The organism is Paenibacillus taichungensis (assembly GCF_003287275.1).
Lineage (GTDB): Bacteria > Bacillota > Bacilli > Paenibacillales > Paenibacillaceae > Paenibacillus > Paenibacillus taichungensis_A.
In genome coordinates, this window is the sequence record NZ_QEVW01000008.1 from 288,357 (window position 1) to 346,027 (window position 57,671).

54 protein-coding genes (2 of these 54 cut by a window edge) are annotated in these 57,671 nt (G+C 45.6%); 37 read left to right on the plus strand and 17 right to left on the minus strand.

What is annotated here, in order from left to right; all coding sequences use genetic code 11:
• On the plus strand, window positions 1-167 hold the end of the coding sequence (locus tag DC345_RS13895) for a diaminopimelate dehydrogenase (protein ID WP_371121655.1). 811 nt of this gene lie to the left of the window's left edge; only the last 167 of its 978 coding nucleotides appear in the window; its start codon lies beyond the left edge, outside the window; its stop codon occupies window positions 165-167.
• 175 nt (window positions 168-342) lie between these two features.
• Here the strand turns inward: DC345_RS13895 and DC345_RS13900 are convergent, their stop codons facing one another.
• Entirely contained in the window at window positions 343-1,197 is an 855-nt protein-coding gene (locus tag DC345_RS13900) for a pentapeptide repeat-containing protein (protein ID WP_113053598.1), read from the minus strand.
• Window positions 1,198-1,704: 507 nt separating this feature from the next.
• Between DC345_RS13900 and DC345_RS13905 the strand changes: the two genes are divergently transcribed.
• Window positions 1,705-2,247 (plus strand): NADPH-dependent FMN reductase, encoded by a 543-nt coding sequence (locus tag DC345_RS13905; RefSeq protein ID WP_113053755.1) that lies wholly within the window; start codon window positions 1,705-1,707, stop codon window positions 2,245-2,247.
• A 200-nt stretch (window positions 2,248-2,447) separates the two neighbouring features.
• On the opposite strand, the gene gdhA is transcribed toward DC345_RS13905, so the two are convergent.
• Window positions 2,448-3,824 carry an NADP-specific glutamate dehydrogenase gene (gene gdhA / locus DC345_RS13910; protein ID WP_113053599.1) on the minus strand — a complete coding sequence of 459 codons (1,377 nt, stop codon included), beginning with the start codon at window positions 3,822-3,824 and terminating at the stop codon, window positions 2,448-2,450.
• A gap of 388 nt (window positions 3,825-4,212) precedes the next feature.
• Here gdhA and DC345_RS13915 point away from each other — a divergent pair, with 388 nt between their 5' ends.
• The 4 genes from DC345_RS13915 (at window position 4,213) to DC345_RS13930 (ending at window position 7,657) form a co-directional block, all read left to right on the plus strand.
• Window positions 4,213-4,686: a GreA/GreB family elongation factor gene (locus DC345_RS13915; protein WP_113053600.1), complete on the plus strand. Its 474-nt coding sequence runs from the start codon at window positions 4,213-4,215 to the stop codon at window positions 4,684-4,686.
• Window positions 4,676-5,182 carry a cation:proton antiporter regulatory subunit gene (locus DC345_RS13920; RefSeq protein WP_113053601.1) on the plus strand — a complete coding sequence of 169 codons (507 nt, stop codon included), beginning with the start codon at window positions 4,676-4,678 and terminating at the stop codon, window positions 5,180-5,182. The genes DC345_RS13915 and DC345_RS13920 overlap by 11 nt, the downstream gene beginning before the upstream one ends.
• A gap of 3 nt (window positions 5,183-5,185) precedes the next feature.
• Window positions 5,186-6,391 carry a cation:proton antiporter gene (locus DC345_RS13925; RefSeq protein ID WP_113053602.1) on the plus strand — a complete coding sequence of 402 codons (1,206 nt, stop codon included), beginning with the start codon at window positions 5,186-5,188 and terminating at the stop codon, window positions 6,389-6,391.
• Between the two features lie 309 nt (window positions 6,392-6,700).
• A complete protein-coding gene (locus DC345_RS13930; RefSeq protein WP_113053603.1) occupies window positions 6,701-7,657 on the plus strand; it encodes an alpha/beta hydrolase in 957 nt (318 codons plus the stop codon).
• On the opposite strand, the gene DC345_RS13935 is transcribed toward DC345_RS13930, so the two are convergent.
• A complete protein-coding gene (locus DC345_RS13935) occupies window positions 7,652-8,530 on the minus strand; it encodes a PhzF family phenazine biosynthesis protein (protein ID WP_113053604.1) in 879 nt (292 codons plus the stop codon). The two genes, DC345_RS13930 and DC345_RS13935, sit on opposite strands and share 6 nt — an antisense overlap.
• Window positions 8,531-8,710: 180 nt before the next feature.
• On the opposite strand from DC345_RS13935, the gene DC345_RS13940 reads away from it, so the two are divergent.
• The 9 genes from DC345_RS13940 (at window position 8,711) to DC345_RS13980 (ending at window position 17,991) form a co-directional block, all read left to right on the plus strand.
• Window positions 8,711-9,637 (plus strand): NADP-dependent oxidoreductase, encoded by a 927-nt coding sequence (locus DC345_RS13940; RefSeq protein ID WP_113053756.1) that lies wholly within the window; start codon window positions 8,711-8,713, stop codon window positions 9,635-9,637.
• 296 nt (window positions 9,638-9,933) lie between these two features.
• On the plus strand, window positions 9,934-10,485 hold the full coding sequence (locus tag DC345_RS13945) for a GNAT family N-acetyltransferase (RefSeq protein WP_113053605.1): 552 nt from the start codon (window positions 9,934-9,936) through the stop codon (window positions 10,483-10,485).
• A 244-nt stretch (window positions 10,486-10,729) separates the two neighbouring features.
• On the plus strand, window positions 10,730-11,518 hold the full coding sequence (locus DC345_RS13950) for a hypothetical protein (RefSeq protein WP_258530655.1): 789 nt from the start codon (window positions 10,730-10,732) through the stop codon (window positions 11,516-11,518).
• Between the two features lie 257 nt (window positions 11,519-11,775).
• Entirely contained in the window at window positions 11,776-12,405 is a 630-nt protein-coding gene (locus DC345_RS13955) for a type 1 glutamine amidotransferase family protein (protein ID WP_113053606.1), read from the plus strand.
• A gap of 81 nt (window positions 12,406-12,486) precedes the next feature.
• Window positions 12,487-13,224, plus strand: coding sequence for a cyclase family protein (locus DC345_RS13960; RefSeq protein WP_113053607.1), 738 nt, complete (start codon window positions 12,487-12,489; stop codon window positions 13,222-13,224).
• A gap of 254 nt (window positions 13,225-13,478) precedes the next feature.
• A complete protein-coding gene (locus DC345_RS13965; protein WP_113053608.1) occupies window positions 13,479-14,978 on the plus strand; it encodes a sensor histidine kinase in 1,500 nt (499 codons plus the stop codon).
• Window positions 14,956-15,648, plus strand: a complete 693-nt coding sequence (locus DC345_RS13970) for a response regulator transcription factor (protein ID WP_113053609.1) — start codon at window positions 14,956-14,958, stop codon at window positions 15,646-15,648. Before DC345_RS13965 ends, DC345_RS13970 begins: the two co-directional genes overlap by 23 nt.
• A gap of 119 nt (window positions 15,649-15,767) precedes the next feature.
• Entirely contained in the window at window positions 15,768-17,273 is a 1,506-nt protein-coding gene (locus tag DC345_RS13975; RefSeq protein WP_113053610.1) for an S-layer homology domain-containing protein, read from the plus strand.
• A 13-nt stretch (window positions 17,274-17,286) separates the two neighbouring features.
• A complete protein-coding gene (locus DC345_RS13980; RefSeq protein WP_258530656.1) occupies window positions 17,287-17,991 on the plus strand; it encodes an ankyrin repeat domain-containing protein in 705 nt (234 codons plus the stop codon).
• 149 nt (window positions 17,992-18,140) lie between these two features.
• On the opposite strand, the gene DC345_RS13985 is transcribed toward DC345_RS13980, so the two are convergent.
• The gene (locus DC345_RS13985) at window positions 18,141-18,341 is read right to left on the minus strand and encodes a hypothetical protein (RefSeq protein ID WP_113053611.1); all 201 of its coding nucleotides are present in this window, start codon (window positions 18,339-18,341) and stop codon (window positions 18,141-18,143) included.
• Between the two features lie 183 nt (window positions 18,342-18,524).
• Between DC345_RS13985 and DC345_RS13990 the strand changes: the two genes are divergently transcribed.
• On the plus strand, window positions 18,525-19,016 hold the full coding sequence (locus DC345_RS13990; RefSeq protein WP_258530657.1) for a hypothetical protein: 492 nt from the start codon (window positions 18,525-18,527) through the stop codon (window positions 19,014-19,016).
• Window positions 19,017-19,093: 77 nt separating this feature from the next.
• Here DC345_RS13990 and DC345_RS13995 read toward each other — a convergent pair whose 3' ends face one another.
• From DC345_RS13995 to DC345_RS14005, 3 genes are read right to left on the minus strand one after another with little or no spacing between them, the layout of a single operon-like run.
• The gene (locus DC345_RS13995) at window positions 19,094-20,920 is read right to left on the minus strand and encodes an ABC transporter substrate-binding protein (protein WP_113053612.1); all 1,827 of its coding nucleotides are present in this window, start codon (window positions 20,918-20,920) and stop codon (window positions 19,094-19,096) included.
• A 57-nt stretch (window positions 20,921-20,977) separates the two neighbouring features.
• Window positions 20,978-22,492: an ABC transporter permease gene (locus DC345_RS14000; protein ID WP_113053613.1), complete on the minus strand. Its 1,515-nt coding sequence runs from the start codon at window positions 22,490-22,492 to the stop codon at window positions 20,978-20,980.
• Window positions 22,493-22,504: 12 nt separating this feature from the next.
• Window positions 22,505-23,947, minus strand: a complete 1,443-nt coding sequence (locus DC345_RS14005; RefSeq protein WP_113053614.1) for an ABC transporter permease — start codon at window positions 23,945-23,947, stop codon at window positions 22,505-22,507.
• 146 nt (window positions 23,948-24,093) lie between these two features.
• Here DC345_RS14005 and DC345_RS14010 point away from each other — a divergent pair, with 146 nt between their 5' ends.
• Window positions 24,094-25,845: an ABC transporter ATP-binding protein gene (locus tag DC345_RS14010; RefSeq protein WP_113053615.1), complete on the plus strand. Its 1,752-nt coding sequence runs from the start codon at window positions 24,094-24,096 to the stop codon at window positions 25,843-25,845.
• Between the two features lie 104 nt (window positions 25,846-25,949).
• On the opposite strand, the gene DC345_RS14015 is transcribed toward DC345_RS14010, so the two are convergent.
• The 3 genes from DC345_RS14015 to DC345_RS14025 all read right to left on the minus strand — a co-directional run bounded on the left by DC345_RS14015 (window position 25,950) and on the right by DC345_RS14025 (window position 27,842).
• Complete coding sequence (locus tag DC345_RS14015) at window positions 25,950-26,738, minus strand: hypothetical protein (protein WP_113053616.1); 789 nt, start codon at window positions 26,736-26,738, stop codon at window positions 25,950-25,952.
• A 114-nt stretch (window positions 26,739-26,852) separates the two neighbouring features.
• Window positions 26,853-27,614 (minus strand): LuxR C-terminal-related transcriptional regulator, encoded by a 762-nt coding sequence (locus tag DC345_RS14020; protein WP_113053617.1) that lies wholly within the window; start codon window positions 27,612-27,614, stop codon window positions 26,853-26,855.
• A gap of 18 nt (window positions 27,615-27,632) precedes the next feature.
• Entirely contained in the window at window positions 27,633-27,842 is a 210-nt protein-coding gene (locus tag DC345_RS14025; protein WP_146752135.1) for a hypothetical protein, read from the minus strand.
• Window positions 27,843-27,964: 122 nt separating this feature from the next.
• On the opposite strand from DC345_RS14025, the gene DC345_RS14030 reads away from it, so the two are divergent.
• From DC345_RS14030 to DC345_RS14050, 5 genes are all read left to right on the plus strand, one after another.
• Complete coding sequence (locus tag DC345_RS14030) at window positions 27,965-28,255, plus strand: hypothetical protein (RefSeq protein WP_113053619.1); 291 nt, start codon at window positions 27,965-27,967, stop codon at window positions 28,253-28,255.
• Window positions 28,256-28,535: 280 nt separating this feature from the next.
• The gene (locus DC345_RS14035; RefSeq protein ID WP_113053620.1) at window positions 28,536-29,993 is read left to right on the plus strand and encodes a glycoside hydrolase family 1 protein; all 1,458 of its coding nucleotides are present in this window, start codon (window positions 28,536-28,538) and stop codon (window positions 29,991-29,993) included.
• A 228-nt stretch (window positions 29,994-30,221) separates the two neighbouring features.
• Window positions 30,222-31,646, plus strand: coding sequence for a glycoside hydrolase family 1 protein (locus DC345_RS14040; RefSeq protein WP_113053621.1), 1,425 nt, complete (start codon window positions 30,222-30,224; stop codon window positions 31,644-31,646).
• Window positions 31,647-31,880: 234 nt separating this feature from the next.
• The gene (gene licT / locus DC345_RS14045) at window positions 31,881-32,732 is read left to right on the plus strand and encodes a BglG family transcription antiterminator LicT (RefSeq protein ID WP_113053622.1); all 852 of its coding nucleotides are present in this window, start codon (window positions 31,881-31,883) and stop codon (window positions 32,730-32,732) included.
• Window positions 32,733-32,859: 127 nt separating this feature from the next.
• Window positions 32,860-34,779 carry a beta-glucoside-specific PTS transporter subunit IIABC gene (locus tag DC345_RS14050; protein ID WP_113053623.1) on the plus strand — a complete coding sequence of 640 codons (1,920 nt, stop codon included), beginning with the start codon at window positions 32,860-32,862 and terminating at the stop codon, window positions 34,777-34,779.
• Window positions 34,780-34,879: 100 nt separating this feature from the next.
• On the opposite strand, the gene DC345_RS14055 is transcribed toward DC345_RS14050, so the two are convergent.
• Window positions 34,880-35,773, minus strand: coding sequence for a LysR family transcriptional regulator (locus DC345_RS14055; RefSeq protein WP_113053624.1), 894 nt, complete (start codon window positions 35,771-35,773; stop codon window positions 34,880-34,882).
• A 184-nt stretch (window positions 35,774-35,957) separates the two neighbouring features.
• Here DC345_RS14055 and DC345_RS14060 point away from each other — a divergent pair, with 184 nt between their 5' ends.
• Both DC345_RS14060 and DC345_RS14065 read left to right on the plus strand, forming a co-directional pair.
• Window positions 35,958-36,542: an ankyrin repeat domain-containing protein gene (locus DC345_RS14060; RefSeq protein ID WP_113053759.1), complete on the plus strand. Its 585-nt coding sequence runs from the start codon at window positions 35,958-35,960 to the stop codon at window positions 36,540-36,542.
• Window positions 36,539-37,885, plus strand: a complete 1,347-nt coding sequence (locus tag DC345_RS14065) for a uracil/xanthine transporter (RefSeq protein ID WP_113053625.1) — start codon at window positions 36,539-36,541, stop codon at window positions 37,883-37,885. Before DC345_RS14060 ends, DC345_RS14065 begins: the two co-directional genes overlap by 4 nt.
• A gap of 67 nt (window positions 37,886-37,952) precedes the next feature.
• Here the strand turns inward: DC345_RS14065 and DC345_RS14070 are convergent, their stop codons facing one another.
• Window positions 37,953-38,330 (minus strand): PilZ domain-containing protein, encoded by a 378-nt coding sequence (locus DC345_RS14070; protein ID WP_113053626.1) that lies wholly within the window; start codon window positions 38,328-38,330, stop codon window positions 37,953-37,955.
• A gap of 251 nt (window positions 38,331-38,581) precedes the next feature.
• On the opposite strand from DC345_RS14070, the gene DC345_RS14075 reads away from it, so the two are divergent.
• The 8 genes from DC345_RS14075 to DC345_RS14110 all read left to right on the plus strand — a co-directional run bounded on the left by DC345_RS14075 (window position 38,582) and on the right by DC345_RS14110 (window position 46,376).
• Window positions 38,582-39,031, plus strand: coding sequence for a DUF6386 family protein (locus tag DC345_RS14075; RefSeq protein WP_113053627.1), 450 nt, complete (start codon window positions 38,582-38,584; stop codon window positions 39,029-39,031).
• A 38-nt stretch (window positions 39,032-39,069) separates the two neighbouring features.
• Window positions 39,070-39,693 (plus strand): SMI1/KNR4 family protein, encoded by a 624-nt coding sequence (locus DC345_RS14080; protein WP_113053628.1) that lies wholly within the window; start codon window positions 39,070-39,072, stop codon window positions 39,691-39,693.
• A 38-nt stretch (window positions 39,694-39,731) separates the two neighbouring features.
• Entirely contained in the window at window positions 39,732-40,058 is a 327-nt protein-coding gene (locus DC345_RS14085) for a hypothetical protein (protein ID WP_113053629.1), read from the plus strand.
• A 140-nt stretch (window positions 40,059-40,198) separates the two neighbouring features.
• Entirely contained in the window at window positions 40,199-40,747 is a 549-nt protein-coding gene (locus tag DC345_RS14090) for an RNA polymerase sigma factor (protein ID WP_254790176.1), read from the plus strand.
• Window positions 40,737-41,876 carry a DUF4179 domain-containing protein gene (locus DC345_RS14095; protein WP_113053630.1) on the plus strand — a complete coding sequence of 380 codons (1,140 nt, stop codon included), beginning with the start codon at window positions 40,737-40,739 and terminating at the stop codon, window positions 41,874-41,876. Before DC345_RS14090 ends, DC345_RS14095 begins: the two co-directional genes overlap by 11 nt.
• 198 nt (window positions 41,877-42,074) lie before the next feature.
• Window positions 42,075-43,118, plus strand: coding sequence for a pectate lyase family protein (locus DC345_RS14100; protein ID WP_113053631.1), 1,044 nt, complete (start codon window positions 42,075-42,077; stop codon window positions 43,116-43,118).
• A gap of 299 nt (window positions 43,119-43,417) precedes the next feature.
• Window positions 43,418-44,899, plus strand: a complete 1,482-nt coding sequence (locus DC345_RS14105; protein ID WP_113053632.1) for a methyl-accepting chemotaxis protein — start codon at window positions 43,418-43,420, stop codon at window positions 44,897-44,899.
• A gap of 253 nt (window positions 44,900-45,152) precedes the next feature.
• Complete coding sequence (locus tag DC345_RS14110) at window positions 45,153-46,376, plus strand: GNAT family N-acetyltransferase (RefSeq protein WP_113053760.1); 1,224 nt, start codon at window positions 45,153-45,155, stop codon at window positions 46,374-46,376.
• 129 nt (window positions 46,377-46,505) lie between these two features.
• Here DC345_RS14110 and DC345_RS14115 read toward each other — a convergent pair whose 3' ends face one another.
• Together DC345_RS14115 and DC345_RS14120 are read right to left on the minus strand one after the other, a co-directional pair.
• A complete protein-coding gene (locus DC345_RS14115; RefSeq protein ID WP_113053633.1) occupies window positions 46,506-46,871 on the minus strand; it encodes a VOC family protein in 366 nt (121 codons plus the stop codon).
• A 173-nt stretch (window positions 46,872-47,044) separates the two neighbouring features.
• The gene (locus tag DC345_RS14120; RefSeq protein ID WP_258530658.1) at window positions 47,045-48,691 is read right to left on the minus strand and encodes an alkaline phosphatase; all 1,647 of its coding nucleotides are present in this window, start codon (window positions 48,689-48,691) and stop codon (window positions 47,045-47,047) included.
• A gap of 375 nt (window positions 48,692-49,066) precedes the next feature.
• Here DC345_RS14120 and DC345_RS14125 point away from each other — a divergent pair, with 375 nt between their 5' ends.
• The 4 genes from DC345_RS14125 to DC345_RS14140 all read left to right on the plus strand — a co-directional run bounded on the left by DC345_RS14125 (window position 49,067) and on the right by DC345_RS14140 (window position 54,648).
• Window positions 49,067-50,323 carry an amidohydrolase gene (locus DC345_RS14125; RefSeq protein WP_113053634.1) on the plus strand — a complete coding sequence of 419 codons (1,257 nt, stop codon included), beginning with the start codon at window positions 49,067-49,069 and terminating at the stop codon, window positions 50,321-50,323.
• Window positions 50,324-50,496: 173 nt separating this feature from the next.
• Complete coding sequence (locus DC345_RS14130; protein ID WP_113053762.1) at window positions 50,497-52,131, plus strand: carboxylesterase/lipase family protein; 1,635 nt, start codon at window positions 50,497-50,499, stop codon at window positions 52,129-52,131.
• A 262-nt stretch (window positions 52,132-52,393) separates the two neighbouring features.
• On the plus strand, window positions 52,394-53,350 hold the full coding sequence (locus DC345_RS14135) for a helix-turn-helix transcriptional regulator (RefSeq protein ID WP_064636122.1): 957 nt from the start codon (window positions 52,394-52,396) through the stop codon (window positions 53,348-53,350).
• 110 nt (window positions 53,351-53,460) lie between these two features.
• Window positions 53,461-54,648, plus strand: a complete 1,188-nt coding sequence (locus DC345_RS14140; protein WP_113053635.1) for an MFS transporter — start codon at window positions 53,461-53,463, stop codon at window positions 54,646-54,648.
• A gap of 5 nt (window positions 54,649-54,653) precedes the next feature.
• Here the strand turns inward: DC345_RS14140 and DC345_RS14145 are convergent, their stop codons facing one another.
• Genes DC345_RS14145 through DC345_RS14155 form a run of 3 tightly spaced genes read right to left on the minus strand, consistent with a single transcriptional unit; the run spans window position 54,654 to window position 56,608 of the window.
• A complete protein-coding gene (locus DC345_RS14145; RefSeq protein ID WP_113053636.1) occupies window positions 54,654-55,310 on the minus strand; it encodes an Imm50 family immunity protein in 657 nt (218 codons plus the stop codon).
• A 55-nt stretch (window positions 55,311-55,365) separates the two neighbouring features.
• Window positions 55,366-55,923: a DUF1697 domain-containing protein gene (locus DC345_RS14150; RefSeq protein WP_113053637.1), complete on the minus strand. Its 558-nt coding sequence runs from the start codon at window positions 55,921-55,923 to the stop codon at window positions 55,366-55,368.
• 34 nt (window positions 55,924-55,957) lie between these two features.
• Window positions 55,958-56,608 (minus strand): hypothetical protein, encoded by a 651-nt coding sequence (locus DC345_RS14155; RefSeq protein WP_113053638.1) that lies wholly within the window; start codon window positions 56,606-56,608, stop codon window positions 55,958-55,960.
• 364 nt (window positions 56,609-56,972) lie between these two features.
• Here DC345_RS14155 and DC345_RS14160 point away from each other — a divergent pair, with 364 nt between their 5' ends.
• On the plus strand, window positions 56,973-57,671 hold the 5' portion of the coding sequence (locus DC345_RS14160; RefSeq protein WP_113053639.1) for a nucleoside hydrolase-like domain-containing protein. The gene runs 936 nt beyond the window's last position; 699 of the gene's 1,635 nt are visible here — the first part of the coding sequence; it begins with the start codon at window positions 56,973-56,975; the stop codon falls past the right edge of the window.

The window sequence follows — 57,671 nt, forward strand, 5'->3', positions numbered from 1 at the left end:
AGCTCGACAGCAATCCTGAATTTACCGCAAGTGTGCTGGTGGCTTATGCAAGAGCCGCACAACGTTTGAGTCTGGAAGGGCACAAAGGGGCCAAGACGGTATTTGATATCCCACTCGGTCACCTGTCTCCTAAATCAGCTGAGGACCTTCGCCGCGACTTGCTGTAGTCCGTTAATTCATTACCGCAGTTGTAAGCATGATTATTTAAAATGTGATACAACACAAATAGCTCGTCCCTCTTATTAGAAGGACGAGCTATTTGTGTTGTACAAATGGATTAATACATATTCATGAGCTGTTCATATTGATTTATACTCGTAACTCATGTGGAGACAGTCTTCCCTACAGCCAGTGTGAGGGAATGTTTAAATGATCCGGCAACTTGGTATCTGCACTGCCTTTTGCCGAGTTGAGCTGGGATTGTGTCAGAAAGATGCTGCCTCTCAGATCGGCCCCACCCAGATTCGCATCCCGCAAGTCGGCCCCAATTAGATCGGTGCTTCTCATATCTGCGTTTCGTAAATCAGCAGCTATCATTAAGGCACCTCTAAAGCTTGCACCCCGAAGGTCAGCGCCTTTAAGATTGGCACCCAGAAAGTCTCTTCCGGTACGCTTTTTGGTCTTCGATTTGGATGGTCGGTTCTCTGAAGCTGGGACCTTTGCCCGCACCATCTCGCTGGCCTGTACAAGCAGTTCGTTCACCATCGCCCGATGTGAGGGAATATCGAGACGTAATATGGCAGATGGCTTCAGATTGGTCAGTCGTTCCGTTTCCCGATATACGTCCTTCAACGCGGCATGGATGGATGATGTTTCCGGCAGCTGTAGCATTTCAATGATATAGCTCATCATCTCATGAAGCTGCTTCATGACAGGCAAACAATCGAACATTTCAGCAGCTGATTCCGGATGATTACGCCAATCCTTGCCCGAATATGTAATCTGTGACAGTTTCTGACCAGCCCCGAAACAATCGTAGACTGTGCAGCCCTTGAACCCTTTCTGTCGCAGCTGTGTATGGATGCCACAACGGTTATCGTTACGGAGATTGGAACAGGGGGTACCGCTGGATTTATCAAAAGCAAAGTCTGAGGACTTGCCATACGGCAAGGCGACACAGCATAGCCCAAAACATTGCTCGCAGTCTGCGCTTAAATGCAGAGTAGCCTGATTGCTACTGAATGCTTGGTTAGTCATTTGTACACTTCCTTTTATTAAAAAGAATGCTATTTTAAGGTTAGTACAACTTTACCATCAGGCTGGATTTCGATCAATATGCTGCATAGTAGCGAAGAAAGCGTAGGCTAGAATGGACTTGAGGCAGCAATCGGCATGCAGAATCTGCGCTCCACGTTCGCATCCACATGTTCAAACGCTTTATCCAGAAAGACAACCTTGGCATGAATGGACTGAATAGCGATTTCCGCCGAGGGCTGTTTCTTCGGGTAAACGGGAAAACCACTTTTTTTATTGAACTCTTATCTTATGTAGAATAAATTCATAACCATATTTGTATGATAAAGAAAAATTAAAAAAAATATATACAAACTTTATGTAAGTTACTTGACTAAATGAATTTAATTACTTATTATCAATATTAACAGAATAAATCAAACCAAGCGGATACAGGATGGTGTGAACATGGGTTTTATGGATAAATTATTCGGGAAAACAAACAACAACACACAAGAGGAGGAACAATCGATGTCGAAACTTAACATTGGAATTATTCTTGGGAGTACACGTGAAGGGCGTTTGAGTCCACAGGTTGGAGAATGGGTAAAACAGATTGCGGATGCACGTGGTGACGCAAACTACGAGATCGTGGATATCGCTGATTACAAGCTTCCGCTTCTGGGAGAGGCGGATGCAACGGAGCAGGCGACTGCCTGGAATACGAAGCTGGCAAGCCTGGACGGGTTCGTATTTATTGTTCAGGAATACAATCATAGTATCTCTGCATCGTTGAAGAATGCACTGGATTACGCACGTGAGGCATGGAACAACAAGGCGGCAGGCATTGTAAGTTATGGTTCCGTAGGTGGTGCACGCGCGGCAGAACATCTTCGGGGCATTCTTGGCGAATTGTCTGTTGCAGATGTTCGTGTTCATCCGGCACTGTCGCTGTTTACCGATTTTGAGAACGGCACGACCTTTAAACCAGCTGATCTGCATTTGACCAATCTGAACGGCATGCTGGATCAGGTGCTTTCGTGGAGTGGTGCCCTAAAAACGGTACGTTCGTAATTAATGTATGAGTTATGGTCTTCCTTACACAGGGACTGACACTGCGATTCAAGTAACCATCGTCTGTTATATCAATGTTAAAGGGCAGTTCTCCCAAATGGAGAACTGCCCTTGCTTATATCTGTGCGATAAGATGTATCGTTTAAGTTATTCTGTAAAGCAGATGTTCTGTAATGCAGAGAGTAATGCCATCTGAAGGACTAGACGATACCTTGCGCCAGCATGGCGTCTGCCACCTTCAGGAAGCCAGCGATGTTCGCTCCGGCAAGCAGGTTGCCTGCACAGCCGTACTCATCCGCTGCCTGAACACAGCTAGTATAGATGTTCGACATAATGTCATGCAGCTTGGCGTCCACTTCTTCAAATGACCAGGACAACCGCATGCTGTTCTGCGACATTTCAAGTGCGGACACGGCAACTCCGCCAGCATTAGCCGCTTTGGCTGGTCCAAACAGAACGCCTTCTTTATGGAAAACGTCAATTGCAGCCAGAGTGGAAGGCATATTCGCTCCTTCACCGATTGCTTTAACTCCGCCTTGCACAAGCAATGCAGCAGCCTGTTCGTCGATTTCATTTTGCGTTGCACAAGGCAGCGCGATATCACAAGGGATAGACCAGATTCCTTCGCAACCTTCAGTGTACACGGCATGCGGATGCTCTTTGACATATTCGCTGATCCGCAGACGATCAACCTCTTTTAATCTTTTTACGGTATCCAGATTGATTCCTTGAGCGTCATAGATGTAACCACCGGAGTCACTACACGCCACAACATGAGCTCCAAGCTCCTGAGCCTTCTGAATGGCATAGATGGATACATTACCCGAACCGGAGACAACCACCGTGCTGTCCTTGAAGCTCAGTCCTTTGGACGCCAACATCTCCTTCACAAAGTACACGCATCCGAATCCTGTAGCCTCCTTACGTGCAAGACTTCCTCCGTACAGTAATCCTTTACCTGTGAGTACGCCAGCTTCGTGTCCACCGCTGATGCGTTTGTACTGTCCGAACATATAACCGATTTCCCGTGCACCTACACCGATGTCGCCGGCAGGTACGTCCGCATCGGAACCGATATATTTGTACAGCTCAGTCATGAAGCTTTGAGTGAAACGCATGACTTCCAGATCTGATTTTCCTTTTGGATCGAAGTCGGAACCACCTTTACCACCACCGATTGGCAGGCCAGTCAGGGCATTTTTGAAAATTTGTTCGAACCCCAGGAATTTAACGATTCCCGAGTAAACGGAAGGGTGGAAACGAAGTCCGCCTTTGTAAGGCCCAATTGCGCTGTTGAACTGAACACGGAATCCACGGTTTACTTGTACCTTGCCTTGATCATCTACCCAAGGCACGCGGAACGTAATGACACGTTCTGGCTCAACAAGCTGTTCAAGCAAGCCATTCTCCCGATATTTCGGGTGAGCTGCAATGACAGGAATAAGCGAGTCCAGGATCTCTTTGACAGCCTGATGGAATTCACTTTCCTGTGGATTTCTGGCGATAACCGATTCGTAAACGGAATGAACATACTCTGCGGCAGTTACTTGAGTTGAATCCTTAGTTATAGTCGACACTTTTTCAATGCACTCCTTTATTGTGTTAAAGTCTTGGGATGGCTATTTGTATAAATTGCATAAAAGTTTGTAGTTAAATATACAGGAAACAAAATAAAAATACGAGATGAAAACCCATAAAATGTTTTTTATGACGTTATTAAAATCTTCTATGGATCTGTCATATGATGTAAAGGTTAAGTTTGGAAGCTGGATTAACGCCATTTTTATCGTTATAAAACGCAAAGTTAACGGAATAGCTGGATTAAAAAATTTGTTTTGGTAAGATGGTAGTAAGACCGCGGTATCCGTGGTTTTTTTATCTATATGAAGGAGGAGAACAACATGATGAAGAAAAACATGCGAATCAACATGGAGAACAGGGCTTGTATAGGAGGTGAGATCTATTATGAACCATAGGACCTCCTTTCAAAATTGCAGAGAAATGCTGGTGAACCAGCTCATTATATTCGGTGAAGAGAAAAGAACATTTCTCGACGCCTATTTTGACGTGCGTGATCCGGAACGTTCGCAGATGGAACGGCTGCTCGCGAACTATACGACGTGTGTGGAGAAGCTGCTCCTTGGTTCGGATGAAGCTCTGGACTCGGTGGTACTTATCGGTAGTTTGATCCGTTTTGAGTACGTCGACTTCCATACATCTGATTCATTCACCATTGTGATGCCGGATGACGCGGACCCGGATGCGGGGCATATTTCCTTCCTCTCCCCAGTGGGGCGGCAATTATTGCTTGGGCTCAAGGGGGAAGTGAGGTCGATTAATATACCGGCTGGCTCCATGCGAGTACGCATTACGGATATTACGTTAAACAATGAATCCTTGAACCGGATGTCCACTGGGGGTGCAGATCATGCACTTTAAAGAGACGGATTTGCCGGGAATTGGACGGAAATATTGGCTGCACACACGTAGCGGTGAGCATCTGGTCATCGTCATCCATAATGATGAGAGACGTGACCTGTTTCACATGGAATCAGGCGATTCGCCTGAAGAACTGGGAGACATGGTGTCACTGGTCACACTGGATGATGATGAGGCACGTGCGGTTGCGGCTATTGTCGGTGGCATGACGTACAAACCAACCTTTCAGGATGAGCGTGAAGTTATGCTGGAAGGACTGTTAATTGAGTGGCTCCGTATTGAGCCGCATTCAGAGAGCATAGGAAGAACGATCGGAGAACTTAATATTCGCCAGGCAACAGGGGCAGTTATTCTGGCTGTGGTGGAGAAGAACAGGACGAAGCAGTTTAATCCAGGTCCGGACTATACCTTTACCGCGGGGGCTACGGTTGTTGTCGCTGGTGAACGGGATCAGATCAAACTGTTAAAACAGTTGTTATCCAATGGGCGGCTCTAGCCTATGGATATGCTCATATTCGAAGTGGGAATTGCCGTTGCGCTGATTACACTTACGGGGCTAATATCTGCAAGATTACGATTTTCGGTCATTCCTTTCTATATTCTGATTGGTATGGCTGTTGGACCGCATGCACCACAGATCGGCATTGTGGATTTGCGTTTTATCGAAAGCTCGGAATTTATTGAATTTATGGGCAGGCTGGGTATTCTGTTTTTGCTCTTTTATCTGGGACTGGAATTTTCGGTCTCCCGCCTGATGAAGTCAGGCAAAGCCATTCTGACCGGAGGTATGTTCTACGTTGGACTAAATTTTGCTTCCGGTCTGTTGCTGGGATGGTTCATGGAACTGCCACTCAAGGAAACGTTGGTTGTCTGTGGTATTATGACGAGTTCTTCCACAGCTATTGTGGCTAAAGTACTCGTCGATCTAAAGCGTACGGCGAACCCTGAGACGGAGATTATTATGGGCATGATCATGTTTGATGATCTGTTCATCGCCATCCATATCTCGATTCTGACGGGGCTTGTACTTAGTGGGGCTACCTCATTCCTCAGCGTCTTGCTCGTATCCCTGTCTGCGCTGCTCTTTATTGTGCTATTTCTGATCATAGGCAGGAAATGCATCAAGTATATTGATAAGGCACTCAACATCAAGTCATCCGAGTTATTTCTGCTTACGGTTATGACGCTGCTCTTTCTGGTGGCGGGTTTCTCGGAAACGCTGCATGTAGCCGAGGCGATTGGAGCTCTGATGATGGGGTTGGTTCTGGGAGAATCGAGACATGCCAGCCGAATTGAGCATCAGATTATGCCGTTCAAAGATTTCTTTGGGGCCATCTTCTTTTTCAGCTTTGGCCTGACGATTGAACCCTCGACCCTTGGCGGGGCCGTAGGAATGACCGTGATTGCCGTTATTCTGACCATTGCCAGCAACTATGGTGCGGGCATGATCGCTGGCAGACTCTCTGGGATGACTCCCAAGGCTTCTCTCAATGTGGGCTTCACACTCGTATCCCGTGGAGAGTTCTCCATCATTATGGCGAACATCGGCAAGGCAGGAGGCCTGATGGCATCCATTCAGTCTTTTGCCGTGTTATACGTATTGATTCTTGCAGTGCTTGGCCCGATTCTGACGAAAGAATCACCTTGGATCTACAGTCAATATGTTCGCTTGAGGAAAAGAATGAGGGGGAAAGAGACGGGATGAATGATGCATCTGTTTGCCACGTCTTTACAGCGTAGGTTAGTACACAGATGCAAACACATATTGAATCTAATTCAATGATTAACCGTTCACGCCACACTGCTTGGAGTATATTTTCTCCTTGGTGTGGCGTTTATTGTACCGGGGAATGTACCATCCCTTTATTGACAGATGTATGAAGGCTGTTATACAAAGAAGTATACTTATGGAAGTAGGCGTAAGGCCGTGCAATGCACGGCCTTTTTTGGCTATATAGGATCATGCTCATTCAATCCGAACGGACTGATCTATGACAAGAGGAGAATGTACAATATGAATAATCTGCCTTCATATCATTCATCACATCATTATTGGAAACAGTATCAAACCTTCTTCCCGGAACAATTCAGGCTAGGGGACCATGCGAATCCTGAAGAAGAGTGGTGGGAATCGAACGGGGTTCATCTGCACATCGATCGTCTGCCCGCGCCCGATTCGCCGATCAAAATTCTGTTCATTCACGGAGCTGGAGGCAATGGCAGGTTGCTCGCGCCTTATGCTCGAATGTTGCAGCTCCGAGGCTATGAGGTAGTATCGCCAGATCTTCCACCGTATGGACTGAGCTATCCGTTGCCTGGGACACGTCTCAATTATGAACTATGGATCAAGCTGCTTGTTTCACTCGCTGCTTGGGAATTTAGAAAAGACGGCAAGCCGATCGTGGCGTTGGGAAGCAGCATCGGAGGCATGCTGGCTTATCACACGAGTGCACGCAGTGAGCACGTACAAGGCCTGATCGCAACGACATTTGTGGACACGAGTGATGCGGATATGCGAGATCAGCTTGCACCAAACCGTCTGGTGAGCCGATGGGGCAAACGTATGATGGATCAGTTTCCGGCTTTACTGGATCATATACGTATCTCTGTGAAGCAAGTATCGCGTATGCAGCTGATTACCAATAATCCGGAGTTAACCCGACTCATTATGAATGATTCACAGGCGGCAGCGACACGTGTCCCGTTGGAACTATTAAGAACCTTCCTGAATAAGAAGCCGGAGGTAGATCCGGAACAGTTTGACCAATGTCCTGTACTGCTGGTTCACCCCGAACTGGACCCGATGACACCATTACGGTTCAGCCAATCTTTTTTTGATCGATTGAAGGTGGAAAAGGAATGCGTAGTGTTGGAAGGAACGGGCCACTTCCCTATAGAACAGCCAGGGCTGAATCAATTGGAAGAAGCCGTGTTACGATTTTTACATAAAATTGAAGCGCAACATTTATGAAAGTTGGATTTGAATGTTCTTGATATGAACCGCGACCCCGCCCACTTGAATCTTTGTAATTTCATTGGCAATGCCCAGCGTTAATCTGGCTCGAATCTCCGAAGGGCGGTTCATGGTGTATCCTTGTTTAATCGTATAGGTTGTATCGTGGGAATCTGATAGTTGGTTGTATTTATGTAAATAACAGAGTAAAGCACCGTTAGAAGTACCCGTTGCGCTCTCTTCAGGGATATCGTAAAGGGGAGCAAAATTCCGGCATTCTGCCAGAGGGATTTCTTTATCTGGTTCAAGTGCAAACACATGATAACCTACGACATGGTTAGCTTTGCTAATTTCTGCGATAAGCTGAAAGTCAGGATTGATTTTTGACAGCACATCAACATGGTTAACCCCAATCAAGATATCGCGCAATCCGGTAGACACGATCTGTACAGGTAATTCGACGTGTAAATCATGTGTAGAAATACCCAGAGAATCTGCAATGTCTTGTCGGTCAACGATATCTCCAAACTCCGGAAGCGTCTGAGACAGATAGACTTCACCATTGTTTTGGACATCCACTTCAAGTATTCCGGCTAACGTCTCCAGCGTGTATGTACCTACCTCAACGATATGCTGTGCGTTCATTAAATAAAATAAGGCAATCGTTGCATGTCCACATAGATCAACTTCATCACTAGGGGTGAAGTAACGAACTTTGAAATCAGCCTGGTCCGATGGCATCACAAACGCGGTCTCTGAGAATCCAACTTGTCTGGCAATCTCCTGCATCTGGGAGTCGGACAAGTGTCCTGCTTGTAAAACAACTCCTGCGGGATTTCCGCCTAAAGGTTTATCCGAAAATGCATGTAACGTACTTACTTCAATGTCCACATTGCTACCTCGCTTGTTCAGTTATTTAGGTTCAACAGTTCTACATTATATCACGGTTCCTAATCGGGACTGTGAACCCAAACCTCTGCGAATTCATGATGATAGGTCAAATGAAAGACCGGGAAGGGTAATGAAGAAGGAGAGTATAACGATAATGCTATGGAAAGGCTGGAATCTCTAATGAAAGCAATTGTGATTGAAAAGTTCGGTGGAGCGGAACAATTGAAGGAAATGGAAATGCCCAAGCCGGCATGTGGAGTGAATCAGGTGCTAATCCGCATTCATGCTACTTCTGTGAACCCGGTGGATTTCAAAGTCAGACAAGGTCATATGAAAGAGGCGGCGGATTCTTTCCCACTAATATTGGGCGGGGATGTTGCCGGTACGGTGACTGAAGCGGGTTCGAATGTCGCAAGGTTCAGAGCGGGAGATCGCGTATTTGCCCGTCCTCGTCATTTCGGGACCTATGCAGAATATGTAGCTGTGGATGCGGATATCATTGCCCGTATTCCGGAAAATCTGAGCTTTGAGGAATCAGCTGCCATACCGCTAGCCGCCATGACGGCATGGCAGGCACTTGTCGACCATGGGCGGCTTGCCAAAGGGCAGAAGGTTCTCATTCACGCGGGAGCGGGTGGTGTAGGAACCTATGCCATTCAAATTGCCAAATATCTTGGCGCTGAAGTGGCTTCCACGGCGAGTGAATCGAATGAGGAATTGCTTCGTTCGCTGGGAGTGGACCATTTTATCAATTATAAAAAAGAAGACTTCTCGGAGATTCTCTCCGGGTATGATGTCGTGCTGGATACGATGGGTGGCGACATTCAGCGTAATAGCTTCAAGGTATTGAAGGCCGGTGGACATCTGGTATCGCTTGTGGAACAGCCGGATGAAACGCTGGCTAAGGAAGCTGGTGTAACGGCCAACGTGTTCATGATGGAACCCAAAGGAGACCAACTCGATCAGTTGGCTGAGCTCGCTGCTGAGGGCAAGCTGAGACCCATCATTGATGAGACATACCCCTTGAGTGAACAAGGACTGCGTGAAGCGCACGAAAAAAGCGAGACCCATCATACACGCGGGAAACTGGTCATTCGAGTAGATTAGGATTAACGTTAAATGTTTAAGATAGAATTTGATCAAATGTACACCTCCTAAAATTTACATTGGACATAACCTTATGGGGAGTCAGTAATAATTTAGGAGGTGTATTTTTTTTGCGGAAAAGAGAGCAAATGAATAATATAATTTGAAGTAATGGAATATTACGGTATATACTTGATGTAAGTGTTGAAAGGAATGAGAACGATGTAGTCTATGAAGACTTAGATCCCAAGGCCAGATCTCCGCCTTAATTCAGATATGAGTGAGGTAGAAGTAAATAAACCTTAGGAGGATCTATAATGAAAAATAATATTTGGACAGGTCATAAAGTAAGATTACGTGCAATTCTCCCAACTGATTGGGATAAGTTCCACAATAATGATTCTGATTCTGACTGTGCTAGACTTTGCGATGTAATAAATTTCCCAAGATCGGAAGAGGGTACAAAAGCTTGGGCTGAACACCGGGCATCCCGTGGTCCTGATGGGGATAAAATTATGCTCGCAGTCGAGACTTTTGATGGAGTATTAGTGGGAAGTATAAGTTCGAATAACTGTGATACCCGAAATGGAACTTTTACTTACGGTGTTGCTATCTTTAGAGAATTCTGGCGCAATGGTTATGCTTCAGAAGCTATAAAAATATTGTTGCGATATTACTTTGAGGAACTACGATATCAGAAAGTTACCGCACATGTTTATGCTTTTAATGAAGGTTCATTAGAACTTCATGAGCGTCTTGGATTTGTCCAAGAAGGGAAACTCAGAGATATGGTATTTACTAATGGACAGCATTACGATGAATATCTCTATGGTTTGACTAAAAGTGAATACTCGAAAATGAAGATATGAGAGTAGGCTACCCTAGTGGTAGCCTTTTTCTGAATAACGGAAAATGAAAATTTAACTCGAGGCGGGATGTAGGCTGAATGATTTCTTTAGTTGGTGCTCAGTTTTAATGATGTTCATTTTCAAATGTAACTCTCAGAAATGATCCTCTAAAAGGGGTCTTGGTACTAGGTCTCGAATAAGACAGATATCCCAAAATTTGTATGAATTGTTATATGTCCGATCAGATGATGAACTAGCCAGATTCATGGAACTTCGCGAAACAATATCCAACATGGGGAGTAAATCCAAAACATCGGATATGATCAGCAAAGCTGAATCCGTATTAAAGGAATGTTTTATAAGCATAGCTAAAATGCGTCTTTCCAAAAAAAATAAGGATCTGTCGTATTGTCGAACCCACGCTCAAGAGATTGCGGGAAACATTTTCAAGTCGCTTGGTTTTTTGAACCAAATTTACTATAAGCGGAGTTGGGGTCACTATCGTGAGCAAGTTAGAAATCTCTCCATTAAACCGGATAAACTAGACCCATACCTTGATACCATTATGTTCAGCCGTTCTCCAGATGAAATAGTATCAGCGTGCGAGAATCTGACAGCGGATACACTTTGTCTCATATCGGAGCGACAAAACAGCCAAGAAGAGACTCGCTCTTATAAAGAGCAACTGCAGGGGTACTACGAAGAGGAAAAAGGTATGATGAATAAACTGTTAACCGCGTGCGAAAAAGGCCATTACGAAACAGCCTTCTTCGTTGCTATTGGGTTGCAAGACGGGTTATCCCGAATATTGTATGCGGCGGAAAAGGGACGCTGGCCTGGCATTATTGACTTGGGTGAGCATCGCGAATTTTACGTTAATTATGGGTATCCAGATCTGATAGCATTGTTGGATCCAAACGATTTTGAACCGTTGCGATTAGCCGTCATACAGCTTATAGATCAATTGGAGAAGCAGTTAAAAAGAGAAGGTGTATCTATTAACAAGTTCGACTCTGTTGGTGAGTTCGAATCATTTTATATAAACAGAGTTTGAGGACATAGTGATCAAATAGGGTGTATCTGATATAGCATAAGAGACTTTAATGAAAGTGACATTTCAAGCAATTTATACGTACCTATTTACTTTTTACCCTACGGCAAATCTGTTCAAGTCATCGGACCCATTAGTTTGAAGCAAAAAGGAATTGAACCGACTATATGATTATTATCAAATTCAAAAAACTTTACTGACGGAAGATGTCAGTAAAGTTTTTTTATAATAGGGGTATCGACTAGAAGGGGGAGTGCACGATGCATACCAAAAAAGCATATCTTTATGTATTTGATACGATGTCAGACTGGGAGGTTGGCTATTTAATTGCTGAACTAAACTCGGGAAGGTATTTTAGGAAAGGGCTGGCACCAATAGAGGTGGTTACTGTTGGTGTTGATAAAAGTCCGGTGACTACGATGGGAGGATTGGAAATATTACCTCGCATTTCTGTTGATGAGTGTATGTTGGAAAGTACGGATGTGTTGATTCTTCCAGGCGGGAATACTTGGATGGAATCCATTCACGAGCCTGTATTGAAAAAAGCTTCGGTATCTTTGGAAAAAGGTCATATTGTTGCGGCAATATGTGGTGCAACCGTTGGACTTGCAAGGATGGGATTGCTGCACTCCAGAAGGCATACAAGCAACGATCTGGAATATTTGAAAATGATTTGTCCTCATTACATTGGAGAAAAATACTATGAAATGGCACCGGCCGTAACGGATGATAATTTAGTTACAGCATCGGGCATAGCTCCGTTGGAATTTGCGATGCATGTATTGAAGGTGCTGGATGTATTTACACTGGAGACTTTAGATTCGTGGTTCAATCTATATCAGACTCATGAACCAAAATACTTCTTCGAGTTAATGAATTCTATCAAATAACTGACATTTCGATATTTTCGCATGGAGTGGAATAAGATATAATAGTAACAATTTATTCCATTCTATGATGAGGTGATTCGGATGTCCAATGAGCTCATTCAAGCGATTCAATTATTAAAAGAAAAGAAGTGGGTGGATCTGACCCATACGTTTGGACCGGAATCCCCACATTTCTCGGCTTTTGATGCGGCACAATTCGATACGTTGTTTAATCACGATCAAGGTTTCTTTGCCCAGAGTTTCAGATTTCCTGGTCAATATGGTACGCATCTGGATGCGCCAATTCACTTTGTGCGGGATACCCGGTATCTCGATGAATTGGGGTTGAAGGAGCTTGTACTACCGCTGGTGGTCATTGATCAATCTGTGGCTGTAGAGAGCAATCCGGATTTTACACTGGATGTCGAGCATATTCTTGAGTTTGAAAAAGAGCATGGCGTTATTGAAGCTGGCAGCTTTGTAGCACTGCGCACCGATTGGAGCAAACGCTGGCCCAGTCATGAAGCATTCGACAACAAGGATGCTAAGGGAAACAGTCATGCACCGGGATGGTCAGTCAGTGCACTAATGTTTTTGTTCGAGGAAAGAAAAATACAGGCGATTGGCCATGAAACTTTCGACACCGATTCAGCCGTGGATTATCAAAAGAATGGGGCACTTCTCGCAGAATATTATGTACTTGCCCAAGATACATATCAGGTAGAGCTGTTAACGAATCTGGATCAGGTACCAGCCAAAGGTGCGGTGATATTCAATATCGTACCAAAGGCCGAAAAGGCGTCCGGCTTTCCAGTGCGCTCGTTTGCCATACTTCCGTAAATCAGGGTTGAACATAGATATATCGCAATGGACTCAGACACAGTTCAAACTGAATGATTCGCATAAGTAAATAACAGGGAGGAGGTGTGTATCCCTCCTCTGATTGTTAAGAAACCCAGGTCATTTTTACGACCTTGGGTTTTCTTCTGTTCAGGCAGAACTGCTGATATGGAATACTCCTATGGGCATTTGGATCAATCTTGTGTTAACATGTGCACTAACTAACCCAATAGCATGATTAAGAAGGGGATACCATGTCCATTCGAATAAAAATGTTGCTGTCCTTTACGGGCATGCTTGTCATAAGTCTGCTGTTCATCCTGCTTACGGCCAGTCTGTATACGATTGCGGCAACAGGCGATTTGCAGGGTTTTCGCGATATTTACAAAGTACATTATCAGGTGAATCCACTCACGGAACAGGGAGAATCGATCTTTCAAGAGATGAAGTTTCTGGCCAAAAATGATCCAGACGAGCTGCAGAACAAGGTTTTGCTGCGCGAGTACGACATGAAGCTTCGAGCCGAGAAGTCTGGGCTATACGTCAGACGGGAGAATAACCAGATTTTCGAATCGTTGACCTTCAACCAGCCAGAACTGAAGCAAGCACTGCCTGCCTATGATCTCAACAATTATCAGATTCGCAGCACCTTTAATATCAGTGAGCGATTCTATGCATATGCGAAATTTGATTTTCAATATTCAGATGGAGAAAGAGGAAGTATCTTCGTTATTCGTGAGAGAAGCCCATTTGCAGAGCTTACTCGCAAACTGCTACCTGTAATGTCACTTCTGCTCATCGGCGTTCTCATCATCGCAAACCTGCTCTTATTCCGCTGGATCACTCGCAGCTTCATTAAGCCTTTGAATCAACTGCGGAGCTCAGCCGAGCATATTAAAGATGGGAATCTGTCCTTCAAGCTTCAACTTAGCTCCAATGATGAAGTGGGACAACTCAGTGAAGCGTTCGAAAGCATGCGGACTCAATTGCAGCGCTCCAATGATTTGCGACAGCAAGACGAAGCGAACCGCAGAGAGCTCATCTCCAATATTTCGCATGACCTTCGTACACCAATCACCAATATTAAAGGTTATATTGAGGGAATTCGTGATGGAGTGGCCAACACTCCGGAAAAAATGGAGACATACGTCAATATCATTCACTCCAAAGCAGTTAGTATGGATAAGTTGGTGGATGAACTGTTTCTGTATTCAAAGCTCGACTTGAATCAGGAACCTTTCCTGTTTAAAGTGGTAGACCTTGTCGATTTCCTGGAAGATAGCATTGAAGAGCTCAGATACGATCTGGAGGACAAAGGGGTGGCTTTGGATTGGGACAATCGGGCATCTGGTCCGGTCATGGCGTCTGTAGATCTGGATAAATTAAAACGCACCGTTGTCAATGTGGTGGATAATGCCCTCAAATATATGGAGAATGAACAAAAACAATTCGGGATTACACTTCAAGCAGATGACGAATGGATTACGATAGCCTTTAAGGATAATGGCAGAGGAATACCGGGAGAGGCGTTGCCTTATATATTTGAACGCTTTTATCGGGCAGAGCAATCCCGCAATTCCTCAACAGGTGGAAGTGGATTGGGGCTGGCGATAGCCCGCCAAATCATTGATGGACACGGAGGCTTCATCTGGGCCGAAAGTAAACCCAAAGACGGCACGATCATTTATATCAAACTTCAACGGCTCAATGAAAAGGAGGGACTAAAGGGAAATGACAAACATTTTGATTATTGAGGATGAAACAACGATTGCGGAACTGGAACGGGATTATTTCGAACTCAACGGGTTTTCTGTGGAGCTCTGCCATACCGGAGATGAAGGACTGAAGCTGGCTCTGGAGGGAAGTTACAATCTGATTATCGTTGATCTGATGCTTCCGGGACTGGACGGCTTCGAATGTTGCAGACGCATTCGTGAAGTGAAAGAGGTGCCAATCCTTGTCGTCTCCGCGAAAAAGGAGGAGATCGATAAGATTAGAACGTTTAATTTGGGTGTTGATGATTTTATTACAAAGCCGTTCAGCCCAAGCGAGTTGGTTGCAAGAGCGAAGGCTCATTTGACCCGATATGAGAGACTGCTTGGAAAAAGCAAACCAGCTGAACAAGATGAAATCCACATTCGTGGGCTTCATATCGACAAGGGAGCGCGCCGCGTTTTTGCTAATGGTGAAGAGGTAGCAATTACAACCAAGGAATTTGATCTACTCGTATTTCTTGCGAGTCATCCCAACCGTGTATTCAGCAAAGCCGATCTGTTCGAGCGGATCTGGGGCATGGATTCCAGCGGAGATATTGCGACGGTTACCGTCCATATTCGCAAACTGCGTGGGAAGCTGGAGGCAGATCCCAAAAATCCGGAGTACATTGAGACCGTCTGGGGTGCCGGCTACCGGTTCACCATATAAGTTTCGAGAAAAATTAGATTCAGTTTATATTTTGTTAATATTTTTGTCCTGGGGAGTTTCTTTTTGTCCTCTACTCTATAGATACAGGCAACTTCAACCTATAGAGGAGGAATTCAAATATGAATCCTATAACCCGAAAAATGGCTACATTTTTAACGATAACTGCATTAGGCACAGCAGTATTCCCGCTAACTACCAATCACGTCCATGCAGCTACATATGTTACCAACGTTGCAGCTACAGCGACACAGCTTACCAACCAGCAGATTGAGGCTGCCATCAAGACACTGAACAGCTTGGGGATCATGAACGGATATGCCGATCAATCCATGGGTGAACATAGAGCCATTACCCGCGCGGAATTAGCAACACTGGTATTCAAAACGTTTAATCTGGAGGGCAAGACAGGAGAAAGTGTTGAATTAACGGACGTTAATGCTAACGCGTGGTACGCACCGTATGCATCAAAGCTCGTTGAACTTGGCATCATGCAGGCAAATAATGGGCAATTCAATCCGAACAGTCAAGTGACGGATGAAGAACTGGAACAGGTTGTATCCAAAGCAATGCAGCGTGACGTGAAATCCGTTCACCATTGGATGAGCACGTTCTACTCCGAGAACGGTTCGACCACACGCGGGGAAACAGCGGTGCTGTTGCAAACGGCCCAACAGGCTATTCCTTCGGAACAGGCTCAAATTCAGAGCGTTCGATCGCTGAATGCTATTACGTTAATTGTGCAATTCGACAAGCCGCTGACAGCAGCGGATGAAGTATTTGCTAAGGCACAAACCGATTTTGCTTTCAGTGGTGGGTTGACATTGACTAACATGCCTCGTCTGAAAACAGGGTCCATCGCGACCTACATCGTTCCAACATCTGTTCAACATGCGGGTGAAGTATACAGTCTCACTTATAAAGGCCAAGATGCTGGTTCCTTTGAAGGCAGTGGCACGAAATTAAATATGACGACGGTTAGTCAAATAACGAATGATACGTTCGAGATTGAAGCGCTGCAAGCGAACGGTGTAGTGGATTACGGCTATATCATTTCAGCATACAGTGGTGGTCGAGGGGCTAATGCGTTTGTGTTGAATGACCAAGAACAAGCAGGAGGAAAAACATATCAAATTATCTCCTCCATGCAGGCAAGACAAGTTATGATTACGCCAGAAGGTGGCGAGCCAATCGTTGCCAAATATGTTCCGTTCACGCAATCGACAGATGGTAAACAAGAACCGAAATTCCGTTTGCCAGAAGGACAAACATTGCAATCCGGTGTGACATATACGGTTTCTTCTGACTGGGCGAACATCAATAACGCTTCATTCACCGCAAGGTCGTTCGATTCGTTGGAGGTTGTGAGTTCCCAAGTTGTGAGTGAAACTTCAATTGAAGTTACGCTGGCACAAGATCCTGGAGATGAACTGTTCTCCGGTCGAAGTGTGACACTAACATCACCTAACGGTGACGTTCTGACAGCGACATATAAATATTCAAGTCGGAAAGGCGCCACAGGTATATTCGACATTGTTAATGATGGTAAGTTAATCCCAGGCACGACCTATACAATAAGTCCAGTTGGGGATTGGAGTGTCGCTTCTTCGGTAACAGTGACACTGTAGTAAGGGAGGCAGCATGAATAAGTCGCTGATGATGATTATCCTAATAACCAGTATGTTCGTCGTTCAAGGCTGCGGGCCTGAAGTGAGCAACGTCCCGAAGGTGGAGGAGACGTTATCGACTTCACCGGATGAGCTGTTGTTGAAGGCAGCTGAGGAAAGAGACACCGAAAGTATTGAAAAATGGATTCAAGAGGGTACCAATATCAATGCTCAGGATCAGAGCGGAAGAACAGCTGTTATGATTGCAACGTACAACAATGATCTGGCATCAGCCACAATGTTGATTGAAGCGGGTGCAGATGTTAATGTACAGGATGATATGAAGAATAACCCGTTTTTGTACGCTGGCGCTGAAGGATACTTAGATATTTTGAAGCTGACGATTGAGGCGGGAGCCGACCCAGCGATAACAAATCGATATGGAGGAACTGCACTTATTCCAGCATCGGAGCATGGATATGTGGATGTGGTACGAGAATTGCTGACCCAAACTTCAGTGAATGTGGACCATATTAATCAATTGGGATGGACAGCTCTGTTGGAAGCGATCATTCTAAACGATGGCAATAAAAGACAGCAGCAGACGATCAAATTACTCATTGATCATGGAGCAGACGTAAACCTTTCAGATCGTGATGGTGTATCACCGCTTATTCATGCTAAGAATAAAGGCTTCAAGGAAATCGAAGCGATTTTGGTCCGGGCTGGTGCGAAATGAAGTAACGTTTTTATTTTGCATAATTCAATTTTCTTGCTCCAGGGTAGAGAATGTGAACAAGAAGAAGTATCCTGATCCATACAACGTCTAGACGAATAGGCATTCATATAAATAATAAAGGAGGCGTACTACGCCTCCTTTTTATGTGGTTACTTTTGATCCGAAGAGGGATCCTGATTGAATCGTTGTGAAATTTTCTTCTCTGTCTTCTTACGCCGAATCCAGCGTTTGAATATACTTTCTTCTTTTCTTCCCTGTAGTGTTTCTTTCATGCCCTGGATCATAAATTCTGATCTTCGTCTGTCGTCCCGGCTAATCTCGCGTAGTTCCTTAATAAATTTGTCGTCCATATCTGCCTCTCGCTCATTAAGTATATCTCTATTATACCGAACGTACGTTCTTTTATCAAGTTTTACCATAATCGAATTTTTTGGACGATTTTAGTGAGAAAGAGCACAGGATTCAGCCTTCTCCATATGTGAAAATGGAATAGAACGTTCAGTAAAATCTGTATCATGTCTGGAGGGTGAGGGATGAGAACTAGTGCTGATGGAATGAAGCGTGAATGTGGACCGGGAAGGTCGTGGGCGCTCATTATGATGCAGGGGTTACTGGCCATTGGTGCGATCATTGGAGGGGGAGCACTCATTATTGATCCATCGGGAAACCTTGTCAACATGCCGAATTCATTGTTGGAACAATCCCCGTTTGGCAGTTTTTTGATCCCCGGGATTATACTATTGTTGGTTCTTGGTGTTATGCCAATGATCATTGCCATTTCACTCCTTCGTCGCACTCACTGGGAAATAGGTGAAAAACTGAATCTCTACTCGAATCAATACTGGGGATGGACGTTCTCCTTATATACGGGATTTGCTCTGATCATCTGGATTATGATACAGGTTTACTGGATCCAGCATGTATCTGTCATCCATCTTGTCTATTTTGCCTGGGGAGTGGGGATCCAGATCGTCACTCTGTTGCCCTGCGTACAGCGAAAGTATCAGGCAGACTGCTCATCATAGTGTATTCTTTCAATAAAGATAAACGGCTGTCATCCTGATCCTGGATGGATCCGGGTGGCAGCCGTTTATCTTTATTGTTACTTGGAAGCTTGGTATGCGCTCAAAAATTCTTTCACTTTTGCCGGATCGGATTTCAATTCATTCCCGGTCTGCACGAGTGGACTTACTGTAGAGTATGACTTAAGTTTGTTGTTTTTGTAGAACTGCAAAATGTCATCCTGATTAATGGAATAGAGCACGGATTTTCTCAAGTCACTGCTCTTGGCAACTTCCCGGTTGGCTGTGTTGAACAACAGATAGGAAACCGCATTGCTCGGAATGCTCTGCAATTGCAATTTGCTGTCATTTTTGATGATGTCATACTTTGTTTCGGATACTCCGTAGTACAGGTGGATTTCACTGCTGCGAAGAGCAGACAATGCACTGTCAGCATCGGAGATAAACCGAACATTCACCTGAGAGATTTTGGGTGCATATTCGGAGCCTTTACGGTAGCCGGGATTCTGATAGAATACACCTTCGTAATCATTTTTATATGCCAAGATATATGGGCCGCTGGCATACAGGGTGTTGTTGTACGCAGCGCCTGCAGTCACAGTATTCTGATCGCCGTAAGGAATGTCTTTATTCACGTCAAACGAAGCAACATCATACGTATTGATGCTCTCAACCTGCTTTTTGGACACAATGCCAGCAGATTGGTGAGCCAGATAGTTCAATACTTGCGGGAAAGGTTCCGTGGTTGTGAGTTTTACAACCTGATACTTCCCGGCAGCGTTATCGGCTTTGTTTTTGTCCGTAACCAGTTCGGTAATTTTGGTGCCAAGCCCTTGCTCCAATGCGTCTTTAACCGTACCGCTGCCACTGGATTGCTGAACGGATTCCAAGGCACCCAGATCGGTTACCAACTCGGCTTCCTTGATATGTTCGTGAAGACTGTATGTCCGGTGATCGGGTACGGAATCTTTGTTTTTGGCGCGATCGAGAGAGAAGATGACGTCATCTGCACCGACACGTTCTCCCGTATCTACCGCTTTTTTATGTTCAATCTTGGCAAAGTTGATATCGTCTCTGAGAATGAAGTAATACTCCGAGTTCCCCTCAGCAATGCTGAAATTGTGGGAGAGGGAACCTTCTGGTGTAAGTTGATCGTCATCTGTCAGGTTAACGAGACGTACATACATGTTGGTGTTCAGTTGGTTGATGGAACCGTCATTTCCTTTGATCGGGTCAAGGGAAGTCAGGACAGAAGCGGTTTGTGTCAGAATTAATGGTTCTTTTGTATTTTTGGAGCTGTCTTTGAATTCAATCGGTTCCCATGCCATGGCGCGGGATTTGGACAAGCGAACGGTGTCTGCATTGAGAATGTCTTTGTTCACAGCCTGACTTTTCAGGGAAATGTACAGCGGAGCGATATAGGCTTGGTCGGTTACCAAGCGGTCCTCCAATTGTTTATACGTATCCTTGTATTCGTCCGGAGTCTGGGTAGCAGCCTGGTCAATGAGTTTATCGATTTCTTCATCAGCCAGAATGCTGTAGTCTCCGCCTGTCTTGAAGAGTGAACGAACTGCGTAATCCGGATTCCCGGTTACCGTTGTCCAACTGGACAGCGCAATGTCATAATTGCCTGCATCCTGCTGGGATTTGTAGCTGCCGTAATCCGGCTGCAGGTTCAGCTTAACATTGAAACCATTCTTGGTGAGTTGGTCCCGGATAATGTTCACGTCATTTTCGGAAGAGCTCTGAGCCAGTAATTCGATGTCAACCGGTTTTTGGTTTTGTGTGTTTTCTGCTGTGTCCGATGGTGCGGTTTCGGACTGGGATTCCGTCTTGGTCTTCACATTGCAGCCGGAGACTACAAGGACAAGAATGAATAGCAGTGCTATCAACGTACGTTTTTTCATGAAAATACCTCCAGATAAGTTCATAATCAATGGAAATCAAATTGAGCTGAGAATCGGTTAAGCCTTTTCGAGCTTCGGATCAAGCGCATCGCGTAGTCCGTCACCCAGAAAGTTGAACGAGAGAACAAGCAGAATGATCGCAAGACCTGGATAGATGGCCAGATACGAATGGGTTTCCAGATATGTGCTGCCCAGCTTGAGAATGTTGCCCCACTCGGGAATATGCGGCTCCACACCGAGCCCCAAATAACTCAGACTGCTGGTGGCAATGACCGCTCCGCCGATCGTAAGTGTGGACTTGATAATCATGGGTGCGAGCGAGTTCGGAATAATATGTTTGAAAATAATGGAGCGATTGTTGTAACCCAGTGCACGTGCAGCTTCAACAAATTCAAACGTAGATACATAGAGCACACTGGCCCTCATGGTTCGTGCATAAGTTGGGATTGAGCCCAGGCTGAGTGCCAGAATAAGATTGACCGTATTGGCCCCGAACGCCGCAATGATGGCGATGGCGAGCAGAATACCCGGAATGGCATAGAGGATATCCAGCAGTCGCATGATGATATTGTCCGTGTGTCTTCCATAGAATCCCGAGAATGCTCCGAGAATACCGCCTATCAGAACCGGGATCAGAGTCGACATGAAGCCTACGATCAACGATATACGGGCGCCGAATACAATCCGGGAAAATAAACATCGTCCAAAGTCATCTGTTCCCAAGGGATAGGCGAGCGATGGGGATTGAAGCAAGGCCGAGTAGTTATTTTCTACAGCCATGCTGTAATCAAAAGTAAAGAAGCTGCAAATCGATATCGAGAACAGGAAGATGATAAAAAACAAACCGGACATGGCCGTGACATTTGGAGCAAGACGCTCCCACAAATCATTCCAGAAGTTGGATTTCTGTTTACCCTGTCTGCGTATTCGTCCAATGATGGAGATACCCAGCAGCAGTGCGAATACATTCCCTGTGACCGAAGTCAGAATGAGGATCGTGCTCACGCCCAACATCCAGCGTGGGATGATCGAGGCTGAGGTATACCGGGATACGATAAACAGCACAATCATATCAATGACAAGCACAAGTACGAGCACAGCCATAGCTGGCAAAAACGTATCCGCAACATACGGTTTAAACATATTGAGTGCCGAGACCCCAATAACGAACAGCTGGGTCAGCAGCATATACACCGCAAATGTATACTCAATGCTCTTTGTTTTCTTGATCAGATGAAAAGCGGCCGTCACGATAAAGATATTGCCTGAAATGATACCAAACAGCTGAACCCAGGCGAGTCTGCGAGTCAGCACAGAGATTGTTCCCTGCCGAATCAGGTCTCTCCGAATCCGGAGCGTCAGCACACTCTGAACCAGCGTGAAAAATAGGTGGATTCCGAGCGCAGTTAGCAGAAATGGTCTGAACGCCTGAAGGCTCCAGTCATAACTGTTGAACAACAGTAACACCGACAAGAGAACGGAAGTGACCCAGGCGAAGCTCGCCTGACTGTACTCCTGTGAAGACTTAAGCCGAAAACGCATTTCTTGTGTAAGTGAACCCGATTTTGTCATAGTGCACCTGCTTTAATATTGTTTCATCTTGGAACGGACCCTTGGATCGACAAAAGCGTACAACAGATCTACCACAACATTGATGATGGAGATCGTAATCGCTGTGTATATGACCCCGCCCATAATGCTCGGAATATCAGGGATAAACTGTTTATCCACAATGTAGCTGCCGAGACCGCTGATATTAAATACTTTCTCAGTTACAGCCGCCCCGCCAAGCATGCCTCCAAATTGAAGACCTACAACGGTTACGATTGGAATTAGCGCATTGCGCACAGCATGTTTCAGCAGAACCTGTCGTTCACTTAATCCTTTGGCACGAGCAGTCATTACGTAATCCTCATGAATAACTTCCAGTGTGGAAGAGCGAGTCATACGGGCCACCGCAGCGGTTAATCCCGTTCCCAGAACAATCGTTGGCATAATAATAGACAGCCAGTTCTGTGGATTGAAGGTAGCCGGAAGCCACTGCAGCTTGATCGAAAAATTCAGGATAAAGATGAGTCCTTGCCAGAAATTCGGAATCGATAATCCAATCAATGCAATAAACATGAATGTGTAATCAAACAGTGAATTGGGCTTGATCGCCGAGATGATACCGATGGGTAATGCAATGACAAGGGCAAGCAACAAGGAGATCACAGCCAGTGTTAACGTGATTGGAAACTTTCTGGCGATCGTAGCCGTGACATCTTCATTCCCTGAAAAAGACTTGCCGAGATCAAATAGAGCTATGCCCTTGATATTGTTCCAGAGTTGGACAAGATAGGGCTGATCCAGGCCATACACATGGTTAAAAGCTGCGATCTGTTCCTGTGTTGCTGTCTCTCCGAGAATGTTGGCTGCCGGATTGAATGGAGACAGGTACAAGATGGTGAATACAAGTGTTGCTACGCCCAGAATGACGAATACCGTCATCAGAATTCTTTCGAATATGTACTTTAGATAAGGATTGCCATACAGAAACATCATGGCGTACATCAGACAGCCAGGAATAACCGATATCGCAAGGAACCAAGGTTTATCAATTATCGATTGGAATGTATCAGCCATCGTCAGGCGCTGTTTCCCCTGTTCCTGAAGCTTGCTGAACGTTCGTTCCTTTAACTCCTTCTGAACTGATTCCTCCAGCCATTCCTCCGTTTGACGTTTAAACTCTGCCTCACTAACTTGCTGCTGAAAGAAACGATGTTTACGCCTCAACTGTTCTTCCACGTCCATTCGAAGTTTATCCCGGTAAGAAGTGGAGAGCATATCGTGCTCAACAGCTTGTTGAACCACGGCCCAGCCATCCCTTTTTCGTCTAGAGTGCCAGATCAGAAGCACAACCAGATTAACGGGCAGTCCGAGAATAAATAGAACATATCGATAGGAGGGATGAAGCAGCATTTTGCCATAATTAAATCCCAGGGTGTAAACAAGCTGTGACATTTTGCTGCCTTTTGCAAGATTCAAACCATGCGAGCCTCCTTTCATCTCATTTTAAATTGCATTATTCCGATTGATATAGTATATATTATTTAGAGTCTATTTAATTGTCAAGGTATGGAAGAGTATACATATGAGCACATGTTAAAATATGGATGAGGGCTGGTGATCACATGCAACCTTTGTTGAAAGTAAATGAGTTGTCCGTTTCTTTTCATTCCGGTGAGAGTGAATTTCAGGCGGTGAAAGAAGTCAGTTTTGAAGTGCGGAAAGGGGAAACACTTGGCATTGTAGGGGAATCCGGCAGTGGGAAGAGTGTTACGGCACGTTCCATTATGAGACTGCTTGCCTCTCCTCCTTCGCAGATGAAAAAGGGTGAGATCCTGTTTAAAGGGGTAGATCTGGTCCATAAAACGCAAAAAGAGATGGAAAGTATCCGTGGCCGTGACATCGGCATGATCTTTCAGGACCCTATGAGTTCTCTTAATCCGACCGTGAAGATCGGAAAACAGATTACCGAAAGTCTGATTAAACATCAGAAGCTTTCCAGAGGGGAAGCGAAGAAGCAGGCGATTGCCATGCTGGAGCTCGTTGGTATCACCCGGAGTGAAATACGTTTCAACCAGTACCCACATGAATTCTCCGGAGGTATGCGTCAGCGGGTGATGATCGCTATTGCTCTTGCTTGCCGTCCTGAATTGCTGATTGCGGATGAACCTACAACTGCGCTTGATGTTACTATCCAGGCCCAAATCCTTCATTTGATGAAAGATATGCAGGCACAGCTGGGCACCTCTATTATTCTGATTACCCATGATCTCGGAGTAGTGGCAGGCATGTGTGATCGGGTCGTGGTCATGAAAGACGGGCAGATTGTGGAATCCGGCACAACCACAGAGATTTTTGCTAATCCGAAGCATCCATACACAGCAAGGTTGTTGAATGCATTACCTCGACTGGACGAGAAGAAAAAGCCAAAACTCGTCTCGTTGGTGCCACGCGATTTGGAGGATGATCAGCCTTTACTGGAAGTGAAGTCCCTCAAGCAACATTTTAATCTGGGTAAAGGCAACACTTTAAAAGCTGTGAACGATATCAGTTTCGAGATCCGCCAGGGGGAGACGCTGGGGGTCGTTGGCGAATCAGGTAGCGGGAAATCGACTACAGGCCGAGCCATTCTGCGACTGCATGAACCTACAGGTGGAGATGTGCTGTTCAAGGGAGTGCCGCTCAACCGCCTCTCTGCCTCAGAGATGAAAACGATGAGGAGACATATGCAAATTATTTTCCAGGACCCGTATGCCTCGCTTAATCCCAAATTTAGAATTATGGACATTATTGGCGAAGCCTTGGATATTCACCGTCTTGCCGGCAGCCCTGCTGAACGGGAAAAGCGTGTGGAGGAATTGCTGGAGATGGTGGGGCTCGATCCGGCTCATGCACAGCGATACCCTCATGAATTTTCGGGTGGTCAACGGCAGCGGATCGGAATCGCTCGTGCGCTGGCTGTGGAACCTGAATTTATTGTATGTGACGAGCCTTTGTCTGCGCTGGATGTGTCCATTCAGGCACAGATCGTACAACTGCTTGAAGAATTGCAGCAGCGACTTGGTCTGACATATCTGTTCATCGCACATGACCTGTCCATGGTTAAACATATCAGTGATCGTGTGGCTGTCATGTATAACGGGAAAATTGTGGAGTTAGCAGAAAGTGAAGAGTTATATTCGAATCCTCAGCATGCATACACAAAGGCCTTGTTATCGGCCATTCCGGTGCCGGACCCGGCTGTGGAAGCGAAGAAAAAACGTCTTGCAGTTAACCAAACACCACGAGAGACAGTCGAAGTGGAAGATCGCTATAATCTGGAACAGTCTCAGTGGGTGGAAGTGAAAGAGGGACATTGGGTGGCCATTTCCGGATAAGGCAAAACATTCATTTTCACTCCAAAAGAACCCCGGCAATGACTGTGGAACGTCATTGCGCGGGGTTCTTTTCATGCACAGCATGCACTGTGACAGTGAGTGTATTATTTAAACTGAACGGATTTCTTGATGTTGTCGATCTCGGCCTTAGTGGTATCATCCAAATAGGTGAAGATGAAGTTGAATGCATAACCTTCAATAATGGTACTGTAGTAATCTTGCGTAATGGTTGAACCGTTGCCCGCATCCATCGTAATTTGCATCAGATCCATCTCTTTGCCACCGATCGTTTCGGTTGTGAATTCCTTGTATTCATAAGGGAACTGGCTGTCCACCATGAATTTCTTCGTTGCTTTCAGATAATCTTTACCGGTACGAATTCCTTGCAGCAGGCTTACTTTTTCAGCGATCGCCATAGCGGAAGGACCAACCTGACTTCCGTCGAGTGGATATTTTGAAGCCATCAACAGGTTCAGTGTTTTGGCCTGAGATAGTTCAATTTGTTTTTTCTTGGTTTCATCGTCTCCGGCAATAACTTCGGAGGAAGCGTTAGTCAGCTCGTTCATGCCTTCGGCATCCTGGAACTCCCAAGCTTCGGGGAATTTCAGCGATACACCAAAATAGTCATTGTTGTAAGAGCCTTTTTCTGTGGTTCCCAATTCAACGTTTTTGGAGCTATCTGTTTCCTTGGACTCGAAAGTGGATGCTTCGGAGCTTTCCGTGTTCTCCGTATCTTCTGTCTTCGCCGTGTCTGTGTCAGTGCCGGCAGTAGTTTTCGTTGCAGTTGATTCGTTTGTTTTGGCGTTGTTATCCGCTTTTTCGCCACAAGCTGCAGCAACCAACAGAATCATAATTAACATGGCAAACAATGAAGCTTTTTTTGGAATAGACATATTACCCTCCTGAAAATGTGTGTGTGTGCTTTTTCTCTCTCTAATTCATGTGTACCTAAAAATCTTAGCACAGATGTTCGTGTTGACCACCTATAGGAATCTATAGGGGTACCTTTATAGATAAGACAGACGGCTGGCAATTGAAACAGCTTCCGCGCTGGATTGTACACCTAATTTGTTGAAAATCACTTTTTTATGATGATTTACGGTGCATTCCTTTATTTTCAATTTCAATGCAATGGCTTTAACCGTCAGTCCGCTAGAGATCATTTTCAAAATGGTTAACTGTCGCTTGGTGAATTCAATCGATGGCTGCTTCGTTACCGACGAGGCAAGGTCAGATTGATACCGATTTTGCATATGGGCCGGGATCAGCTTGGCGATTGCAATCAGTTCACTCTGGATATCTGCATTAATGGTGGAGACGTCCAGGTAGCCAACATGTTGAAGACCGACAGACAGAGGTGCAGCGTAACAATGCCAGTTCTGAAAAAGCGGATTCTCGTGCTGCTCAGGGGGCAGTTGAACAGGCCCGTGTTTGTCCATAGATTCAGATATGGCATTGACGCCACAGCTTCTAGCCGTAAAGATCATGCCCGGGCGGATGGGAGATTGTTTCACGACCTGTTCCAGATCAGTGCTGTAATCCATGGCAAGCAGAACCCCGTGCGCGTCGGTGAGCAGAAAGAGGTACGTGCTTGACAGGTTTTCTTTGATATCCGAGAGACTCTGCTGGAAGGCGTTAATCAGAAAATGATTGATTTTGCGCATCCTGTCCAGATTGATTTTCGTTAAATACTGGATATGTACCATACCGGGTGTATATATCTCGTTCTCTAACGAGGATTCTCGTAAGTTAGATGTTTGTGCTGACATAAGATATCCTCCTTGTGATCAACCGATGGTTTCGATCACATGACCATCCTGATCGGTAATTTCAGTGCGGGCAACTCGAAAAAGAATGCCAGGCAATGAAGCAATCTCATATGTTTGTTCGACAGAGCGCAGGTTTGCAACTAATTCCAATACGGCTTGTTCATGTACTATCACTGTAATCTGGTTGCCATCCTCAGAAGTTGAGGGTGTTCCTCCTTGGCTATCCATTTTCCCGAAAAACATTTAAAATTAAGTCTACCTTTTTAAAAATCGGTTTCAAGCGGCTTAAGGATGAATTGCTTATCGTAGGACTTGGGGGTTACGATGTCTATTTCAGGGAGGGCATTTACATGAGTATGAACGAGTTATATCTGGCGGAGTTCAATCAAAGCAGTTGGGACTCATTTGTGAGACTCTTCGAAAAATCATATTTGCATGTGGACCCAATATGGGCTGAATGTGCAGAGCAGCGGGGGATTCCGGCAGATATTAGCAAGGCTATTTTATGTGAAATGGGTGAATATGCGCTGCGATGGATCGATATGAATGTTCCTGCATTGGGCGACGAAAGTCCTGCCATTTACCTCGAAAACGGGGATACAAATGCCCTAAGAGCAGCAATTATGCAAATGCCTCGATAACGTCCAAAGGTAGTCAGCGAGTGCATTGAGCGGAAAGTTGATTTTGCAAAATAGATATGTTACGCTTACATTACAAGAGAAAAACAACCGAATACGCAATAACATCTTTTGATGGATTGTAACTGTGCAGACAGGCAAAACCTAAACTGATGGTGAAATGAAGGCTCTTTATTTGCGAGCTATTTTACCTTGAGTTTAGGTTTTTCTTGTTTTTTGGCCTGAAATACAGCCGCTGTATTCGGGAAAAACCCAAATAAAATTCGAAAAGAGGTTGTTCGTTATGACCACGGCAAAAAAAGGATTCCCCGAAAACTTCCTGTGGGGAGGCGCTACAGCTGCCAACCAATTAGAAGGTGCATTCGATAAGGACGGCAAAGGTCTCTCTACTGCGGATATGATTGCGCATGTTCCCAAAGAGAAGCGTACAGGCGGACATGCCATGGAAATCTCCTCTACACGAATTGAAGAGATCCTTTCCGGCAAAATTGAAGAACGTTTCCCTAAACGTTTTGGTATTGATTTCTATCATCACTACAAAGAAGATATCGCGTTGTTTGCTGAAATGGGCTTCAAAGTGTTCCGTTTGTCCATTCACTGGGCACGTATTTTCCCTAACGGTTACGATCAAGAGCCGAACGAAGCTGGCTTGAAATTCTATGACGATGTTTTCGACGAATTGTTAAAATACGGCATTGAACCGTTGGTAACCTTGTCTCACTACGAAACACCGCTCGGTCTGACACAGAAATACAATGGTTGGGCAGGTCGTGAAGTGATTGGTCACTATGTGAGATATGCAGAGACAGTGTTCAACCGTTATAAAAATAAAGTGAAATACTGGTTGACGTTTAACGAAATCAACGTGATGCTGTTTAGCCCGTACACAGGCGGCGGTATCCTGATCGATAAAGTGGACAACCAACTGCAAACGACATATCAAGCGCTGCATCACCAATTTGTAGCAAGTGCACTGGTAACCAAGCTTGCACATGAGATTATTCCTGATTCCCAAGTGGGCTGTATGCTCGCTCGTATGGAAACGTACCCGGCGACTTGTAATCCGGTAGATGTTCGTCTTGCGCAACATGAGAATCAGATTAACCTCTTCTTCACGGATATGCATGCTCGTGGTCAATACCCGAACTACATGGCCCGTTATTTTGAAGAAAACAACATTGTGATTCAGAAAGAAGCAGGCGATGATGAGATCTTGCTCAACAATACCGTTGATTTCATTTCCTTCAGTTACTACATGTCCGTAACCAAATCTGCATCCGCAGATAAAGAAGAAACAACAGGTAACCTGACTGGCGGCGTGAAAAACCCTTATCTGGAAGCTTCCGACTGGGGCTGGGAGATCGATCCGATCGGTCTGCGCGTAACGTTGAATAACTTCTGGGATCGCTACCAGAAACCATTGTTCATCGTAGAAAATGGCCTGGGGGCATATGACCGTGTTGAAGAAGACGGTTCAATTCATGACTCCTATCGTGTGGATTACTTGAAGAAACACATCGAACAAATGAAAGAAGCGATCAAAGACGGTGTGGATCTGATTGGATTTACAGCATGGGGCCCGATTGACCTTGTGAGCATGTCCACATCTGAAATGTCCAAACGTTATGGCTTCATCTACGTGGATTTGGACGACGAAGGTAATGGAACACTCAAACGTTCGAAGAAAGATTCGTTTGACTGGTACAAAAACGTAATTGCCAGCAATGGTGAGCAACTATAATTTGGTCTGATTCCTGTATCTTAAACCCGGATCGCTGTAAGTAATTAGGCTTTTCGAGGATTGTTACCGCATAAAGCGGGCAAAACCCAACATAAAGCAGGCCAACGATGATTATCTGATCTGAAGCCCTTTTAGTTGCGCATTGTCCGCTTTTTGATGTGTTCACGGGCATAGGGTCAACTGTTTTAACAAAGAATGAGTACAACGTAACCAGAGAGGAATGAAGATATGACAACACCATTTCCGAAGGATTTTCTATGGGGCGGCGCAGTCGCAGCCAATCAGCTCGAAGGAGCCTACAATACAGATGGCAAAGGCCTGTCTGTTCAGGATGTAATGCCGCATGGGATTACGACGCCAAGAACGGAAGGACCGACAGAGGATAACCTGAAATTGATCGGTATCGATTTCTACAACCGTTACAAAGAGGATGTTAAGTTGTTTGCTGAAATGGGCTTCAAAGTATTCCGTACCTCCATTGCCTGGTCCCGTATTTTCCCTAAAGGTGATGAATTGGAGCCAAATGAAAAAGGTCTGCAGTTCTATGATGACCTGTTTGACGAATGCCACAAATATGGGATTGAACCCCTGGTAACGATCTCACATTATGAGACACCGCTGCATTTGTCCAAAACGTATGACGGCTGGGTTAACCGTAAAATGATTGATTTCTACGAGCGTTATGTAACCGTACTGTTTAACCGTTTCAAAGGCAAAGTAAAATACTGGCTGACGTTTAATGAAATTAACTCCATTCTGGAAGAACCGTTCATGAGTGGCGGCATCTTTACACCAAAAGCGGAACTGTCCAAACAGGATCTGTACCAAGCAATCCACCATGAGCTGGTGGCAAGTGCGCTGGCAGTAAAACTGGGTCATGAGATTATGCCTGAAGCGAAAATTGGCTGTATGGTACTCAGTATGCCAACCTATCCATTGACACCAAATCCGGATGATGTGGTAGCTGCAATGCATGCAGAACAGCGGAATGACATCTTTGCCGATATTCATGCACGTGGCTATTATCCGAAATACATCAATCGTTACTTCAAAGCGAATAATATCAACATCAAGTTTGAAGATGGCGATGCTGAAATTCTGAAACATACAGTGGACTTCATCTCATTCAGTTACTATGTAAGTATTTGTGAGACAGGTGACCCACAGAAACGTGTTGAAGGCAAAGGAAATCTATTTGCAGGTGTACAGAACCCTTACCTCAAAGCAAGTGAATGGGGCTGGCAGATTGATCCGCAAGGCCTGCGCGTAACGCTGAATAAATACTGGGATCGTTATCAAAAACCATTGTTTATTGTCGAAAATGGTTTGGGTGCAGTCGATGAGCTGATCACAGACGAAAATGGCAATAAAACAGTGAATGATGATTACCGGATTCAATACCTGAATGATCACTTGGTGCAAGTGGGTGAAGCGATTGAAGATGGAGTTGAAGTCATGGGCTACACTTCATGGGGCTGCATCGATCTGGTGAGTGCATCTACAGCAGAAATGAAGAAGCGCTATGGCTTCATATATGTGGATCGTAACAATGACGGATCTGGTACATTGGATCGTTACAAGAAAAAATCATTCCATTGGTACAAAGAAGTTATTGGTACAAACGGCGCAAGTTTGAAATCAGACAACCATTAATTTCTGGTTCCAAAGACATATGTGGGCAGCATCTTCTTGTGTCATATTCAAGCACATTAACCGCTTTCACAAAAACATTGTCAGATGGATAATTATATGGTAAGATGGGCCTAAGGCTAATGAATACTGGATTGTTACTGTTCAATCAGGCAAAACCAGAAGCGGGGCATGTGTTTCATGACCAGCTTTGGTTTTGCCTTTTACTACTTTGACGGTGCAAGGTGATGTGAAGAAATGAAAATCGAGAAGGTGCTGAACAACAACGTAGTTACTGTGATTGATCCAGGAGGAAACGAACTGGTCGTCATGGGGCGGGGCATAGCCTTCAAAAAGCATACTGGTGAAACGATAGACGACAGTCTGGTCGAAAAAATATTCTCATTGGAAAGCAAGGAAGTATCACAGAAACTGAAAACGCTTCTGTCTGATATTCCAGTTGAATATGTTGAATGCTCGGATGAGATTATCCGTTACGCCGAGACCGTGTTGGGTGAGAAGCTTCATGAGAGCATCTACATTTCACTTACGGATCATATTCATTTTGCCATTGACCGGCATCGTCAAGGCTTGCTGATTCGTAACGCATTGTTCTGGGAGATCAAACGCATGTACCGCAAGGAATATGCCATTGGGCTCAAGGCGCTTCAGATCATTGAAGAGACATTGGGTGTCCTGCTTCCTGAAGACGAATGCGCATTCATCGCAATGCATTTGGTCAATGCCCAGATGAACGGTGAGATGAGAGAAACCATCAGCATTACGAATATCGTAAAAGATATACTCAACATTGTACGACGCAGCTTTGTCATTGAGCTGGATGAGGATTCGCTGAGTTATTATCGATTCCTGACACATTTGAAGTTCTTTGCTCAGCGCGTACTACAAGGTACAGCGATTGAAGATAAGGAAGCGGATAATCCGCTTCATGATCTGGTAAGCAAACAATATCCTGAGGCACATGCATGTGCTTGTAAGATTAATGACTATACTCGCAAGATCTATAGTCGGGTCTTATCCAAGGAAGAAATCCTATATCTGACCATTCATATTGAACGAGTTGTCAGAACTGAACAAACAATTGAATAATTGGGATTGTTACTGCAAAAAAGGCAAAACCTAAACGTTGAATAATGATAAGCTGAAACTGCTTTGTCATTATTCAGTGTTTAGGTTTTTTTTTAACCTTCATTACACATAAAAGGAGCAAAACACAATGGATAAACAACAATTGTCCAAGGATATTCTGAAGCTTGTTGGTGGCGAAGAGAACATCGATCAAGTCACACACTGTATGACAAGACTCCGGTTTAACCTGAATGACAACAAAAAAGCGGACAAAGCGACGCTGAAAAATACACCTGGCGTTATGGGCGTTATGGAGAATGGCGGACAGTTTCAGGTCATTATCGGGAACGATGTGCCTGTTGTGTATAATGCACTGGTAGGCAACATGTCCAAGTCCCCGAATGCAGACGCCGGATCAACCGGTGCTTCGACTGGGGAGAAGAAAAAGAGAAATCCAGTAAGTGCATTGTTCGACTTTATTTCGGGAATATTCACGCCGATTCTGCCAGCGATTACGGGTGCTGGTATGATCAAAGGGATCGTGGCAATCCTGGTAGCTGTAGGTTGGTTGTCTGAAACCAGTTCAACTTATATCATTTTGTCTGCTATCGGTGATGGCGCATTCTACTTCCTGCCGATCATTCTGGCGATCAGTGCCGCACGTAAGCTCGGTAGCAATATGTATATTGCAGCAGCGCTGGCAGCGGGGATTATGCATCCGACGATTACAGCCTTGCTTGCCAATGGTGACACCACATTTGTAGGCATTAAGGTTATAGCAGCAACCTATTCTTCTACGGTTATTCCGATTATTCTCGCAATCTGGATTGCTTCCTATGTAGAGAGAGCGGTTGATCGTGTTACACATGCTTCGCTTAAGCTTCTGATTGTTCCAACGGTTACCCTGTTAATTATGGTTCCTCTGACCTTGATGACAGTTGGACCATTGGGTACAGTGCTTGGTAATGGTTTGTCAGGTGGTATTTCCTGGTTGTTCGACAATATGTCAATATTCGCAAGTATCCTGATTGGTGGTACGATGTCACTTCTGATCATTACGGGTATGCACTATGCACTGTTGCCGATCATTGTTGGTTCGATGACATCACTTGGTTACGATTTTATTATTCCACTGATGTTTGCAGCTAACCTGGCACAAGGTGGTGCAGCATTCGGTGTTGGTCTTAGATCGAAAAATGGTAAAACTAAATCGCTTGCTTATTCCACAGGTCTTACGGCTATTATGGGGATTACGGAACCAGCAATGTACGGGATCAATATGAAGTTCAAAAAACCATTTATTGCAGCCCTGATTGGTGGAGCGGTTGCAGGTGGATTCATGGGGATCGTCAATGTTAAAGCTTACGTACTAACAGGTCTAGTGGGTCTGCCAAGTATTGCAGCATTTATCAGTCCGGCAATTAGCACGCTGCTTTACGCTCTGGCTGGTGGTTTGATTGCCATCGTAGCGGCAGCAATACTGACATATATCCTTGGTTTCCAAGAAGACGATGCTCCACAATCGGCTGAAGCTGCACCAGTTGCTGAGCCTACAACACCAGCAGCAACGACTTCTGCTTCCGCAGTAACTGCTGTTGAAGAACCTAAAGCACTGGATCAAGATGTATTTAGCCCAATTACTGGTGAAGTTAAATCATTGAGTGAAGTTCCGGACCCTGCATTCTCGGAAGAGATTATGGGTAAAGGTTTTGCCATCCAGCCGTCGGAAGGCCGTGTGGTTTCTCCAATTAACGGTACAGTATTCTCGTTGTCGAAGAGTGGACATGCCATTGGTCTCGTTAGTGATGACGGCGCTGAAATGCTCATTCACATCGGGATTGATACCGTGAAACTGAAAGGTCAATTCTTCTCTCCTAAAGTTCAAGCCGGAGCGAAGGTTGCCGTTGGTGATGTGCTGATGGAATTCGACCGGGAAGAAATCGAAAAAGCCGGTTACACAACGATTACGCCGGTCATCATTACGAACATGCATCAATATAATTCAATTGAGTCTGCCGGACGTACAACGATTAAGGAAAAAGAATTGTTATTTACGGCAAAAGCTTAACGAACATCAAAAAGCAGCAGTCTTACCGGATGGATTCCGGCAAGGCTGCTGCTTTTTAGTATATATAGCGATATTCTTTATGGCTGATATCTACTGGAGGCTAAACCGAGCGAGAAGGCAGCAGCTCCTGAACCAATTGCACAAAGTGCTGCGCGGGCTTGGAAAGATGCCGATTGCGATGCCACACTAGCGCAGAATCTACAGCGGATTGCGCATCTAGAATACGATAGACATGAAACAGATGCTCATGATATAGCTGCAGAACCGTATGGGGCACGATGGAGCTTGCAAAGCCAAGTCGTACAAGCTCCAGCAACATGTTAATATCCGAGCATTCGCCCGCAATGGAAGGATTCACGTGATGCTCACGGAATTTCTGCAAGATCAGTTCGAACATCCCGAGTCCTTCTGTACTGGGAAGCAAGAGAGGGATATCGGCAAGCTTTTGAAAATAAATCCCGCTCTCATCCGCTGACCCCAGCGGTGCAGAGGAAATATAGAAGAGAGCTTCCTGTGGTAGATGCAGCACTTCATATTGCTCGGTTTTGACAGGCATTCGCACACAGGCAAGCTCGATTTTGCCTTCACCCAAGAGCTGGCAGAGCTGAGCAGATTCATTTTGCTGAATTTTATAGGTCACCTGGGGATGTGTTGTCCGAAACTGCTGGAGTGCCTGCGGGATCAAACGATCTGAAATGGTATTAATGCCAAGCGACAGTTTGCCCCGAATGCCATACCTGAAGCTCTGCATCTCCATGACGGCTTCTTCCATGTATTTGGTCATCGTAACCGCATAATCATAGAAGCTTCGACCTGCCTGTGTCAGCTCCATGCTACGTCCTTTGCGTTCAAACAAAGCCACGCCGAGTTCGTCTTCCATCAACTTGAGCTGCTGGCTTAAAGGAGGCTGAGCCATGTGTAATCTGCGCGCTGCCGCCGTGATCTGTCTCTCCTCGGCAATCGCGATGAAATAGCGACATTGTTTGATATCCACGTGTGTTCTCCTTATTTGAAGCGATATGATTTTCATATGGGAAACCAACAAAACATGTATTTTTAATATACTATTATCCTATGTTAACATACATAAGGTTTAAACACTTCAAATCACACATGTAGATTATGATGTATTGAATATATGCCGTGAGGATGACGACGAATTGGAGGGTGAAGGTGCGATGCTGAAAACAATACATGCAGCTGCTGAAGCTGGACAAACGGATGATGTGCTGCGGTTTATCGCACAAGGAACCAGAGTGAATGACCGGGATGTACGAGGACGGACACCTCTGATGGCTGCGGTACATGGCAACAAACCGGAGACGGCAAGCACACTTATTGAAGCGGGAGCCGATGTGAACATCCAGGATCAACGACTGGACAACATGCTGCTGTATGCCAGTGCGGAAGGTTTGCGTAAAATGGTCGAACTGGCGATAAAAGCAGGTGCCGATACCCGGCTTACGAATAGGTTTGGAGGCACAGCTCTGATTCCTGCTTCAGATCGAGGTCATGTCGATATTGTGGAAATCCTTCTGAAATGCACGGATGTGGATGTGAACCATATCAACAATCTGGGCTGGACAGCTTTGCTGGAAGCGGTCATTCTGGGGGATGGTGGCACTCGTCATCAGCAGATCGTAGCATTGCTTTTGCAACATGGTGCGGATCGCCTCATTACAGACCGGGACGGCATTACTGCACTTGCGCATGCCCGGAGGCATCATTATAAGGAAATGGAGCGAATGTTAACTCAATCATGAACAGACATCAAGAGCAATCTTTGCAAAATCATATAAAGGGTGCGTCATCGCTTGCATTGGCAGGCATTCAGTGGTTCTTCTTTCTGTTTACCAACACTGTTGTGGTGCCGTTATCCATCGGACATAATTTTCAGCTTTCACCGGAGGCTATTGCTGCGTCGATGCAGCATGCCTTTTTGCTTACTGGGGCTGTGTGTATATTACAGGCTTTCTTTGGACACCGTTATGCCGTGATGGATGGTCCCTCGGGATTATGGTGGGGGCTGACACTGAGCTTAACGGCCTCGGCTTCATCGGCAGGTATGAGTTTGGAACGCATCGGGGGAGGATTGGCTGCGGGTTTTCTGTTAGCGGGTCTGACAATGATGATCCTTGGCGGACTTGGAGCGGCGCATGTACTTCAGAAGCTGTTCACACCAATGGTCAAGAGTGCGATGTTATTCCTGATGACGATTCAGTTGACCATGAATTTCTTCAAAGGCATGATTGGATATACCGAGTTCGGCAATTTTAACCTGCCTGTAGCGGCGTTGTCCGTTGCCATTGCATTTCTTGTGGCTTTGATCCAGCTTAAAGGAAAAGGCAAGCTTGGTAACTACTCCATCCTGATTGGCATTGTGACGGGATGGATTGCCTATAGTTTTGTATTCCCTGGACAGCATGCAGGAGCATCAGGTCATCAGGATTTAAACCTGTTTTCCTGGTTTCCGTGGGGGACGCCGAAGTGGGAGCCAGGTATTGTCATCACAGCTTTTTTTGTTGGGCTGGTAAATATGACAAATTCCATCACCACGTTAAGCTCCGTCGAAAAAATATATGGAGTACACACGTCCAGCCAACAATATAAACGATCGTACATGCTCACGGGATTGTTCACCATGTTATCTGCATGTGTAGGTGTGCTGCCGTTCGGATTATTTGCCTCTTCGATTGGTTTTCTGGAGAGCACCCGTATTCTGAAACGGGCTGCGTTTGTTGTTGGAGCAGGCATGTTATGTATATTGGGGCTGACGCCTTCTGTGACAGCCTTTTTCGCACAAATCCCTCCCAGTGTAGGGAGTGCTGTGCTATTTGTAGCCTATCTGCAAATGTTTGGTACAGCCCTAAGAACACTTGAAGGTACCACTTTTAATTCCAAAACAATATATCGTGTGGCACTGCCAGTTCTTACAGGTGTTGCTGTAATGAATATCCCTGCTGAAGCCTTTCAGGCTCTGCCCATGTATCTCATTCCGATCATTAGCAATGGGCTGGTCATTGGGGTTGTGGTGTCACTTTTGCTCGAGACCACAGTGGATTGGTCCAAGATGGACAATACTACGACTGCGACCAAGGCGGCCTGAATATCTAAAATATTGAAACAGTCCGGTTTACCGGGCTGTTTTTTTTGTTAGGTTGGTGCTTCCCAGGTTACTTCACCATAATTTTGCCTTGCCCCGCAAGCATCCTCATTTCTCTGGATAAACGCTCATGATTGCCTTGCTGGATCTCCAGCTGTACGCCGTAGTGCCATCGGTTATTCTCTTCTTTGCCCCAGCGTAGCGTTCCTTCCAAATACAAGGGGTCTTCAAAAAGCAGCAAGTTCATGCCGATTCGGATGTTATTGGACTCCACATGCAGATTTAACGGGAAAGAAAGCTGACAGCCGGATCGGCTGATATCGCATAATTCCGCTTGAATGGGTTTAAGTGGTGCAGAGGCGCCGTTAATGCTGAGTATAAAAATTTCGAACGTTATCGGTTCTTTTAAAGTATAGCGAAAAGGTTCTCTTCTAAGGTTGATAGCCATGGTTTCCTCCACAAAATCAAAAAAAGTCAGTTATCATTATATCGTCATTTTTGCTAAAAAAATGAAGAGATTAAGCTTGTTTGCTAATACCTTCAATTTTCTACAGGTGCAGAAGGATCACGGATAGCCCTGAGGTTCCTTTAACCCTAGTGTACGGCTTGATATAATGGTTGGATATGGTTCGGATTTCTCACCTGGATCAGTTGGGAAAGGAACGGGTGTTTATTTTGAATAAGGAAGTGAGATATAGAATGAACGGGAAATTTCAGGTATTCACGGATACGGCAGCATTGTGCCTGTATGATCTGGCGGCGCTAAAACATCGTGTTGAAGATACACCGGACTGGTGGTCTATTGCAGAGGATGAACTGAACGAGGTAAATGCAGGCAACTGTTTGTTTCTGAATCTGGGTGAAGATGGACAGTATGAGGTGACATGGAGTCTGGATGATGCGGGGAAGGAACTGGAGAATGCACAGGTATACCATCTACGTGTCCCTTCCGGTAACGTGTATCTGGGAGCTGCCGATGATGTAAGTGGGGGCGAGCTAGAACCCGATGAGTCTTGCGGCGGTGTGTTTCTCCAGATGCAGCCCGGAAATTATGCGTGCGCGATATCGAGGGACAACAACCAAATATGGATTACCATCAAACCCAGTCTGCAAAGCGAAAATAGTTTGAATGACTTGATCCGTATCTGACGTTATAGGTACGACGCGATGGAAGGAGGACTACAGACATGCACAATCCCCAGTTGGAACGTATACAGGAAAAGTTGAACAAACTCCAGACTCTGGACCCGGAGCGGAATCTGTTTGGGGCAGAGAATCATCAATATGAGATGGCTCCGGTATGGACATTGGACGAAATTAAAGCTTTTGAACAGAAATGGAAGATAGAGCTACCCGAAGAGTATCAAGCTTTTTTGCTTGTGATTGGAAGTGGTGGTGCAGGTCCTTATTATGGGCTGGAAAAGCCGGAGAACGGCATATATTTGGTTATGGATTATGATGATGAGTTGAATGCAATTTCTGAGCCGTTTCCACATGTGGAATCCTGGAATTGGGATGTTGACTGGTACGACGACAGCAAAGAAGAGGACGAGTGGGCAGCGCTTGAACATGAGTATTATGATCCGAAATGGTCGGCAGGGATGCTGCGAATCAGCGATTTTGGCTGCGGCGTGTCGCTTAATCTGATTGTGAAGGGATTGTCCTACGGAGAGATCTGGACCGATGATCGTGCGAACAGTAATGGAATTTATCCGGATCATTATATGGGCAACACGGAGCGGCTGGGTTTTCTCGACTGGTATGAATTGTGGCTGGACCGCTCGATCAATGAATTGAATGAGCAAGAGTAGTAGCCTTTAGCTAACTTTTAGATTAAAGGAGGTACCATGTGGGCTGGGAATATGGCATCAGAACAACAAATCCTGTCATTTTACCTCGGATCGTGAAGCGACTGGCGGATTCCTTAACTTTCTCTGACTTGTATAAGCTGGAGCATTATGAAGATGGGTTTGCGTTAATTCAGGAGGGTTCATCCTGGCCTGAAGCTCTACAAGTCTCGATTGAAGTGGCATCGGAAATGAATAAGATTGTAGAGGGAGAGTTATACATATATTGTCTGTTTCATGTAGGAGGTGAATTCGCGGCAAACTGGCTGAAACAGATGGAAGAGGCTACGAATCAGGATGACAATGAGCTGGAATGGTTTGAACTTTAAATAATGATGCTGAAATCAATACAAGAGCTTCCTCCTCAGAATTAGGCGGGGCTTTTTTGTGATGGAAAATAAATAAAAAACGGTTTGGCTTGTTCATCCGTCTTAAACCACAGAAAGAGAGAGAAGGAGGGGATTGCGGGGTGGAAACCAAAGCCGAGATGAAGAAGATGCTGTTTGTGCAGAGCGAAGACGAGACGGCATTTGTCCAATCCATCATGGAGCATCAGGACACGCTGATCTCCATAGCCTACAGTTACCTGCGTAATCGTCACGATGCGCTCGAAGCGGTGCAGGAGATGACATGCCGGGCCTGGATCAAGCGTCGCTCTCTGAAAAATGAGAAGGCATTCAAATCATGGATTATTCGTATTTTGATCTACGTGTGCATTGATGAACAAAGACGTCGCAAACGGGCCACACCACTGCCTAGCGAAGGGTTGGAAGAGGCGATATCCGAGTCTGGCAGTGCAGAATGCAGCGACAACAGACTTGCGATGTGGTCCATGCTTGAGAAAATCAAACCCAAATACCGCCATGTTTTACTGCTGAAATACTATAATGACATGACGTCGATTGAGATTGCCTCCATTCTCGGCAAACCGGAGGGCACCATCAAGACCTGGCAGCATAAAGGGTTGGAATTGTTACGGAAACAGATGAAGAACAGGGGGGATTGGCATGACAACTAGTCCGGAGGAACAGGCACTTTTCGCAGATGCTTCCGAGGTTAAGCTGGAGAGACAGCAATTGAATCCGGCGGACACGGCCTTTGCCATTCAGCGAGGTCTGGCAAAGGCAAGAACTCGGCGAATGAAAGGTCATGTGCAATTAAAGTGGATTACGGCGGTGCTCGTAACAGCTCTGGCAGCAGGTTGGCTGCTAATGGGTACACTTGGTCCTACACCACAACAGGCAATGTACAGCCCGCCCGCACAGAATTGGGGAGTTCTTGAACCTTTTCGGGAGTTGGCAGGAAAAGATGTAGACGGCAACACAATTATATCGGCAATTAACAATGGTTATGTGCAGCTCGTGAATCGTTCTGTGAAATCAGGAATATATCAGTTAACCATCAATGCAGTGATGGCGGATGCAAACAAAATGATCGTATTGTACACAGCCCAGACGGATGCTTCCCAGGAGATATATTCGGTTCCCAAAACGAGTATGGTCAATGGCATGACGAACCAATCGCTTGGCAATGGCGGTATAAGCAGCCTGTATAGCTCCAATGGAAAGTATACACTTTATGGACGTAGCACCGTTGAAATGGATGAGAATACACCGCTTCCTGGACAAGTGAAGTTCAATTTTCGCATTTCATCTGTAGTTCCTGTTCTGCTGACTGACGCGAATAAGGTTAAAAAAGATACCAAATACCAATTTTCGAAACCGATGGAAGTGAGCTTCGATCTGGACCCTAAATTTTCGGTGCCTAAGACCGAGAAGATCAAACTTAATCAGTTATTTACGATTGGGGGTCATGAGGTATTGTTATCTGAAGCAGAGGTATCGCCACTTGTGACACGGGTAAGATTTATCTATGAACCTAATCAAAATATTGATTATAAAACCAAACTCTCCGTCAGTGATGTGGTTAATCCTACCGAGATTGTATCCACCACCAAGAACGGGCAGAAAACCAAGTTGTCCAGTGTGTCAGGTAATGGGACGGATGACGGGATGATCTATTCCTTCAGTAGTAATCTGCTGGATGACCCACAATCTCTGGTATTACAACTTCGCGGTGAACCGGGCAAAGTTTACGATGATTTGCAGGAAGCGGAGAAACATAAGCTGGAACTGAAAATCAAATAGGATTCAGAGGAAGGACGATATAAAGTCATGGTTTTTGCAGATGACTTTGTATCGTCTATTCATTTTTCTTATACGGGGACTGCTGTTGCAAAAAAATAAAAATAATGGTTGAATTGCATTTTTTGTATTGTCACATCCGATGTTACACGATATAATCTACTTGTCTTGCAGGATAAAATTATAAAGGATGGTGAAATTTTGAAGAAATTTTCAATTCTTTTACTCGCTGTAACCCTGTTATTGTTGACAGTCTCCACGGCACCTGCTACATATGGTGCGGCCAGTTATCCCAACACAGGCACGAATGGTTTAACGGGTTTTGCCGGTAACGCCAAAAATGAGAGTGGTGTATCCAAATCAGCCACGACAGGTGGCAAGAACGGTCAGGTTGTCTACGTCAGCAATCTGAATGATTTGCGAACGCATATGGCAGGCTCAACTGCCAAGATTGTAGTTATTGAACAAAATATTTCTTCCTCTACGTTGCAAAAAGTCGAATTTGGATCGAATAAAACGTTGATAGGTTCCTTTGATAAACACACACTGACAAACATTCATTTCAGATCGACGTCCAGCTCAAGCAATGTCATTTTTCAGAATCTGACTTTTGAACACGCTTCCAATATTAATGCTAACGACGATATCCAGATGTATATTACTTCAGGCTCCAACTACTGGATCGATCACGTGACGTTTTCCGGCCATAGCTACAGCTCGAGCGGCAGTGATCTGGACAAGCTGCTGTATATTGGAGATCGCGCAGATTATATTACGATCAGCAATTCCAAATTTGCGAACCACAAATACGGAATAATTCTCGGATATCCGAATGATGGCAACAGCAGCTATAATGGTGTACCTCATGTAACCATGGCAAATAACTATTTTGAAAACCTTTATGTACGTGGTCCTGGTCTCATGAGATACGGTTATTTCCATATCAAAAACAATTACGCCAATAACTTTAACCAGGCCATTACCATTGGCGAGAAAGCTCGCATTTATTCTGAAAATAATTATTTTGGTGCGGGCGCTGAAAAAGGCGGCATTCTGGATGATAAAGGAAACGGGGAATTTACGGATACAGGCAGTACACCTGCATTAAACAGTCCATCATCTCCTCAAACGAGTTGGAGACCAAGCACCAACTACAGCTATGAAGTGCAGACAGCCAGTTATGCCCGCGAGTTTGTCACCAAGTATGCAGGTTCGTCTAACAACACACTTGTGTTCGGAAAATAAAAGGTAGCTGACCACCTTAACATGTGAAAGCCCGTATCCTTGATGCGGGTTTTTACTATGGAGAAAACCAAATAAAATATCTGAAATATTAGTACATATTATATTCCTTCATATATTAAAAATTTATAATAAAAATCCGATATACATTAAGTGTGTTTTCATGTTTATGAAGACCTAATGTACTATAACAAAGCCCTAGGATTTTGCAATTTAATCATAAGCAAGGACCATAGACTGATAAAAGATAGTACAGAAATGTTTCACCATCGTATTTAATTGATGAAAAGGACGGGAAATTCATGAATCGTTATGATGAAATCATCTGGAGAAGGAACAAGCTAATCTGTATCATCCTGTGGGTTATTGTTGCCATCGGTTTTGGTATGGCCTTTCTCGCACCCAAGTTACTTGTTTCGAATGGAGTAGCAATTTTATTTACAGGTTGGGTAACGTACGCCAATATCAAAAAGAAGTATATTCATGTGATTCCGTGGCTTTGTACACTCCTGATTACAATCTGTGGCGTCTATGCAGGCTGGGGAAGTGTTAACATCACTTTAAGTCTGGTCATCACTTCAGTATTGTTGCTCTATCCCGATAAAAAACTGTTCACAACCGGATTTCTTGTACTGCTTGCTATTAGTATTCTTCAGGTTGTTCTAGTGGAAACAAAGAGCTCTGAGGAGTTTATTGGCCATATTGTTGATGTAGGCTTGTTTGCACTGACCGGAGCCATTCTGATGATGGTTTCCCAGTTGAATCAAAGACTCTTTTGGGATAGCGAAGCACGTTGGCAAGAGGTGGAGCATTCCAAAATGAGAGTGGAAACGATGCTTGTAAGGGTCAAAGAATCTGTAGAGGGCCTATCTCGTTATACGGACCAACTGAAGCAAAAAGTAACCGACACCGGCTCCATTACACATGAAGTGACGCTTGGATTCAGTGAAGTGGCCAAAGGCGTTGAATTTCAAGCTACTAGTGTGGCTGAAATTTCAGAGTCCTTGTCCTTGTCGGACCAGCATATTCGAGATGTTGCTGCCTACTCACTTCAGATGAAAGAACTGTCAGCCAGCATGGCAACGAGCACGAAAACAGGCAGTACACAAATGGATCATCTGAATGTTCAGATGCAGGAGCTGTATGAAACGATTAATACCACAGCCGATGATATGAGTAAGTTTAACGAGGAAAGTGAGTCCATGTCGCTAATGCTGAACAGCATCTCGGATATAGCGAACCAGACGAATCTGCTTGCGCTCAATGCAGCAATTGAAGCAGCTCGTGCAGGTGAACATGGACGCGGGTTTGCAGTTGTATCGGAGGAAGTTCGCAAACTGGCGGAGCACTCCGGTCATTCGGCCAGCGATATTGCTGCTATTTTGTCCCGTTTGAGAGGACAGACACAGGCGTTGACGGATCGATTTGAGCGCATTCGGCTTGCTTTGGAAGCAGGAAAAGACAGTGTGCAAACGGCAGAAGAAGTTTTCCGTACGATCAACAGCAATTCTCAGCAAGTATTGAATCAGGCCGCAGATATCGAGAGCAGTTCGGTCACCATGAGAGAATCCTCTACGAGAGTGGTTAATGAGGTTTCGGAGATCTCAAGTGTGACCCAGCAATCGAGTGCTGCTACGGAAGAAATTCTTGCCAGTATGGAAGAACAGCGCAATCTGACCCAGAAGATGGTGGACAGCTTCGGAGAACTGGAGCAGCTGATTGTGGACCTGAACGAGTTGGTATCGGATAAGAACGAAGTAGGTTCTGCAACGGGTACGCTGTAAAATACTTAGGCTGCAGTTAGCCTGCTGCATCGGAGTTACCTGATTACACCAATTATATATTCAAAGTTCAGTTACTGAGCCTGTCTCCAACCATGAAATGGAGGCAGGCTTGGTTGTTTTTAGATGGCTTATCCCTCTGCCCGGTTTCAATGAAACGATTGTGGATGTTCATCCAGGCCCACTATAATGGGAGGAATAGGAATATGCAAAAGCAATTGATGATAGGAAGTTTGGGTAATTGGAGGAGCAGAACGTGAAGAATGCAGTAATGGAAAAAAGGACGGATAGCGGCGATCGTACAGATCCAGCAACGAATAAAAATTGCGGTAGTCGCATTCGATTCTATGATCGGAACTCGGTTGAAGATATGGACTGGCCCAATACGGAGGATGGCAGATATGCAAGAGCATATTTGGAACCCATGATGTTGCAAGGGACGCAGGGCTTCATGGTAAACGTAAGCACAACCCTGCTCATCGCCCGGATCGACGATCTTGTGCTTCCGTTGACGGTAAATGATACAGAGTATGAAAATTCTTACGTTTGTTCTCCTTATACGCATTATGTGCGGTATGCCAAGCAGGAGTTGATGCTGCTTCGGAAACCGTTGCTGGAGAAGGGGCTTTCCGTGCTGCTCAGTGCGGTGGGTTGGGGAATGCGACAATCACAAATAAACAAAGTTGTACATATCAACAACTGGCTGTTATCAACAAACCTGTACCCAGCTATGTCCGGTGAGCAGGCGGTTTGTCTGCTTGCAGCTGTAAGGGAACGTTATCCTGAGCATGCTGTCTTATTTCGCTCCTTGTGCCCCGAGCTTCACTCTGATCTGACGGAAAAGCTGAAGCAAGCAGGATCTCTGCTGATCCCGAGCCGGCAAATCTATCTGTTCCGGGCGAATGATCCGAATTTTGGCAATGCGAAGTCGCGCTGGCTGCTGAAGAGAGATTATGAATTGTTGACCAAGCATGGATATGAATTCGTTTCCGAAGCGGATCTGACGGAGAAAGATATTCCACGAATTGCGGAACTGTACAAGCTGCTGTACCTTGATAAATACTCTTATGATAATCCGCAATTCAGTGAACAGTTCATTGCTACAGCAAAAGCTTCGGGAGCGCTGAGTTTGTATGGTCTGCGGAAAGAAGGGCGTATCGATGCGGTTATGGGATACTTCTGTCGAAATGGGGTAATGACAACACCGTTGTTCGGTTACGATACGGCCCTCCCCCAGTCTATCGGGCTGTACCGTATGCTGTCAGCTTGCCTGATTGGACAGGCCCGTGAGAACGGTCATCTGCTGCATGAGAGTGCTGGTGCTGCGCAGTTCAAACGCAACCGTGGCGCTGTGTCGGATTTTGAGTATTCTGCCGTGTATGAGCGCCATCTGCCAATGAGAAGACGCTGGTGCTGGCTGCTGCTTGAACGACTTTTGAATCGCGTGGGTGTACCGCTGATGCGTCGGATGAAGCTGTAAACTTGCACAACTGCGTGTTGACGCCGTCCTATGTGGGGTGCGCGTGCAGGTTTGGCTCCGCACACAGCAGGTCAGTCATCGTGAAACGTACACTTATTTTGATTCGCCTCAAACATAATTGTGCCTTAATCAGGTATGTTCGGCCAACTGAACTTCGAAGCCATCTGGATCGGCAATGTAGATAAACCGCAGATGCGGATTGGGCTGGACGGGACCTCGTACAATCGGGATGCCTAATGCGGCGAGCTGCTCCATGGCTTCGTTCAGTGAACTTACCTCATAGCCGATCGAAACACCGGTCTCTGACTTGAGTGTGGTTTCGCTGCCCTCAATCAGTTCCAACTTCGTTTCATTTTCCAGTCCCAGCATGGCAATCTGCCGCCCCCGGCTTTCGAATCTGCGCTGAATCGGCAGCCCGAGCATTTCGTGGTAGAAGCGGAGTGATGCTTCCAGATCGCGTACACGCAGTGTGATCCAGTTTAATCTGATCAACATAATGAGTCTCTCCTTTTTTGCGTCATATTCATCAACGTCATGCTTATTATACGATAAGCTTGTGCGTGGGCCTATCATACCACGTTACCTTTAAAAGTGAATTCGAAAAAACCGCCCAAGAATATTCCTGGGCAGTTTGGTTAAGAGTGCCGTTTAATGAGCGGGCACTTTTTTTATTGAATCAGATCAATTGCATCCTGTGGCACAAAAGTTTCTACGCCATTGTAGACAATAACCCCATCCAGAGTTGTCTTTTTACCATTAACGAGTGCGATATTTTTGTAGATTTGCAGTTCAAGCTTGGTGTTACCTTTTGTTACGAGGATCTTCGGATTTTTGGCATCCGTCAGGTCCAGCTTGTACGTTGCACCTTTGGCAGTAAAAGCCTGTTTGGCAGGGACAAATAATTGTTTACTAACGCTATCGAGGTCAAGGTCCAGCACACGTGCCATGTATTTGGCCACATCCGTGTTGTCGATAACACCGAAAGGTCGATCATTATTCGGAGCGTACGTATACAGCACAACATCTCCACCCGTATGTCCGCCAGTGGTCCAGCCGATGCCGGAACGTTTGCTGATCATCGGTCCAACCGTATAATTGAGGCTTCCCGGGCTTGCCGCTTTAATGGCCGCGATTTCCTCGGAAGTCAGGTCGGTAATGCCATAGTATTGCTTCATCACGGCTTTGATATTGGTGCGTTTGGCATCCAGCTTGGATTCCAGACCTTCGCCTGTCAGCTTGGCCTTTTTCAGAGGTCCGATAAATGTGGACAACGGCTCTTTGTCGTAAGTACCTGTAGTTGAGGCATTGCCGATCGTCAATCCACCGTTCTGGTGGTCCGTGACAGCGACAACGACGGTTTCTTGATCTTTTTTGGCAAAATCCATGGCTACTTTGACAGCATCATCGAATGCCAGCACATCACTGATAATGCCGATTGGATCGTTGGCATGTGCTGCCCAGTCGACCTTGCTGCCTTCAACCATCAGGAAGAAACCATCTTCATCTTTGGACAGAACTTCGATCGCTTTAGTTGTCATCTCGGCGAGACTTGGCTGTTTAGATGGATCACGATCCATATTGTAAGCCATGCCTGCCGGGGCAAACATGCCCCACAGCTTGCCTGAAGTGGAAGCTTTCATCGCTGCCGGAGTAGTCACATAATCGTAGCCCAGTGCTTTGATGGATGAGACCAGATTTTCGCCATCTTTGCGTCCCGCAGGCTCCAAATAACTGCTTCCTCCACCGAGAACCACGTCCATACCGTTATAGACCTGCTGTTTGCTCAATGCATCATAATTTTTGCGATCCGGATAATGGGCTGAGAAGTCCGCTGGTGTGGCGTGCATAATTTCAGATGTCGCAATGATTCCAGTTGCTTTGCCTGCCAGTCTGGATGCTTCCAGAATCGAAGCGACCGGTTTTTTGGCATCCCCCGGGGCGATGGCTTTTTGTCCAGGCATTGTTGCTTTATCCGGCAGCACTCCGACATAACCTGTATGTGATTTGTGACCTGTAGCAAAGGCTGTTCCCGCAGGAGCCGAGTCCGCAATCGGCGCATCCGCAGAGTGTGTACGAACCATGCCACTAGCCATGGAGTCGAGTGTAAGAGAGGAACCTTTGTACCAGCGAGCCAAAGCTGTTGCATCGTTCGCCATACCGTCCGGGATCAGGATGATTACATTTTTGATCGGTGAAGCAGATGAGGTGGTGTCTTCCACAGCCCATGCTGCACTACTGCCTCCCAGCGTAGCTGTAACAATGGTCGTAACCGCGAGCATCATTTTGGCGGCACGGGTATTGAATCGATTGAACATGAATACATCCTCCTAATGATATGTATAGTTTGGTATCCAAAACCAGTGTATACAATCAATGATAAATGAGCGTATGTACTCGATTAACTAAATGTAAATTTTACGATTAGAGAAAGGCAGCTGGATAGGTACTGAATATTCGTCATCTCATTATGGTGGAGACCAGTTGCTTCAATGAGCCAGCACTTCTCTCTTGACGGAATGGGGATAGGACAGCAGATATCCAGCAAGGAGCTTTCAATCAGTATGGGCTGGTCGTGAAGCACGTTTGCATAAGAATCACAAACAGGATTAGCGACCTATGGCATAGAATTCGTATTGTATAAGGTATATGCAGGATGAAATAGAGAGCTTGATGAGAGAGGTGAGGTGACCATGATTGATATTATTGCGCTTCGACGAGACCTTCACGAACATCCAGAGCTGGGATTCACTGAATTCCGTACGGCTGCCAAAGTCGTGCAGATGTTAACGGAACTGGGGTACCGTGTGACCTATGGAAAAGATGCGATTGATGACAAATCGCGGCGAGGTCTGCCAAAGCCTGAAGTGTTGGACGATGCATATCAGCGTGCCCTCGATGAAGGAGCAGATCCAGCGATTGTGCACCAGATGCGAGGGGGATTCACGGCGGTTGTCGCTGAGTTACAAGGAGAAATGGAAGGACCAACAACTGCGTTCCGCTTTGATATGGATGCACTTCCGATCCGAGAGAGCAAGTCGGACAAGCATATACCACAGATGGGGCAATTCCGCTCCAGTCATGAAGGCATTATGCACGCTTGCGCACACGACGCACACACTGCCATTGGGCTTGCTCTTGCAGAACGTTTGAGTAATCGGAAGTTCGCCGGGAAGATCCGTCTGTTGTTCCAGCCTGCTGAAGAAGGTGTGCGTGGTGCGCATGCCATGGTCGAAAAAGGCATGCTGGAACAGGTGGACCGTCTGTTCTGCATACATCTGGGTACAGGTGTGCCATCTGGTCATATCAGAGGGGCGTCTACTGGATTCCTGGCAACGACCAAGCTGGAAGCCCATTTTACAGGTGTGTCTTCTCATGCCGGATCTACACCGGAGGAAGGACGGAATGCTTTGCTTGGAGCCTCTACAGCACTCCTTAATATTCATGCGCTGCCTCGGTTTAGCACGGCAGATACACGCATTAATGTGGGTATTCTTGAAGGCGGAACAGGGGCCAATATTATTCCCGAGCACGCACGGATGGTGATTGAAACCCGTTCAACGACAGAAGAAACGAATCGTGAGCTGGAGCGACGAGTGCGTCAGATCATCGAGCACAGCGCGGCGATGCATGAGTTAAGCTCTACGGTTGAAGTCATCGGCGGTGCAGTTCCTATTCGCTGTGATATGGAGCTTGCAGAGCTTGCTGTGCAGCAAACTGAAGGCATCGCAGGATTTACCCATGCGCAGGCTATCTCGGACGGTGCTTCACTCGGAAGTGAGGATGCCAGTTACATGATTCGGCGCGTACAGGAACAAGGTGGGAAAGCTACGTATATGATTATTGGCAGCGAGCTGCCTGCTCCGCATCACCATCCTGAATTCGATATTGACGAAGCCGTGTTGGCTCCTGCGGTGGAACTGCTGGAGAGATTGGCACGAACACACTAGAAGGATATATCTGCAACCAAGGAGAGGTTTTGACTTACATATCGGTCAAGGAGGTGAACGCGCTTCAAGGCAGGAGCACGAGCGAACGTACCAATCGCCAGTTGGCTGAGGCGACTGCATAAGCGTTGCAGGCGCAGCTCAAAAATGGCGGCGGGACCTTGGAGCAGAGCTGGATGAAACATAAACAGGATCAGGGGTTCAAACCTCAAACATTGCAGCAGACGAAATATGGAGCCATTGACGGCAAAACCTATGAACAATACGGTACGCTCGGCTGGCTAGGCGTTCCTTATGCAGCACCTCCGGTAGGTGAATTACGCTGGAAAGCGCCGCGTGAACCGGATTCATGGACAGGCACTCGAACAACCAAGGAATTTGCTGCGAGCAGCTTGCAGTTATCCGGCGAAACGATAGCCGGAAGTGAAGACTCACTGTATCTCAATATTTGGCGTCCGAATACAACCCGTTCGAAGCTTCCGATTATGGTGTTTTTGCACGGCGGCGGGAATATGACCGGATCAGGTAAGGATTTTCAGGGTGAACAGCTTGCACGTAACACGAATAGCATTATCTTATCGGTCAACTATCGTTTGGGAGCTCTTGGGTTCTTTCGAAACGCGGCATTGAAAACCGGAAATGCTCTTGATGATTCGGGCAACTATGGCTTGCTTGATGCATTCCGTGCACTGCAGTGGGTACAGGATAATATCGAGGGCTTTGGCGGAGATACAGGAAATGTTACGTTGGCCGGGCAGTCGGCAGGAGCACGTAATGTTCTGGCAGCGTTAATCTCTCCTCTAAGCAAAGGGTTATTTCAGAAAGCAGCTGCTTTCAGTGGTGGCCTGACCAAGGCTGCACCGGAGGAAGGGGAGCAAAAATCCGAGGATGCACTTGTGAAATTGCTTCTGGAAGAGGGAAAAGTGACCTCTATCGAACATGCGAGAACATGGATCGGTAAGCAGTCTCAGGCACAGATGGCGAGTTATTTGCGTGAGTTGCCTGCAGATAAACTGGTGACTGCATATGGTTCAACGGCAATTCGTATGCAGCCATTCCCACATTTGTTCCATGACGGGACAGTCATTCCAAAAGAAGGCTTTGATGCCATCAACAGCGGTAATTATGCACAAGTGCCTGTTTTGCTCGGCAGTTTGGAAACCGAGTTTTCCAGCTTTGCCTTTGGTGATCCAAACTTTGTACTTTCCATTCAAGATGAAACTCTGTTTACAGATGAAACCAAGGCCAAAGAGTATAACGCAGCTCTGAAATACGGCAGTGAGGCTTATGCAGGCTTCAATGCAGAGCGGGTAGCTGAACGCCTGACGAGTGAAGTGGGACGGCCACCTGTATATGCCTATCGTTTTGCATGGGGCACACAACCTGGGGTCATTTCCGAAAGACTGCAAACATTAATGGGCGCGCCGCATGGCGCGGATATGGACTTTTACACAGGACACACAGACGGTGTCGCCGCCCTTTTCCCTGAAGGTTATTTTAGTGAACAAAACAAACCTGGCCGTGAGGCATTGTCTGCCGCGATGGCAGCATACTTGAAGCAATTCCTCTATACAGGCAACCCGGGTCGTGGTGGATCATCAGAACGGGCTGAATGGACACCTTGGACCAAAGATGCCGGAGCACCAATCATGCGCTTGGACGCAAGCAATACTACCGCAGTGATTGGCATGTCTACACAATATAATGGAGGCAAGGATGCCGTAATAGCTAAAATGAAAAAAGAATTGCCAGACGAGACATACAAGTTGCTGACGGAGCAGGTATTTGCCGGACGTTTTTTCTGGGAATAAGGACGGGATTAAGCTATGCGAAAGGACACGAGAGGATGATCTCTCGTGTCCTTTTTTAGTTAAAGGCGTATCTCTTTATTTTCAACCTGAACATTCGATTTCGACAGGTGGTTTATGGTTCATTTTCGGTTTGAAGTGTAGTGATCTTCGTCATGGGGCTGGTCTAAAAGCAGAAATTGAGGTAGAATTATTGAGAATTATTCTCAATTAAATGAATCTCTTTCTGAAAGTTAAGATCAAGTTATAGACGAGGTGAGAACATATGGGTTTCGATTCGTTAGCTGTCGTATACCAGCATTACTTAACGCAGGAACCATTCAGTCAGCAAGATGAAAATACGTACCTGCTCTCTGCTAAAGCGGGCAGTGGCAATATAAAAAGAGTAACCACGTATAGTGGTATCGAAATTGTGTATTCTCAGATTAAATATAGTGAACCGTGCTCTACGTTCTTTGCGTCCAATATTCCCATCATTGAGCTTCAATTCGCATTGTCAGGTGCGCGTTACGTAGATATATCTGGTCAGGAATATACGCTGGCCACTGGGCAGGGAGCACTCATTATGATGCGTGATTTTGAAGCCTGGTTTCATCCACCTGCACTGGAGAATTATACTTCTTTTGCTATCGGAATTCCTATCTCATTGTTTAATTATGCGGGCGCTCAATTGGCAACGAGCCAGTCCATTCGGTTTCAGGACATTTTAGGACATTGTGTGTTCAAACCGATCATATTTCAGCTGGATCACAGAATTCGAACGATGATTGACAGTCTGATTGGGGAATTGAACAACCCTTATAGATCTTCCTTAATGATGGAAGCGACCGCATTGGAGATATTGAATCGGTTTATGATCCAGCTATTTGATCTGGCACCTATCCCTTCGGGATTTTCCAGAGAGGATATACGGAAGTTGCATACTGCCCGAGAGATTATGGAGGCATGCATGGTGGACCCTCCGTCCCTGCTGGCGTTGTCCAAACAGGTGGGTCTAAACGATTTTAAATTGAAAAAAGGATTCAAGGCGTTATTCGGCACTACCGTATTTGAATATTTGCGCCAGATTCGTCTGGATAACGCCATGAAATTGCTGCGCAGCCAGCAGAACAACGTTACTGAGGCAGCGATAGCAGTTGGTTACAGCAATATCAGTGCCTTTTCCCAGCAATTCTATCGCAAATTCGGCGTGAAGCCATCGGAAATGAAAAAAATATATTAATAATCCGTCTAACCGTTAATTGTTCCGTATGGAGGCAGTCGACACTCTCTCAGCCTTGTATACTCCAGGTACAGTGGATACTGTACTGAAAAATAAAGGAGTGTATGAGCGTGAACAGAATTAGAGGAAGTATCTTTTTTAGCGTATTTGCAGCCATGTTGGGTCTTATGCTTATTGCTCCCATTATGCCGCCGCTTATTCGTGAGCTGGGGATGAAAGAAAGTCATTCCGGGCTAATTATTTCACTCGGGTCCATCGCCATGGCTGTGATGGGTCCGGTATGGGGCAGATTCAGTGATCTGAAAGGCAGAAAACCCATCATATTGATTGGATTCATAGGCATGTCCATAAGCTGTGCGTTGTTTGCATTGGCGATGTATAGTGGATTAAATGCGTGGATCGGAGGGGGCCTGCTGTTAACTCTCCTGATTGTAACGCGGAGCTTGATTGGTATGTTCATCCCGGCAGTGTTATCCTCTTCTCAGGCATATATGGGAGATGTGACGGAAGGAGAAGAGCGGGGAAGTGGGATGGCGATTATTAGTGCCGCCAATGGGCTGGGACTTGTATTTGGTCCTGCGATAGCAGGTGCTTTTACGATTATCGGTCTGCTGTGGCCGCTTTATTTTGGTATTTTTATTGCGGTAGCGGCGTTTATTATCGCTTTGTTGCTCATTCCTGCTGCCCAACCGGTCATTCAGGAGAAAGCGCCCAAGGTTAACCCGCTCCAACGCGGTTTGCGTATGTATCTTGCTGCCGGGTTGGTTACAATGATTGGTATTATGACGTTACAGGTTGTGGGTGGATTTTATTTTCAGGATCAGCTCGCATTATCTCCAGGAGCTACAGCCAGAATGGTCTCATTCGGACTCATGTTCTCCGGAGCTGCAATGCTGATTATGCAGGTAATTCAGATGAAGTGGTTGAAATGGCAGCCGCGGCCAATGATTTTGCTCGGGTCCCTTTTTCTGCTCACAAGCATGGTTTTGTTTCTGATTTCCAGTCAATTGGTAGCCTATTATCTCTCATTCTTCCTGTTCGGCATGGGTTCGGGTCTGATGATGCCTGGTTTCATGGCGGGAGCTTCTCTTTCGGTCAGCAAAGAACAGCAGGGTGGCGCAGCCGGATTGGTTGCAGCGATTCAGGGCATATCTGCCGTGATTACCCCTTTACTGACAACAACGCTGTATCAGGTGGATAAACATATTCCCTTCATGCTGGTAGCCCTGTTGGTTCTCGTCATGGGTGCAGTCATGCTGGGGGTGAGGAAAAATCAAACCCATTCCGTTGCCGGGTAATGTTATTAACCTAACTGAACCACAACTTTGCGGCATAGAAATGTCGCTGCGAATCCGGTCATTGCGTCCAGTTGCACGCCAATCTGTTCACCTTCGTAAGCGAAGCTGAGCTGCAAGCAGACATTTCTTTCCTCGGCGGGAGAGATGTTCTTAAACTGCACATCTTCAAAATTAAAGTCGAGGGGCTGTTCCAACCCGTCTGTGGAAGTATGAGTAATCGTCAGGGACAGATGTTCATACCTAGCGCCTTGATCCGCATTTTCCAGCTTCACATTTGTTAGTTCATCGTAGTGAAAGGGTGGGAAGAACCCCAACGTATCGATTACGTTCTGGGCACCTTCAATGGAATTAAGTGGTGAGAAGACCATTTCAAACTGCCAGGCTTCCACCAATCGTGACTCATACTGGGGATTTGTGTACAGCAGGATCGAATCAGGTCCGCATTCTATTGCCATTCCAATAAATGCGGCCCAGTCTGCTGTTCCAACCTCACCAACAGTTATCAAAATCTGATCTTGAGCATGCAGCCTTAATTCGCAGTCTGTATTGAAGTGTACTCGGAAGGTGGGTACCTTCACCTGCCATCCCGTATTCGGGGCAAAATAAAATTCCTCCCGCTCCACAGATTTTATGCTAACGTTCCATGCCGGCTCCTGATTCATGCAATCCCCTCCGAATAAGCTTTGAAAACTGGCAAGACACTTCACTTGGCCCTGATCATCTCTCAGCTGCAGCTTGCATCAGCTTGTAAATCTGGCGGGTCGTGTTCACGTTCCGGACCGTCATATATTTGTAGACCTTGGAGCCTATGAGCTTGTTCATACCACTTTTGGTGACAAGTTCTTTACTGACGGAATATAAAATAGCTCCGGGAACATATAGCAATGTGCCGATCTCCGGTTTGATGGGCAGTTTGTCCAGAACTGAAGCATCATTCACTTCATCCCAGAGGAACATGACATCACTTTTGGCCGTGGCATCATTCGTCCAGTCCTCCGGTAGTGCTTGAATAACAGTTCGGACTTCATCCAGATTACGTACCATCACTTTGATCTGTAAGCCAAAATCGACAGCTATGGCTTGTTCAAGAATTTGGGATAATTCCGTATTCGCATCCACGCGTTCCTGATGATCGGCAAAGACAATATTGCCTGAGTTGATATATGTCACCACATCCAGCAAGCCAGCTTGCTCAAAGGTTTCTTTTAACTGTTTCATATTGACTTTGTTATTCCCGCCCACATTAATGCCCCGAAGCAAAGCAACATAAATCATGATTCAATCCTCCGTAACTTGTGATCCTTTACTTTTAACGAAATGACAAATATTCGAAAAAATGTGCAGTATGCTCTACTCCAAGTAAATCATTCAATATAGGTTCGACATGCTCCAAATATTCGGGTTTGGTTTCATAAGTTTCCTCGTCCTTCAATTCCCCGTCATAGGCCCGTGCAGCTTCAATCAGGATGGCGAGTGCATTGAAAAAGTCTGTTAATGAATCGGCAATAAGCTGAGGTTCTTCACCTGCAAAAGCAGCATATACCGGTGAATGCGGTACAGCTGTATCCACAATCAATGGATCATCATTAAAATTCGCGATGACAACATGATTTTTTTGCCAAGAGGCTGACTCCTCATAAGGTTCGTTCATTCCGATCCAGCGGTGCCCCAGTTGTTGACGATAGAGATGTTCAGGTGCAACAAAGAAGATTAGAGCTGCATCACCGATCTCGACAGCTGCACTTTTCATTTTGAGTGTGCCTTTGGCCTGTTCATCCATCATCTCGTACTGGCTGTACAGATATTGCAGCTCTGGAGAGAGCGGGATTCGTTCGTCCACTTCCGGCTGGCGATGTTGTTCACGAGGACGAAGATCATGATTTTTGAAAAGTCCATAAGCTTCATTATATAAATCTTGCTGCTCCACAAAACGGATTAGGGCTGCCTTCAGTTGTTCCATCGGTGTCTGATTCCTCCTTGTGTTAGGCTTATTTTCAAGTGGTTACATACACTCATAATCATAAGAATTATCATATATCAAAATGGTGAAATCTACACCCTGTGGTTATATAAATTGAACTAAAGAAGCAGTAATATTGAATGCGTTTACAGTAAACTAAGATTATGCTATACTTTTTCTCAAATGAGGATTGTTACTGCTTTGGCAGGCAAAACCTGAATGTCGATATGCGTGGACTCTGTCCAACTCATATTGATGTTTGGGTTTTTTTGCATTTTATGGACCATATTAAGTAGCAGGCTAACATCGCAGACATTCCCAAAAACACATCGCGTGGAACACAAGAAAGGGGAACAACACGAACATGAGTACTAGAAAATGGTTAAATGTTTTGGCCGCTGGCTGCCTCAGTGTGATTCTGATTGTCAGTGGATGCGCATCCAAAACACCGCAATCGGCTACTGAAACACCGAACAAGACAGCAGAACAGGAACAAAATGAACCTACAGAAACTTCAAATCAGTCCGCAACCAAAGCCAGAACGGTGATTACTACCGATGGTGAAGTGGATGATATGAACTCGGTTATTCGTTTTCTATTATACTCCAATGAAATGGATCTTGCGGGCATTGTACTGACCAGTTCAGTGTATCATTATGCAGGGGATGAGGAAGCAGGAATCAAACCTTTCCGCTGGACAGGTACGCAGTGGGTGTATGATATGATTGATGCCTATGGTGAGATTTATCCCAATTTGTCCCAACATGCAGAGGGATATCCGGAGCCGGAACAGCTTCGCAAGATGACCAAAATCGGTAATATCACTGACAAAGGTGAGATGGTGAAAGAAACGGAAGGTTCCGAATTTCTCCAGACGCTTTTCCTCGACGATGATTCCAGAGATCTGATTGTGCAGACCTGGGGCGGTACGAATACAACAGCCAGAGCATTGAAATCGATTGAAGAACAATATAAGGATACGGCGGAGTGGGAAACGATTCGCAAAAAAGTCAGTGATAAACTGGTGTTATACATTATCCTCGATCAGGATGACAGCTATAAT

Bases quoted from the DNA above. Each gene is read 5' to 3' on its own strand.
- DC345_RS13900 (WP_113053598.1), bottom strand. From the start codon at position 1,197: ATGACTAACCAAGCATTCAGTAGCAATCAGGCTACTCTGCATTTAAGC.
- DC345_RS13905 (WP_113053755.1), top strand. From the start codon at position 1,705: ATGTCGAAACTTAACATTGGAATTATTCTTGGGAGTACACGTGAAGGG.
- DC345_RS13915 (WP_113053600.1), top strand. From the start codon at position 4,213: ATGAACCATAGGACCTCCTTTCAAAATTGCAGAGAAATGCTGGTGAAC.
- DC345_RS13920 (WP_113053601.1), top strand. From the start codon at position 4,676: ATGCACTTTAAAGAGACGGATTTGCCGGGAATTGGACGGAAATATTGG.
- DC345_RS13925 (WP_113053602.1), top strand. From the start codon at position 5,186: ATGGATATGCTCATATTCGAAGTGGGAATTGCCGTTGCGCTGATTACA.
- DC345_RS13930 (WP_113053603.1), top strand. From the start codon at position 6,701: ATGAATAATCTGCCTTCATATCATTCATCACATCATTATTGGAAACAG.
- DC345_RS13940 (WP_113053756.1), top strand. From the start codon at position 8,711: ATGAAAGCAATTGTGATTGAAAAGTTCGGTGGAGCGGAACAATTGAAG.
- DC345_RS13945 (WP_113053605.1), top strand. From the start codon at position 9,934: ATGAAAAATAATATTTGGACAGGTCATAAAGTAAGATTACGTGCAATT.
- DC345_RS13950 (WP_258530655.1), top strand. From the start codon at position 10,730: ATGGAACTTCGCGAAACAATATCCAACATGGGGAGTAAATCCAAAACA.
- DC345_RS13955 (WP_113053606.1), top strand. From the start codon at position 11,776: ATGCATACCAAAAAAGCATATCTTTATGTATTTGATACGATGTCAGAC.
- DC345_RS13960 (WP_113053607.1), top strand. From the start codon at position 12,487: ATGTCCAATGAGCTCATTCAAGCGATTCAATTATTAAAAGAAAAGAAG.
- DC345_RS13965 (WP_113053608.1), top strand. From the start codon at position 13,479: ATGTCCATTCGAATAAAAATGTTGCTGTCCTTTACGGGCATGCTTGTC.
- DC345_RS13970 (WP_113053609.1), top strand. From the start codon at position 14,956: ATGACAAACATTTTGATTATTGAGGATGAAACAACGATTGCGGAACTG.
- DC345_RS13975 (WP_113053610.1), top strand. From the start codon at position 15,768: ATGAATCCTATAACCCGAAAAATGGCTACATTTTTAACGATAACTGCA.
- DC345_RS13980 (WP_258530656.1), top strand. From the start codon at position 17,287: ATGAATAAGTCGCTGATGATGATTATCCTAATAACCAGTATGTTCGTC.
- DC345_RS13985 (WP_113053611.1), bottom strand. From the start codon at position 18,341: ATGGACGACAAATTTATTAAGGAACTACGCGAGATTAGCCGGGACGAC.
- DC345_RS13990 (WP_258530657.1), top strand. From the start codon at position 18,525: ATGAGAACTAGTGCTGATGGAATGAAGCGTGAATGTGGACCGGGAAGG.
- DC345_RS13995 (WP_113053612.1), bottom strand. From the start codon at position 20,920: ATGAAAAAACGTACGTTGATAGCACTGCTATTCATTCTTGTCCTTGTA.
- DC345_RS14000 (WP_113053613.1), bottom strand. From the start codon at position 22,492: ATGACAAAATCGGGTTCACTTACACAAGAAATGCGTTTTCGGCTTAAG.
- DC345_RS14010 (WP_113053615.1), top strand. From the start codon at position 24,094: ATGCAACCTTTGTTGAAAGTAAATGAGTTGTCCGTTTCTTTTCATTCC.
- DC345_RS14015 (WP_113053616.1), bottom strand. From the start codon at position 26,738: ATGTCTATTCCAAAAAAAGCTTCATTGTTTGCCATGTTAATTATGATT.
- DC345_RS14020 (WP_113053617.1), bottom strand. From the start codon at position 27,614: ATGTCAGCACAAACATCTAACTTACGAGAATCCTCGTTAGAGAACGAG.
- DC345_RS14025 (WP_146752135.1), bottom strand. From the start codon at position 27,842: ATGGATAGCCAAGGAGGAACACCCTCAACTTCTGAGGATGGCAACCAG.
- DC345_RS14030 (WP_113053619.1), top strand. From the start codon at position 27,965: ATGAGTATGAACGAGTTATATCTGGCGGAGTTCAATCAAAGCAGTTGG.
- DC345_RS14035 (WP_113053620.1), top strand. From the start codon at position 28,536: ATGACCACGGCAAAAAAAGGATTCCCCGAAAACTTCCTGTGGGGAGGC.
- DC345_RS14040 (WP_113053621.1), top strand. From the start codon at position 30,222: ATGACAACACCATTTCCGAAGGATTTTCTATGGGGCGGCGCAGTCGCA.
- licT (WP_113053622.1), top strand. From the start codon at position 31,881: ATGAAAATCGAGAAGGTGCTGAACAACAACGTAGTTACTGTGATTGAT.
- DC345_RS14050 (WP_113053623.1), top strand. From the start codon at position 32,860: ATGGATAAACAACAATTGTCCAAGGATATTCTGAAGCTTGTTGGTGGC.
- DC345_RS14060 (WP_113053759.1), top strand. From the start codon at position 35,958: ATGCTGAAAACAATACATGCAGCTGCTGAAGCTGGACAAACGGATGAT.
- DC345_RS14065 (WP_113053625.1), top strand. From the start codon at position 36,539: ATGAACAGACATCAAGAGCAATCTTTGCAAAATCATATAAAGGGTGCG.
- DC345_RS14070 (WP_113053626.1), bottom strand. From the start codon at position 38,330: ATGGCTATCAACCTTAGAAGAGAACCTTTTCGCTATACTTTAAAAGAA.
- DC345_RS14075 (WP_113053627.1), top strand. From the start codon at position 38,582: ATGAACGGGAAATTTCAGGTATTCACGGATACGGCAGCATTGTGCCTG.
- DC345_RS14080 (WP_113053628.1), top strand. From the start codon at position 39,070: ATGCACAATCCCCAGTTGGAACGTATACAGGAAAAGTTGAACAAACTC.
- DC345_RS14095 (WP_113053630.1), top strand. From the start codon at position 40,737: ATGACAACTAGTCCGGAGGAACAGGCACTTTTCGCAGATGCTTCCGAG.
- DC345_RS14105 (WP_113053632.1), top strand. From the start codon at position 43,418: ATGAATCGTTATGATGAAATCATCTGGAGAAGGAACAAGCTAATCTGT.
- DC345_RS14115 (WP_113053633.1), bottom strand. From the start codon at position 46,871: ATGTTGATCAGATTAAACTGGATCACACTGCGTGTACGCGATCTGGAA.
- DC345_RS14120 (WP_258530658.1), bottom strand. From the start codon at position 48,691: ATGTTCAATCGATTCAATACCCGTGCCGCCAAAATGATGCTCGCGGTT.
- DC345_RS14125 (WP_113053634.1), top strand. From the start codon at position 49,067: ATGATTGATATTATTGCGCTTCGACGAGACCTTCACGAACATCCAGAG.
- DC345_RS14130 (WP_113053762.1), top strand. From the start codon at position 50,497: ATGAAACATAAACAGGATCAGGGGTTCAAACCTCAAACATTGCAGCAG.
- DC345_RS14135 (WP_064636122.1), top strand. From the start codon at position 52,394: ATGGGTTTCGATTCGTTAGCTGTCGTATACCAGCATTACTTAACGCAG.
- DC345_RS14145 (WP_113053636.1), bottom strand. From the start codon at position 55,310: ATGAATCAGGAGCCGGCATGGAACGTTAGCATAAAATCTGTGGAGCGG.
- DC345_RS14150 (WP_113053637.1), bottom strand. From the start codon at position 55,923: ATGATTTATGTTGCTTTGCTTCGGGGCATTAATGTGGGCGGGAATAAC.
- DC345_RS14155 (WP_113053638.1), bottom strand. From the start codon at position 56,608: ATGGAACAACTGAAGGCAGCCCTAATCCGTTTTGTGGAGCAGCAAGAT.